Origin of the sequence: Exiguobacterium sp. SH31, from assembly GCF_001816105.1 — a bacterium.
GTDB lineage: Bacteria > Bacillota > Bacilli > Exiguobacteriales > Exiguobacteriaceae > Exiguobacterium > Exiguobacterium aurantiacum_A.
Window position 1 is genome coordinate 1 of sequence record NZ_LYTG01000104.1, and the last position, 53016, is coordinate 53016.

The window sequence follows — 53016 nt, forward strand, 5'->3', positions numbered from 1 at the left end:
GTCAGTACACTTAAGGCAGAGCGTGGAGAGATTTTTGATCGGTTCGGGCAACCGATTGCCATCAATATCCCGTCCTACCGGATTGTCGCGGTCTTGAAGCTAGGGGGAGAGCGGGTCGAAAACAAGACGCTCTTGCCTGACGAGTTTAAAGGTGCGTCTAAAGAGCTTGCGACGGTCATCCCGATGACTGAAGCCGATATTTTGAAACGGCTCGAACAAAATGTCGATCGCGGTCAAATCGAGTTCGGGGTACCGGGCCGTGATTTGACGGTCGAACAAAAAGAAGCAATCGAAGCTTTTGAGATTCCGGGCATCACGTTCGTAGAAGAACCGAAACGCTATTACCCGAATAAAGTCTTTGCTTCATCCGTCGTCGGCTACGCCCAAAAGATTGATCAAAACGGGCGCATCGAACTCGTCGGAGAACTTGGGATTGAAAAATCGCTCAATGACGTGCTGAGTGAATCGTACGGTTTATATCGTTTCGAGAAAGATTTAGCAGGCAGGCAGCTCGTGTCGAGCGATGAACAACTAAAAATCGACCCGGAAGACGGGGCGGACGTCCAGTTGACGCTCGATCATCGCATCCAACAACTGCTTGATACGAAAATGGATGAACTGTATAAAGAATATAAACCGAAAAATGCGACGGCGATCATCATGGATCCAAAGACCGGTGAGATCATCGCTTTGTCCGATCGTCCGTCTTTTGATCCGAATACCCGTGAGATCACGTCTTACAGCAACTTCTCTGTCTCATCACGCTTTGAGCCAGGTTCGACGATGAAAATCTTCACACTCGCCGCAGCAATCAATGAAGGTGTTTACAACCCGAACGAGCTGTACAAATCCGGGTCTTACAAGTATGGCAAGACGGTGTTCAATGATTATAACGTTACCGGATGGGGTACGATTCCTATGGTGGAAGGCGTCTGGCACTCTTCAAACGTCGCCTTCTCGATTTTAGCGAATGACCGACTCGGACTCGACCGATACGAAGATTACTTCAAGGCGTTCAAGTTCGACCAACGAACGGGCGTCGATTTGCCGGGAGAAGTGAACAGTCAATACGACTTCGATAGTCCGATGAACGTGTTGATCACAGCATGGGGACAATCGACGGCGATGACACCGATGCAAATCCTACAAGCGACTTCCGCGATCGCGACCGACGGGACGATGAAACAACCGTACGTGATTAAAAAAGTCGTCAACCGTGAAACGGGCGAGACGATTCGGACGACCAATCCGAAAACTGTCGGTCAACCGGTCACGGAAGAAACGGCCAAGCTGACACGCGAAGCACTCGACGGTGTCGTCAATAGTGATCTCGGAACCGGTCAACTGTATGCGCTCGATAATTATCGCGTCATCGGAAAAACCGGGACGGCTCAAATTGCCGAAAATGGGAAGTACTTGAGCGGTCAGTACATCCACTCGTTCGTCGGAATGGCACCGAAAGATGATCCGGAACTTGTCATGTATATTGCGGTCGACCGACCGAACGGCGACTCGTCGACGACGGGTCCGCGCATCATGGCGCCGCTGTTCAAGGATGTCATGGACGTGGCGTTGCGTTATCGAAGCGTCGAACCGGAAAAACAAACGAAAACAATCGATGCGTCGACGAAGACGACGGAAACATACGTCGAGCTTGGTCGTGATGAGGCGGTCAAGCAGGCGAAAGCCGCTTCGTTCGAACCGATCTTACTCGGTAGCGGGGACGATGTCGTCGCTCAAAGCCCGGTCGAGGGGCAATCGTACGTCGTCGGGGAGCGTCTCCTGTTGAAGACGGAGGACTCGTTCACGATGCCGAACCTATCAGGCTGGTCGCTTCGTGATGCGAAACGATTGGCGACGCTCTATCAATTGAATTTAGAAATAGACGGAACGGGCTTTGTCACTTCCCAGTCAATCGGGAAAGGCAAGCCGGTCAAGAACGGGGCGACACTCAAAGTGAGGCTCCAATCGCCGTCGAACTAACGCATAGGGATGAAGAGGGCCTCGGCTCTCTTTTCCTTTGTCACAGGAGGAAATAAGGATGGAACAGTTAACGATACAGACACTTGCTTCTTGGTTTGGGATGGAGACGGACGACACTCGTGAGGTCCGTCATGTCGCGACCGACTCGAGGGACGGTAATGAGGATGGATTGTTCGTGCCGATCATCGGGGCTCGCGTCGATGGCCACGACTTCATCGATGCGGCCGTCCAAAAAGGCGCAATCGTGACGTTTTGGGAGCAGGGGCGTCCGCTGCCGGAAGGGATTGTGGCGATTCCTGTCGAGTCACCGCTAAAGGCGCTGCAAGAAGCGGCGGCACGATACTTGGCTGAAATCGATCCGTTCGTGGTCGCGATCACCGGTTCAAACGGCAAGACGTCGACGAAAGACATGGTTGCCGTCGTTCTCGGGGAAAAGTTCAAAACCCACAAGACGGCTGGAAACTTCAACTCGGACGTCGGTCTGCCGCTGACCGTACTGCGAATGCCTCGTGACACGGAAGTCGCGGTGCTCGAGATGGGGATGAACGGATTCGGGCAAATCGAGTTGTTATCGAAACTTGCCAAGCCTGACGTCGCGTTCGTGACGAACATCGGCGAGTCGCACGGCGAACAAGTCGGAGGTCGCTCAGGGATCGCTAAAGCAAAACTTGAGATTAAAGCCGGGCTCAAACCGGACGGGGTGCTCATCGTCGATGCCGACGAGCCGCTTTTGGCCAACGAAGGTTACCGAGTCGGTTACGACGCGACGGCGGATGGGAAACTTGAAGTCGTCGAATCGACGTTTGACGCCTCGATTTTCCGCTACAATAACGAGTTTTATGAGTTAAAAGTGCTCGGAGCCCACCAAATCCGGAATGCGGCGTATGCGATCGCGTGCGGGCTCAAATTAGGTCTTGATCACGAGACAATCCAACGCGGCCTGAATCGGGTTCAATTGACATCGATGCGGATGGAGAAGCAAATGTTCGGTGACGCGCATTTGATCAATGACGCCTACAATGCGAGCCCGACATCGATGATTGCCGCCATCGAGACGGTGAAAACGTTAGAAGGCTTTAGCCGTCGTGTCCTTGTCCTCGGGGATATGTACGAACTCGGAACAGATGAACAGGCCCAGCACGAGAGTGTCGGCCACGTCATCACGGCGCCTGTGACCGATTGCGTGCTGATCGGCGACAAAGCGAAATGGATCACACAAGGGATCAGTGACCCGCGCGTGAATGTGACGATGGTCCCAACGGTAGAGGAAGCGAAAGCACTCCTCAGCAGTTATCAACGGCCACAGACTGTGATATTGTTAAAAGCATCGCGAGGACTTGCGCTTGAGCGCTTAGTCCAATAAATAGAGTAGTGAGGTACGAATATGTTAATCAGTTTAATCGTCTTAATCAGTTCATTATTGACCGTATTGGTCGTCATGCCGCGAGCCATCCCGGCGCTTCGTAACTTAAAGTTTGGTCAGGAGATCCGGGACGAGGGTCCGGATTGGCATCAAAAGAAATCAGGGACACCGACGATGGGCGGGATCGTCATCCTGCTCGCACTTCTTGTCGGCTTTCTCGTTTCGATCGTGTTTGGAGAAGCGGTCGCCGGATTCGGGACGCTCTTGTTCGTCACGCTCGCGTTCGGGATCATTGGATTCCTTGACGACTACATTAAAGTCGTCAACAAACGCAACCTTGGATTGACATCGCTCCAAAAGTTGATTGGCCAAATCATTGTCTCGGTGTTGTTCGTTTGGTTCTTATCACTTGGCGGCGGGCTCGACACAACAATCAGCATTCCGTTCACATCGATCGCGTTTGATACGGGCTGGTTCTACATCGCCATCGTCATCTTCTGGCTCGTCGGTTTCTCGAACGCCGTCAACTTGACGGACGGTTTGGACGGTCTCGTTTCGTTCTCGGCCATCCCGACGTTTGCGTTCTTTGGAATTTATGCGTTAGGACAAGACGAAGTCGGCATCGCTTGGTTTGCGTTTAGTACGGTCGGAGCACTCCTTGGGTTCCTCGTCTTTAACAAATACCCGGCGAAAATTTTCATGGGTGACACGGGTTCGCTAGCATTAGGCGGAGCGGTCGCTGGTCTCGCCCTCATGTTGAAACTTGAATTATTACTCGTCTTCGTCGGTATTATTTTTGTCATCGAGACGCTCAGTGTCATCTTGCAGGTCATCTCGTTTAAAACGACGGGGAAACGAATCTTTAAGATGAGTCCGATCCACCACCATTTCGAGATGGTCGGCTGGTCAGAATGGCGCATCGTATTGACGTTCAGTGGAATTAGCTTGATCACGGCAGTATTGTCGTTACTTCTCATGTAATGGATGGTGGAAGACATGAATCAACAGTGGAATGGTAAGCGAGTCCTCGTACTCGGGGCGGCTCGGAGTGGTATCGCAGCTGCCGCCTATTTAAAGGCGGTTGGCGCAGACGTAGTGATCAATACGGGCAGTGAGCCAACAGAAGCAGAGCAGGCAAAGATTGAAGCGCTAAACGTAAAAACTGTCTTCGGCTCGCATCCGCTTGAACTGTTAGACGAAGCTGAACTGATCGTCAAGAATCCGGGTATCCCTTATCAGATCCCGTTACTAGAAGAAGCGATTGCGCGTCACATCCCGATTTATACGGAAATCGAGCTCGCTTATTTGGCAACAGAGGCAGATTTTGTCGCCATCACCGGGTCGAACGGTAAAACGACGACGACGACGCTCGTCCATGAGCTGTTAAAAGGTGGTAAACGTCCCGTCCACGTGGCGGGGAACATCGGGGTTCCGGCCATCGAAGTCGCGACGCAAGCCGCGCCGGACGACCTGATCGTGATCGAACTATCGAGCTTTCAGCTGATGGGGGTGGAAGCGTTCCATCCCCGCTCGGCAGCACTGCTCAACTTGTCAGAAGCCCATCTTGACTATCACGGTGACTTCGAATCATACGCTGACGCGAAAGCGAATCTGTTCCAAAACATGACACCTTCAGACCGGGTCGTCGTCAAAGGTGAGGATCGAGAAGTCATGAAGCGAGTGCCGACCGGACTTTCAGCTCAAACGTTTGGCTATGAAGCCGGTGACGCGCATGTCGATTCAGGATGGGTCACTTTGCATGGCGCACGGATCATGCCGGTGTCAGAACTTGCGCTCGGAGGCGCCCATAACGTCGAGAACGTATTGGCCGCGCTCTTGTTGATCGAGCCGTTTGACATCCCGACTGATCATATCGAGCACGTCTTACGCACGTTCGGCGGCGTCGCCCATCGGACGGAGAGCCTCGGCCGTGTGCTTGGCCGAAGTGTCTACAACGATTCAAAAGCGACGAACAACGTCGCTGCCGAAGCAGCGCTCACTGGTTTTGAGGCACCGATCGTTTGGTTATGCGGCGGGCTCGAACGTGGAGCCGACCTGACATCACTCGTTCCGGCGATGAAACGGGTGAAAGCTGTCATCGCTTACGGCGAGACGGCTGAACGGTTCAAAACGTTAAGTGAATCAGAAAATATTCCGGCGCAAGCCGTCGCCACGCTCGACGAGGCGGTACCGCTCGCGTTTGAACAGTCCGTTGCAGGCGACGTGATCTTGCTGTCGCCGGCCTGTGCGAGCTGGGATCAATATAAGACGTTTGAAGAACGAGGCGAACATTTCGTCAAGCTCGTGAACGCATATGAGGAGGCAAACCGATGAGAGTCATCATTTCTGGTGGAGGGACGGGTGGTCACATCTATCCGGCGCTCGCCCTGCTCGATACGTTGAAAGAGCGGCATACCGATTTAGAGGTGCTCTATATCGGGACCGAGAACGGGCTTGAAGCCGATCTCGTACCGCGAGCAGGTATCCCGTTCAAATCGATTCGAATCAGTGGCTTGAAACGGTCGCTTTCGATTGAGAACGTCAAGACGGGTTATCGGTTCGTCCAATCGGTTCTCGCATTGCGAAAAGACATGAAAGCGTTCCGACCTGACGTCGTCATCGGAACGGGCGGTTTCGTGTCCGGGCCTGTCGTCTTCACCGCACAACTGCTCGGTATTCCGACGATTTTGCATGAACAAAACAGTATCCCGGGACTGACGAATAAGTTTTTGTCTAAAAAAGCAGATCGTGTCGCGCTGTCGTTCGCCGGTTCTGAACAACATTTCCCAGGGGCGAACGTGCAAGTCATCGGGAATCCACGGGGCAGTGAGGTCTTGAAGACAACGGCAGACGAGATGAAACTGCGCACCGAGTATGGGATTGACGAACGACCGATTGTTCTCATCTATGGCGGAAGCCGAGGGGCGGAAGCGATCAATCGAGCGGTCATCGAGGCGATCCCAGAACTCGCGACTGAACCTGTGAACGTCTTATATGTGACCGGAAAAGTGCATTTTGACGATGTCGTCGCCAAAGCGCCGAGCTCAGATAACGTCCAAATCTTGCCTTACGTCTACGATATGCCAGAACTCCTCGCTTGTGCGAGTCTCGTCGTCTCACGGTCCGGTGCTTCGACCATCTCGGAATTGACTGCACTCGGTTTGCCGAGCGTTTTAATCCCAAGCCCTTACGTGACAGCGGATCATCAGACGAAAAATGCGTCGGCGCTCGTCGAGAGCGGTGCCGCTGAGCTGATAAAAGAGCAAGCGTTGACAGGCGCGACGCTCGTCGCGTCGATCCGTCACGTCTTGGACAACCATGACGAGATGGCCGCAGCATCGAAACGATTAGGATTCCCGCATGCCGCGGAATCACTCGCCGACCTTGTTGAAGAAGTAAGCCGATAAAGGAGAGAAGTTAATGGAGACGCGTCAGAATACCGTTCGCAGTTTGGAAGATCGGATTCCGTATATGAAGGACCAACGGCGCAAAAAAGCGAATCGACGCTTGGCGACGATTCTACTCTTGTTTGCCGTGCTCATCGCACTCGTCGTCTATATGCAGACGTCGGTTTCTGACGTGAAGGCCGTGAATGTGTCCGGACTCGACTGGTTGACTGAAGCTTATGTCCTTGAGGGGACGGATCTTGACACGTCTTCAAAGATTGTTCGCATCTCTCCGAACGACATTGAGCAGACGATTCGCGCACTCCCGGGAGTGCGGGACGCCAAAGTCGATCGGTCTTGGTATAACATCGTCACCGTGGACGTCGAAGAAGAGAAGATGATCGCTTACTCGCGAAACGACTCAGAAGAAGTCGTCGTGCTCGCAGACGGATCACTTCACCCGACCGGACAAATCGATGATCCGGAGAAGTTGCAGGATGGTCCGCTCTTACGTGAGTTCACGGACGTCGCCGAGCTCGAGAAAGTGGCAAGTGAACTCGAGCAAGTCGATGACGCGATGCGGGCCCGGATGTCTGAAATCGTCTTTTCGAAAAAAAAGGATGAACCAGTCCAGTATGAGATTTATATGAACGATGGAAACACGTTGCTCACACCGACGTTCAAATTGAGCGAAACCGTCTCAAAATACGGGGATATCTTTGAAAACATCCCAAAAGGCCAACGCGGAACCGTCGTCATGGACGGAGGCTTTTACTTCGTCCCTTACGAAAAAACGAAAGAATAATCTGAATTTTTACAGTCCTTAGACACGTAAGGGCTGTTTTTTTATGGTTTGTAATCGAATTGACACCCCAAAACCGCTTAATTTGTAGGATTCTACCTTTTCTCACTATGTTATTTGTTGTAAACTTAAACGTGAGATATCTTGCCGGACCTATCAATATTTTTGGATATCTGTAACAATGTAACGGAAATTCAGAAACAGAAATTTAAGCGCGGAGGTGTTTCCCTTTTGGAAGCGAACGGTTATGTTGCCGCATTGGATATAGGAACGTCAGAAATTAAGCTCGTCGTGGGCGAATTGCTCGGAGGAACGCTTAACATTTTGGCGGAGGGGTGCGCCCCGTCTGCAGGAGTAAAACGTGGCGCCGTCGTCGACATCGATAAAACGGTTCAAGCCATTAAGCAAGCCGTCGAACATGCCGAAGCGGCGCTCGGTGATCAAGTTCGTTCGGTATATGTTGCCATCGAAGGGGAACACATTCAAATTGCCCCGTGTCATGGAATCGCATCGGTGAAACGAGAAGACCAAGAAATCACGGATGTCGACGTCATCGAAGTCATCAATTCGGCGCAAGTGATGCGTTTGCCGGATGAGATGAGCGTCATCGATGTCATTCCGTCGTCATTCACAGTCGACCAACAGACAGGGGTCGTCGATCCCCGTGGTATGCTCGGCTATCGGTTAGAAATGCACGGGAAAATGGTAACGGGTTCAAAAACGGTCCTACATAGCATCCGTCGTTCGATTGAACGGGCAGGTCTTACGCTAGAAGGATTTGTGCTCGGTAACTTGGCGCTTGGAATGAGTGCTGCTTCCGTCGATGAAATCGACCTTGGAATCGGCCTCGTCGACATCGGACATGAAAAGACGACCGTCTCTGTATTTTATCGCGGTGATCTCGTCTACTCGTATATCCTCCCAGTCGGTGGGGACCACATGACGCGAGACTTGGTATATAAACTCAACTGTAAGTACCAAGACGCAAAAGTGGCGAAAGAAGAATACGGACTCGCACTCGAAGAAATGGCGGACGCTTCTGAAGGATTCTCGTTCACGAATATTAACGGGGAAGTGGCATTCGAGCCACAAGCAGAAATTAGTTACGTTTTAGAGGCGCGAATAGAGGAAATGTTCACACTCGTGTTGAATAGAGTGCAAAAGGTAGGTGTTCCACCGCTCAGCGGAGGTTATCTCCTCTGTGGCGGAGCGGCTGCCTTGCCTGGCATCCAGGAATTGGCGACGCGCGTCATGGGTCAAAAGACAAGACTCTACCAACCTTCGTCGATTGGTGTCAGACATCCGAAATACGCGACGGCTGTCGGTGTTCTCAAGTATGTGCTCATGAGCGACCATCATGTCTCGAAGTCGCAACTTGAGAAGCCAGACGAGCGTGTGACTGTTCCGACACCAACTGGCGGGACAGAACGCGACATCGATCGTGATGACGAGCCTGAAACAACAGAGCGCGAATCTAAAAATGGATTCGGGCGTTTAATGGAAAAATTATTTGGCGTGTAAGCTGATGATGTGTTAACAATTGGAAATTACGTAGGGGGATACCTGAAATGATGTACTTTGATGAGGCGATTGACGCCGTAGCAAAAATTAAAGTAATTGGAGTCGGTGGTGGTGGTTCAAACGCCGTCAACCGAATGATCGAGCACGGAGTGCAAGGTGTCGAGTTCATCGCGGTCAATACAGACGCACAAGCACTCAATATGTCGAAAGCGGACGTCAAGCTCCAGCTTGGCGCTAAATTGACACGCGGCCTTGGTGCCGGTGCGAACCCGGATATCGGCAAGAAAGCGGCTGAAGAAAGCCGTGAGCAATTGATCGAAGCACTTGACGGTGCCGATATGGTCTTCGTCACTGCCGGTATGGGTGGGGGAACAGGTACGGGCGCTGCACCAGTCATCGCTGAGATTTCAAAAGAAATCGGAGCGCTCACAGTCGGTGTCGTCACGAAACCGTTCATGTTCGAAGGACGCAAACGGATGCAGCATGCGCAACACGGAATCCAAGCGTTCAAAGAAAAAGTCGATACACTCATCGTCATCCCGAATGACAAGTTACTTGAAATCGTCGAGCGGAACACGCCGATGATCGAAGCGTTCCGCGAAGCGGATAACGTGCTTCGCCAAGGTGTCCAAGGGATTACAGACTTGATCGCCATCCCTGGTTTGATCAACCTTGACTTCGCCGACGTGAAAACGATCATGACGGAAAAAGGATCGGCGCTCATGGGTGTCGGTGTGGCGACTGGTGAAAACCGTGCCATCGAAGCAGCGAAAAAGGCGATTTCATCTCCATTGCTCGAGTCTTCGATCGAAGGCGCGAAAGGTGTCTTGATGAACATTACAGGCGGACTCAGCCTCAGCCTGTATGAAGTAACAGAGGCTGCTCAAATCGTTCAAAGCGCAGCTGATGAAGAAGTGAACTTGATCTTTGGTTCGGTCATCAACGAAAACTTGAACGAGGAGATCATCGTCACTGTCATCGCGACTGAGTTTGCGGAAGAGTCACAAGGCACGAACCCGTTCCTTCAGCAACCGAAGAAACAAGCGGAACCTGAGGCGAACAAAGAAGTTCAACCGAAACCGACTGAACCCGCTCAACAAGAAGAAGGGAACTTCCATAGACCAGTCTATGGTGGGGACGTCCCAGACGAGACGATCAACATCCCAGCGTTCGTAAGACAACGCCGTAACTAAACAACAGGGGGTGCCGTTCTCGGCACCCCCTTTTTCTAAAAAAGGAGACTGGTATGCAACTCATACATACATGGGAAACCGAAGCGTATCGCTATCTGGCTTACGTGACGACTCGGACGGATGGACACAATGAAGGCAATGTCGGTTTGCACGTCGGCGATGATGCGGAACAAGTCATTGCCAACCGGGAACGTTTCTTCACCGAAGCAAACTTGTCGCTCAGCGATTCGGTTTGGGCCGATCAAGTGCACGGGACGCGTGTCGCGACCGTCGACGAAGCGGACAAGGGCAAAGGCGCCTATCGATACGATGAGGCGATTCAAGCGACTGACGGGCTCGTCACGACCGCTACCGATTTGCCACTCGCTCTCGTGTTCGCCGATTGCGTCCCGTTGTTCTTTTGTGCGAAAGATCACGGAATCATCGGCATGGCTCATGCCGGATGGAAAGGGACGGTCGGAAACATCGTGTCTTCGATGGCGGACGCATTCGCTCGGCTCGGGGTTCCGGAACAAGACATCGAGATGTACGTCGGACCGGCCATCACGGCCGAGCATTATGAAGTCGATCGCCGTGTCCTAGATGCCGTCAATGCCGTCTCGCCCGAAGCGTATGCGGCCTCGGTGTATAACGAATCAGAACGTCATGCGAATCTATCATTGCAACGAGTCAATGAGACACTCGCTGTCGAAAGAAACATGGACGTCACGCAGTCGAACTTGTCGACCGCTTCCGATCGAGACTTTTTCTCGTATCGGAACGGAGACGCCAAACGTCGATTTGCCGCCGTCCTCGTCAAGGAGAAGAAATTGTGAGCATAGCTGATAACGTCAAACAAGTGAGACAGAATATTGAGAACCGTCAATCTGAAACAGCGGTGACGCTCATCGCGGTCACGAAGTCGGTCGGTGTCGACGTCGCGAACGCGCTTTACGTAGAAGGGGTCCGGGATTTCGGTGAGAACCGTCCGGAAGGCCTGCTCGAAAAAGTCAATGCGATGCCGTCGGACGCCAAGTTCCATTTTATCGGTAGTTTACAGACACGCAAAGTGAGACAAGTCATCGATCATGTTGCCGCAATCCATTCGCTCGATCGATTATCGCTCGCCGAAGAGATTGACAAACGGTCCGACCGTGTCATCGATTGTTTCGTCCAAGTGAACGTATCGGGCGAGACGTCAAAACATGGGCTTGAAAAAGAGGAAGTCATCCCGTTCATCGAGAACTGTAGACAGTATCGCCATATTCGGGTCATCGGACTGATGACGATGGCTCCGTTCACAGAAGATGAAGGTGTGATCCGTGAAACATTCCGTGCTTTGCGCGAATTGCGCGACCGCGTCGCGGCAAATCGCTTCGAACATGCACCATGCAACGAATTGTCGATGGGTATGTCTAACGACTACGAGTTGGCAATCGAAGAAGGCGCATCGTTTGTTCGTATTGGGACCGTACTTGTGCAATAATATATTCTAAGGAGGAATCCGTTATGTCAATCAAAAACAAAATGAAAGACTTCTTTGGACTTGAGGAAGATCCGAATCACGCGTATGAAGGGGAAGAGTATGCTGTCGCAGAGACGAACACTCAACCGACGACTGATGCGCTCGTCAAAACCGAGGAGCGTCCGAAACCATCGAACAATCTCGTCGCGCTAAACACGAAGAAGAAAGAACGTTCGAAAGTCGTTCTTGCCGAACCGCGCGTCTTTGCCGAGGCACAAGATATTGGCGACCAGTTGAAAGAAAATCGTGCCGTCATCGTCAATCTTCAGCGCATGTCGAAAGAGCAGTCTCGTCAAGTTGTAAACTTCTTATCGGGTGTCGTATACGCCCTAGAAGGAACGATGACGTCGATTGGACATAACACGATTCTATGTGCTCCGAACAATATCGAATTGACTGGATCGATTTCGAATTTGATTTCGGAGGACGAACTAAACAGTAAAGGGTGGTAAATGAATGGAAAATGCGATCCCTGCATTAGGCAATACGATTGTTACGCTTCTTGGATATTATAGTTGGGTCTTGATTGCCTATATTTTATTATCGTGGTTCCCGAATGCGAGAGAATCAAAATTCGGACAGATTTTGACATACTTGTGTGAGCCGTTTCTTAACCCGTTCCGTCGGATCATCCCGCCAATCGGCGGTATGCTCGACATTTCTCCAATCGTCGCCCTGTTCGTGCTTCGTATGGCGCAAGCAGGAGTGCGAGCGATTTTCGGTCTGTAAATGAGCGTCTTCGATCATTATCGACCGAATGAACGCCCGTTTGTCGAGCAAGTGCTCGACTGGGTGCGACAAGTCGAGGACAACTACTTGTTTAAATTGACGGATTTTTTAGACCCACGTGAGCAACAAATCGTCAGGCAACTCGTTGGCAAACGGCTCGCCATCTACGAGGACGGCGGTTTCCCTGGAGCTGAGCGGAAACGGCTTTTATTGACGCCCGACTACTATGAACTCGACGTGAACGACTTTGAAGTCAAGATTCTTCAAATCGATTATCCGACGAAGTTTGTCGACTTGACCCACCGCCAAGTGACAGGCACGCTTCTTAACGCGGGCCTGAAACGGCAAAAGTTTGGCGACGTTGTCCTCGCTGACGGGATCGCTCAGTTCGCGACGACGGCTGATGCGGCTGGATTCATCGAAATGAACGTGGATCGCGTCGGCAAAGCCCGGGTGCGGCTGTCTGATGTACCGGCCGCATCGATTTTGACCGTCCCAGAAGTCAAATGGAGCGACGAGTTTGGCATCGTCTCCTCACTCCGCTTTGACGCGGTCGTGAGCGAGGTGCTCGGTCTATCGCGCCAGAAAGCACAGGCGCTCGTCAAACATGGTGACTGCAAAGTCAATCATAAGGCGATCACGGACGCGAGCTTTTTACTCGAACCAGACGATTTAGTTTCAATCCGGGGTTACGGTCGTGTCAAATTGACGGCAATCCTCGGCTCGACAAAGCGTGAGAAAATAAAAATCCAGTATGGCATCATACGTTGAATTTAGGAGGAAAGTCGAATGGCGTTGACACCGATTGATATTCATAACAAAGAGTTCTCGACTCGTTTTCGCGGGTACGATATCGATGAGGTCAATGAATTTTTAGATCAAATCATTAAAGAGTTTGAGCTATTGATTCGTGAAAATAGAAGGTACGAAGAACTCGTCAACGATATGCAAGCCCGTATTGACTACTTCTCCTCGATGGAAGACACGTTGAATAAATCGATTATCGTCGCACAAGAGGCGGCAGAAGAAGTCAAGACCAATGCGGCCAAAGAAGCCAGCCTCATCTTGAAGCAGGCTGAACGCGAAGCGCTCGCCCGAGAAGAGGAAGCGTCGCGTAAAGAGCAGATGGCCGAGCGTGAAGTCATTCAAATGTTGAAAAAAGTCGAACTGTACCGGACCAGGTTCCGTGTTCTCGTCGACGCACAGATGGAACTTCTAAATAGTACCGAATGGGACACGATTGTCGGAGAGCCGCCTGTCCAGACGGTTCTTGACGATACGAGTGAACTTGCGTATAATGACGACGAAGTCACACCAAACAAACATCACGGATAATAAACAATACGTTGATTAGGACACGTCAATAAAGTCACACCTACGAAGCGACTTAGGGAAGGTGCAAGCCTAAGAGAAAGACTTTATTTGGTATCCCCTATGAGTGTCATGCTGAACTGAGTAAGCGTGACCGCTTGACCTCGTTATCGGTTACCGAGAGCGGTCTCAAGGTCTACTTGAGATTAGTAGGGTGGTACCGCGAGTCGATGAACTCGTCCCTATTTAGGGGCGGGTTTTTTTTGTTTTTCAAAAAAGATGCAGGAGGAGTTTCAATGAACTACAAAGACACATTATTGATGCCTGATACAGAATTCGCGATGCGTGGAAATTTGCCGAAGCGCGAGCCAGCAATGCACGAGGCTTGGGAGCAGATGGACTTGTACAACCGCGTTCAAGAAAAGAATGCAGGAAAGCCGCAATACATTCTACATGACGGACCTCCGTACGCCAACGGTGACATCCATATGGGCCATGCACTCAACAAAGTGTTAAAAGACATCATCGTCCGTTTCAAGTCGTTGAACGGCTATCAATCACCGATGATCCCAGGTTGGGACACACACGGTCTCCCGATCGAAAACGCGCTTCAAAAAGCAGGCGTCAACCGTAAAGAGATGACTGTCGCCGAGTTCCGCGAAAAATGTGCCGCTTACGCGATGGAGCAAGTGAACTCACAACGTGAACAGTTCAAGCGTCTCGGACTGCTCGCTGACTTTGACAATCCATACATCACGCTCCAGCCTGAATATGAAGCGGCGCAAATCCGCCTGTTCGGCACGATGGCTGAAAAAGGATACATCTATAAAGGGAAAAAACCGGTCTATTGGTCACCGTCTTCTGAATCGGCACTCGCTGAGGCTGAAATCGAGTACTATGACAAAAAATCACCAGCCATCTATGTGGCGTTCCAAGTCGTCGATGGCAAAGGCGTCCTCGGGACGACCGACCATTTCGTCATCTGGACGACGACACCGTGGACGATTCCGGCCAACCTCGGAATCGCTGTCAGCGATGAGCTGACATACACACGGATCGAGCACGATGGCAAAGGGTATATCGTTGCCGAGACGCTCGTCGAAGAAGTGACGACAGCACTTGGCTGGGATGAGTACTCAGTGAGCGGATCTTGGAACGGACGCGAGTTCGAACACATGACGGTACAGCACCCGCTTTACGACCGGAAGTCACTCCTCATCCTTGGCGACCACGTCACGGCTGAAGCGACAGGCTGCGTCCATATCGCACCTGGCCACGGGGAAGACGACTACCGTGTCGGCCAAGCGTACGGACTTGACGTGTTGTGTCCGGTCGACGACCGTGGGTATATGACGGACGAAGCACCAGGCTTTGAAGGACTGTTCTATGAAGATGCGAACAAAGAGATCGGCATGAAGCTCGAAGCAAATGGCAACTTGTTGAAGCTCAAATTCATCAAGCACTCGTACCCGCACGACTGGCGTACGAAAAAGCCGGTCATCTTCCGGGCGACACCGCAATGGTTCGCTTCGATCAAAGACTTCCGCAGCGACATGTTGCGTGAAATCGAAGAAGTGAACTGGGTACCGGAATGGGGCATGACGCGCCTGTTCAACATGGTCCGTGACCGTGGCGACTGGGTCATCAGCCGTCAGCGGGCATGGGGTGTGCCGATCCCGATCTTCTACGCAGAAGACGGAACGGAAATCATCACGAACGAAACGATCGACCATATCGCCAACTTGTTCCATGAGCACGGATCAAACATCTGGTACGAGCGCGAAGCGAAAGACTTGTTGCCAGCAGGCTTCACACATCCGAACAGTCCAAACGGCGAGTTCCGTAAAGAAGTCGACATCATGGACGTCTGGTTCGATTCAGGTTCGTCACACGCAGGCGTGCTCGAACAGCGCGACAACTTGCGCCGTCCGGCCGACCTGTACCTAGAAGGTTCGGACCAATACCGTGGTTGGTTCAACTCGTCACTGTCGACTGCAGTCGCGACGACCGGCAAAGCGCCATATCGCAACGTCCTCAGTCACGGCTTCGTCCTTGACGGCGACGGCCGGAAGATGTCGAAATCGCTCGGCAACACGATTGCACCGAACGACCTCGTGAAACAGTACGGTGCTGAAATAGTACGTCTTTGGGTCGCGTCTGTCGACTATCAGTCAGACGTCCGCGCCTCGCATGACAACTTTAAACAAGTGTCAGAAGTATACCGGAAGATCCGTAACACGTTACGCTTCTTGCTCGGTAACTTGAACGGGTTCGATCCGTCGATGCGCGTCGCGTTCGAAGATATGCCGGAAGCCGACCGCTTCATGGCGACGAAGCTGAAACAACTTCAGACGAAAGTCGTCAAAGCGTACGATACGTTCGACTTTATGGCTGTTTACCACATGAGCCACAACTTCTGTGTCAACGAGTTGTCGTCGTTCTATCTCGACTTCACGAAAGACATCCTCTACATCGAACGTGAAAACGATTCGCGTCGTCGTGCCGTTCAGACGGTCATGTATGATGCGGTCATCACGTTGACGAAGCTGCTTGCCCCGGTCCTCCCGCATACGGCGGATGAAGTCTGGCAAGAAATCCCGGCCAAGACGGCGGATAGCGTCTTCTTGTCGGACCTTGAAGAAGTGGCGCCGCTCACGGAAGCAGAGACAGAATTACTCGCGAAATGGTCGAAATTCCTCACGTTCCGCGACGACGTCTTGAAAGCGATCGAGATCGCCCGCGGCGAGAAGTTGATCGGGAAACCGCTCGAAGCAAAACTTCAGATCGCACCGAAGGGTGAGACGAAAGCGCTGCTCGACACGATCGATAACGTTCGTCAACTCCTGCAAGTGTCACAACTCGACTACGTCGATACGGCCGACGTCGACTACGCGACGGCGAAGATCAGCGTCGCGAAAGCAGACGGTGCCGCTTGTGCCCGCTGTTGGACGTATTCGACCGAACTTGGTCAGAACGCAGATCATCCAGAACTTTGCCCGCGCTGTACAGAAGTCATCGCATGAGCCGGACCGGAGTGGCGCACAGTCCACTCCGGTTTCTTATGACTTGAAAGGAGAATTTGATGAAACGTTATTACGGATTAGCAGTCGTTCTCATTTTGCTCGACCAAGTGACGAAATGGATCGTCGTCCAGACGATGACGATCGGTCAATCGATCGAATTGATCCCGGGATGGCTCTATTTGACATCGTACCGCAACAGAGGCGCGGCCTGGGGCATGCTCGAAGGACAGATGGTATTCTTCTTCGTCGTCACCGCCGTCGTTGTCGTCGGTCTGATCTACTTCTTGCATAAAGAAGTGAACGGGTTCAAACTGCTCGGCTACAGTGTCGGCTTACTGCTCGCCGGAGCGATCGGCAACTTTATCGATCGTCTGTTCCGGGGCGAGGTCGTCGACTTCGTCGACACGTACCCGTTCGGCTACAACTTCCCGATTTTTAACGTCGCCGATATGGCACTCACGTTCGGGGTCATCTTTATGATCATCGGCGTCTTGTTCGAAGAAAAATTAAACAAAGAAAGGGGACAATCGTAATGGAAACTTACACATTTGTCGCCGAAGAAAAGGCACGGATCGATAAATGGATGAGCGAACGAAGTGACTGGTCACGTTCGCAAATCCAAGACTGGATTAAGGCGGGGGACTTGCTCGTCAACGGTCAAGTCGTGAAGCCGAACTATAAACTGCAAGAAGGGGACGAAGTCGTCGTGACGGTGCCAGAAGCCGTCGAACTCCAAGTCCTCCCCGAAGATATTCCGCTCGACGTCGTGTTCGAGGACGAGGATGTCATCGTCGTCAACAAAGCACGTGGCATGGTCGTGCACCCTGCGGCCGGTCATACGTCTGGAACGCTCGTCAACGCGCTGTTATATCACTGTGACGACCTCTCAGGCATCAATGGTGTGAAGCGTCCAGGTATCGTCCATCGCATCGATAAAGATACGACGGGACTGCTCATGGTCGCGAAAAACGATATGGCGCACGAGTCACTCGCGCAACAGTTGAAAGACAGAACGATCAAACGCGAATACGTCGCCCTCGTCCACGGCGAGCTCGTCCATGAGCTCGGATCGATCGAGGCGCCGATCGGGCGCGACACGAACGATCGTCAGCGCATGACGGTGACAGACAAGAATGCGAAAGAAGCGGTGACACACTTCCGTCTGCTCGAGCGCTATAAAGACTTCACGCTCGTCGAGTGCAAGCTCGAGACAGGACGGACGCATCAAATCCGTGTCCATATGCGCTATATTGGCCATCCGCTTGCCGGAGACCCGAAATACGGACCGCGTCGGACAATCGATTTGAACGGGCAAGCGCTCCATGCAGCCACGCTCGGCTTCCATCATCCGCGGACGAACGAATGGCTCGAGTTCGAGGCGGCACTCCCGACCGACTTCGAGGCAGAGCTCGCAAAATTGGACAAAATCGAGAAAACACGTTGACTTTCAACCGATTCAGATTTATAGTCTAGAAAGCATAACACCTTTAAACCCAGTCCAGAGAGGCTGTGAAAGGATCGTGGCCGCGGCCACAACCGTCTATCATATACGGCACTCGTTTGCCTTCGTGAAGACTTCCTTTCCAGCCGGATGAGGAAGTCTTCTTTTTTTATAGATTACGAGAGGAGGAATCATATGAAACGCTCGACCATACTAGACGAAGCCGCGATCCGACGCGCCTTGACGCGAATCGCCCATGAGATCATTGAACGCAACAAAGGGACGGACAACGTCGTCCTCGTCGGGATTAAAACGCGCGGTGAGACGCTCGGCGACCGACTCGCCCATCGCATCGAAGAAATCGAAGGAAAACCGATCGCGCTCGGTAACTTAGACATCACGCTCTACCGGGACGACCTATCGAAGAAGTCGCTCGACCCAGAAGTGAAAGCGACCGAACTCCCGCACGATATCAATGGCAAGACGGTCGTCCTCGTCGATGACGTCTTGTACACGGGACGGACGGTCCGGGCCGCGATGGACGCACTCGTCGACCACGGCCGGCCGGATTACATCCAACTCGCCGTCTTGATCGACCGGGGGCACCGCGAGTTGCCGATTCGCCCGGACTTTGTCGGGAAAAACGTCCCGACATCGAAAACAGAACAAGTCGTGGTCCGACTCAGTGAAGTCGACACGACAGACGAAGTGTACATCCAACAGCATTAAATCCAAAACCTTTAAGGTGGTCCAGAGAGGCCAGGAAGGAGAACTATTTATGAAACAACCCATCCTCAACATCCACGAGCGTCCCGCTCACTTGCCGCAATGGCTGCTCTTCAGCTTGCAACACGTCTTCGCCATGTTCGGAGCGACGATCTTAGTCCCGATTTTGACCGGACTGAACACGTCCGTCGCCCTCGTCGCTTCCGGTGTGGCCACGCTCTCATTCCTAGTCATCACCCAATTCAAAGTCCCGACGTATCTCGGGTCAAGTTTTGCCTACATCGCACCGATCATCGCGGTCAGCCAGCAATGGGGCGTCGAAGCCGCACTGTTCGGCGGTATTATCGCCGGTTCGGTCTACGGTGTCGTGTCGCTCATCATCTTTAAGACGGGCGTCGGTTGGCTGTTACGACTGTTGCCGCCGATCGTCGTCGGTCCGGTCATCATGGTCATCGGCTTATCGCTCGCACCGGTCGCCATCGACATGTCGATGAACCGCGACGGAGCGTATAACGGCACGTTCATCACGGTCGCCCTGCTCACGCTCGGCATCACGATCCTCGCGATGACAAAGTTAAAAGGAGTCTGGGGCGCGGTTCCGATCTTGTTCGGCATCGTCGGCGGATACGCCATCGCCGCCATGTTCGGCATCATCGACTACTCGGCCATCGGTCAAGCGAGCCTGTTCCAACTGCCTGACTTCACGATGGTGTTCGTCGACTACATGCCGATGTGGCAAGTCGGGGCACTCCTCGCCATCGTCCCGGTCGCGCTCGTCACGATGACGGAGCACATCGGCGACCAAATGGTCACGTCGAAAATCATCGGACGCGAGACGATGAAAGATCCAGGCCTGCACCGGACGCTCCTCGGCGACGGTGTCGGCAAAGCTATCGCCTCAGCGCTCGGTGGACCGCCGTGTACGACGTACGGTGAAAACAACGGCGTCATGGCGATCACGAGAGTGTACAGCGTCTACGTCATCGCCGGAGCAGCGCTCATGGCCATCAGCTTCGGCTTCCTCGGTCACGTCGAGGCGTTCATCTCGACAATCCCGAATCCGGTCAAAGGCGGTATCTCGATCCTCTTGTTCGGTGTCATCGCCTCGAACGGACTGCGGACGATGGTCGACAGCAACGTCGACCTTGCCGAGAAACGCAACCTCATCATCGCCTCGGTCATTCTCGTCGTCGGACTCGGTGGGGCGATGGTCCAACTCGGCAGCTTCCCGGTCCAAGGGATGGCGCTCGCGACGGTCGTCGGTATTCTTTTGAACGCGGTGTTACCGAAAGAAGAAGTCGAACCGGCTTCGGTCGATACAACTGAAGAAACGAAACAGGCAAGTAACTTTTAATTCGATCCCGTGAGGTCGGCAAAGTGAAGGCTCGTTTATTTGGGTGTAGTCTACCCAAATGAAGGCGTCCCTTCACGTAGGTGAAGAGACGCCTTTTCTCTTTGCCTCCAAACAAAAGGAGGAGACGAACATGAATTTGATCAAACAACAACCGAACCATTTTGTCAGCTTAGACACGCTCACCCTCGAAGAGATCATGGGGATGATCGAAGAGTCACTCTGCTACAAACAAGGGGACATGCCGCCGCTGTTTGACGGGAAGACGGTCGCGAACTTGTTCTTCGAAAATTCGACGCGGACGAAAAACTCGTTTCAAATGGCCGAGCGGCACTTGAACATCCAAGAGATCCCGTTCGACGTGGCGACGTCGTCGGTGACGAAAGGTGAGACGTTATACGACACGTGCAAGACGCTTGAAGCGATCGGGGTCGACGCGCTCGTCATCCGCCATCCTGAAGCGGGATACTACCATGAGCTCGTCGAGAAGCTGACGATCCCAGTATTAAACGGCGGGGACGGGAGCGGGGAACACCCGTCACAGTCGCTGCTCGACCTCGTCACGATTTATGAAGAGTTCAAGACGTTCGAAGGCTTGAATATCGCCATCTGCGGCGATCTCGTCCATAGCCGGGTCGCCCGCTCGAACGCAGGCGTGTTGAAACGGCTCGGGGCGAACGTCGTCGGTTGTAGCCCGGAATCGTGGTGGGATGGTTCGATGGGGCTTTCGCACCGCGACCTTGACGACATCTTACCGGACTGCGACGTCGTCATGTTGCTCCGCGTTCAGCACGAGCGCCACATTATGGGCGACATCTTTTCTAAAGAAGACTATCATGCGCGCTACGGCTTGACGGTCGAGCGGGTCGAGCGGATGAAACAAGGCGCCATCATCATGCATCCGGCCCCGGTCAACCGGGACGTCGAGATCGCCGGCAGTTTGATCGAACATCCGTCATCGCGCATCTTTCCACAGATGAAGAACGGCGTTTACGCACGGATGGCCATCTTAAATCGAGCATTAGGGGGACAACAATGATTATTCAACACGCAACATGGTATGACGGGAAGACGAAACGGACGAGCAATCTGTTGATTGAGGGCGGCACGATCCGTTCGGTCGATTACGACGGGACGACCGAAGGACACGAAGTGATTGACGCAAATGGGAAGCTGTTGATCCCAGGTCTCGTCGACGTCCACGTCCATTTACGCGAGCCGGGTGGCGAGGCGAAAGAGACAATCAAGACCGGGACCGCTGCGGCTGCGGCCGGAGGATTCACGACGATTTGCGCGATGCCGAACACACGACCGGTCCCGGACGACCGGGCGACGCTCGATGACTTGCTCGCTCGGATCGAGCGTGACGCCAGCGTCCGCGTGCTCCCGTATGCGGCGATCACGAAACGGCAGCTCGGTGTCGAACAAGTCGATATGCCGTCACTTGCGGACGCGTTCGCGTTCACAGACGACGGGGTCGGCGTGCAGTCGGCGGCGATGATGCGTCAAGCGATGCGGGAAGCGAAACGGCTTGGGAAAGCGGTCGTGGCCCATTGCGAAGACAATACGCTCAAGGCCGGTTCGGTCCATGAAGGGATGTTTAGTGAGACGCACGGCATCCAAGGTATCCCGAGTCTCGCCGAGAGCATCCATATCGCCCGTGACGTGTTGATCGCCGAAGAGACAGGCTGTCACTATCACGTCTGTCACGTGTCGTCACGTCAATCGGTCCGCGTCATCCGTGACGCCAAACGGGCCGGGATCCACGTCACGGCGGAAGTGACACCGCACCACCTCGTCTTATCGGAAGACGACATCCCGGGGTTAGATCCGAACTTTAAGATGAATCCGCCGCTGCGAAGCCAAGACGACCGCGCGGCGCTCTTAGAAGGGCTGTTCGACGGGACGATCGATTTGATTGCGACCGATCACGCCCCGCATACGGCTGAAGAGAAAGCACAAGGGATGGAGCGCGCCCCGTTCGGCATCACCGGATTCGAGACGGCGTTCCCGCTCCTTTACACGACGTTCGTCAAAACGGGACAAATGGAAGAGGCGGCGCTCATCGACTGGATGACGAGACGACCGAGCGAGGTGTTCGGTCTGCCTTACGGCGTGATTGAGGTCGGCCGGGCGGCGGACCTCGCGCTGATCGATACGGAGACGGTGCGTCCGGTCGACCCGACGACGTTCGCGTCAAAAGGGAAGAACACACCGTTCGCTGGGAAAAGACTCACAGGTTGGCCGGTCGTGACGATCGCGGCCGGAGAAATCGTATATAAGGGGAGATTCGATGAAACGAACATTATGGCTTGAAGACGGGACAGCATTTGTAGGCAAGGCGTTCGGCGCGAACGCCGAGACGATCGGGGAAGTCGTCTTTCAAACAGGAATGACCGGCTACCAAGAGATTTTATCGGACCCGTCTTATTGTGACCAGCTCATCGTGTTGACGAATCCACTCATCGGAAATTATGGCGTCAACCGTGAAGACTTTGAGACGACCGTCCCGATGGCAAAAGCGCTCATCGTCAAAGAAGCGTGTGATCTGCCGTCGAACTTCCGCTCGACGGCGACGTTGCCGGAGACGCTCGAACGCTTCGGGATACCAGGTCTAGAAGGTGTCGATACGCGCATGTTGACGCGTCACCTTCGTTCACGCGGCGTCATGCGCGGCGTGTTGATCGACGGTGAGTCGACGTGGGCAGACGTTTCGATGCGCTTTGAAGCGAGCTTCCCGACCGATCAAGTGGCACGTGTCTCGACGAAACGGGCTTACGTCAGCACCGGGAGCGGCCGCCGGATCGCCCTCATCGATTTCGGGGCCAAACTCGGGATCATGCGCGAATTGTTGAAGCGCGACTGTGAAGTCGTCGTCTTGCCGCACGACGTGACGGCTGAAGAAGTGATGCGCTATGAGCCGGACGGGGTCATGCTCTCGAACGGACCAGGCGACCCGAAAGACGTCCCGACGGCGCTCCCGCTGATCGAAGCACTCATGCCAAAACTCCCGATGTTCGGGATCTGTCTCGGCCATCAGTTGATTGCTCTCGCGAGCGGTGCCAACACGTTCAAGCTTCCGTTCGGACATCGTGGTGCCAATCATCCTGTCCTCGAACTTGAGACCGGTGCTGTGACGATCACGTCACAAAACCACGGCTACGCCGTCGACGAGACGTCGCTCCTTGAGACGCCGCTCATCGTGACGCATCGCGCCGTCAACGACGGGACGATCGAAGGCATCAAACATTTACATCATCCGACGTTCTCGGTGCAATATCATCCGGAAGCGGCGCCAGGACCATATGACGCCAACGACCTATTCGACCGCTTTATGACACTCGTCAACGAAAACAGACAGAAAGTAGGAATGTGACATGCCAAAACGACCAGATATTCAGAAAATCCTTGTGATCGGATCCGGCCCGATCGTCATCGGACAAGCGGCAGAATTTGACTATGCTGGTACCCAGGCGTGTCTTGCCTTAAAAGAAGAGGGCTACGAAGTCATCCTCGTCAACTCGAACCCGGCGACGATTATGACTGACCCATCGACGGCGGACCGCGTCTATATCGAACCACTCGAACCGGAGTTCGTGGAGCGGATCATCCGTCAAGAACGTCCGGACGCGCTTCTCGCGACACTCGGGGGGCAGACCGGACTGAACTTGGCGGTCGAGCTCGATAAACGCGGCGTGCTCCGCGACTGCGGCGTCGAACTGCTCGGAACGAAATTGTCGGCGATTGAGCAGGCAGAAGACCGGGAACAGTTCCGCGACCTCATGTACAAGCTCGGTCACGGCGTCCCAGACAGCGATATCGTCCATTCACTCGACGCCGCCTGGAGCTTCGCTGACCGGATCGGCTATCCGATCATTATTCGTCCGGCTTATACGCTCGGCGGAACCGGTGGGGGAATCGCCCACGACCGGGAACAGTTCGAGCAGATTGTCGAATCGGGACTCAAGGCGAGTCCGGTGACGCAAGTGCTGCTTGAAGAGTCGATTGCCGGCATGAAAGAAGTCGAATATGAAGTGATGCGCGACTCGAGCGACCAGGCCATCATCGTCTGCGCCATGGAAAACTTCGATCCGGTCGGTGTCCATACCGGTGACTCGATCGTGTTCGCCCCGACCCAGACGTTGTCTGACCGTGATTATCAAATGCTCCGCAGCGTCTCGCTCGACATCATCCGGGCGCTCGGCATCGAAGGCGGATGTAACATCCAGTTCGCGCTCGACCCGGACAGCTTCACGTACTACGTGATTGAGGTCAACCCACGCGTCTCGCGGAGTTCGGCTCTCGCCTCAAAAGCGACGGGGTACCCGATCGCCAAGCTCGCCGCGAAAGTCGCGGTCGGCTACAAGTTGTCGGAACTAAAAAATCCGGTGACGGAGACGAGTTACGCCTCGTTCGAGCCGGCGCTCGACTACGTCGTCGCTAAAATCCCGCGCTTCCCGTTCGACAAGTTCGAGACCGCGGACCGTCGTCTCGGCACACAAATGAAAGCGACGGGCGAAGTCATGGCCATCGGTCGAAATTTAGAAGAAGCGCTCTTGAAAGCCGTCCGTTCGCTCGAACTCGGTACGGAAGACTTATACGTACCACGCCTTTCCGAATTGACGGCTGAACAACTGGAACGAGAACTGACGACACCGACCGACGAACGGTTATGGATGTTGTACGAGGCGCTTCGCCGCGGCTACTCGACAGAACAGCTTCACGGCTTGACGAAAATCGACCGGTTCTTCTTATCAAAACTCGATCGGATTTGGCGTGAGGAAGAAGTACTGCGCAACGGGCCGTTGACAGAGGAACGGTTGCGCGAAGTGAAGCAACGTGGGTTCAGTGATCGCATGATCGCCCGCATCACGGACCAAGACGTCGAGACGATCGCGTCGTTACGAGATGAGTGGAACGTTCGGCCAGTGTATAAGATGGTCGACACGTGTGCCGCCGAATTCGCCTCGGAGACGCCGTACTTTTACGGGACGTACGAAGTCGAGAACGAAGCGGTGAAAACGGATAAACCGTCCATCCTCGTACTCGGTTCAGGCCCGATCCGAATCGGTCAAGGCGTCGAGTTCGACTACGCGACCGTCCATTCGATCCAAACGATCCGTGACGCCGGATATGAGGCGATCATCGTCAACAACAACCCGGAGACGGTATCGACCGACTTCTCGATCTCAGACCGTCTCTACTTTGAACCGCTCACGACAGAAGACGTACTAGAAGTCGTTCGCAATGAACGACCGCTCGGGGTCATCGTCCAGTTCGGCGGGCAGACGGCAATCAATTTGGCGGCCTCGCTCGAAGCGAACGGCGTCCAAATTCTCGGGACGTCACTTGAAGACATCGACCGGGCCGAAAACCGGAAAGCGTTCGAGGCGACGCTCACGAAAGAACGGCTCGCCCAACCACCGGGCAAGACCGCGGTCACGGTCGAGGAAGCGGCCGCTTGTGCTGACATGCTCGGCTATCCAGTACTCGTCCGCCCATCGTACGTCCTCGGCGGCCGGGCGATGGAGATCGTCTATGAGCGTTCGGAGCTCGAGCGGTATATGCGCCACGCCGTCGTCGCCTCGAAAGATCGTCCCGTCCTCATCGACCGCTACTTGACCGGGATCGAGATCGAAGTCGACGCCATCTGCGACGGGACGGACGTCTACATCCCGGGCATCATGGAACATATCGAACGGGCCGGGGTCCACTCTGGCGATTCGATCGCCGTCTATCCGCCGCAACGGCTGAGCGAGGCGTTAAAACAAAAAGTCGTCGATTACACGATCAAACTCGCCAAAGCGTTCCGCATCAAAGGGTTGCTCAACATTCAGTTCGTCTATGCGGACGACTTGTACGTCATCGAAGTCAACCCACGGGCGAGCCGGACGGTGCCGTTCATCTCGAAAGTGACGGGACTGCCGGTCGCACGCATCGCGACGCAGACGATTCTCGGGACGACGTTGAAACAGCTCGGCCTCGGAACGGGCTTGCACCCAGAATCTGACGCCATCTCGGTCAAAGTGCCGGTGTTCAGTTTTGCGAAACTAAAAGAAGTCGACCCGTCACTCGGGCCAGAGATGAAATCGACGGGGGAAGTCATGGCGACGGACCGAACGCTTGAAAAAGCGCTCTATAAAGGACTCGTCGCTGCCGGGATGACGATCGCCTTGAAAGGAAACGTCTTGTTGACGGTCGCCGATCAAGACAAAGACGAAGCGCTCGACATCGCCCGTCGCTTCAACCGGCTCGGCTTCCGCCTGATGGCAACGTCAGGCACGGCGACGGCACTTACGGCAGCCGAGTTGCCGGTCCGACAAGTCGGGAAGATCCATGAAGCGGGTGAGACGATGCTGAGCGTCATCGAGCGGGGCGATGTCGACATCGTCTTGAATACGACGACACGCGACGCCTTGGCGACGAAAGACGGATTCATTATCCGCCGGGCCGCGGCCGAGCAAGGTGTGCTCTGCTTGACGTCGCTCGACACGGTGAAGGCGCTCTTGCAAGTCATCGAGAGCCTATCGTTCCAGACGACGAGCCTGCCGGCGTTCACCGAATTCGGGGTGACTGTATGAGACAACGGGCGACCATCTTATCGAACTTGGAGATCGCGAAAGCGACAATGGAAATGAAAGTGCGAATCGGTGATGCAACAATCGCACCGGGGACGTTTTTCCATGTGAAGACGTCCGAACTGTTGCGCCGGCCACTGTCGGTCGCAAACGTCGAAGCAGACGTCGTCACGTTTCTGTACAAAGTGGTCGGGACCGGGACGGCCGAACTCGCGACGAGACGAGCCGGGGACGAACTTGACGTCCTCGGTCCGCTCGGTAACGGGTTCCCGCTCGCAAAAGACGGCAAGCGCGTCGTTCTCGTCGGCGGGGGGATCGGGGTGCCGCCACTCTATTACACGCGCCGGATGCTCGCCGCGCGCGGAATCGAAACGGTGGCGATTCTCGGGTTTGATTCAGAAGCGAGTGTATTTTATGAAGACGAGTTCCGCGAACTCGGCGAGACGATCATCACGACGGTCGACGGAACGTATGGAGAGGCGGGGTTCGTGACCGGGCCGCTCGCTAGAATCGACGCCGACGTCTTGTTCAGCTGTGGTCCGGAGCCGATGTTAAAAGCGGTCGCCGCGTCGCATATTAATGAACGCTACATCTCGATCGAGAACCGGATGGGTTGCGGCATCGGGGCGTGCTTCGCCTGTGTGTGCAAAGCGCCGGACGGTTACGTGAAAGTGTGCAGTGACGGACCGGTATTTCGGGCAGAAGAGGTGACGTTATGAGATTACACATCGAACTACCCGGCTTATCGTTAAAAAATCCGATCATGCCGGCGTCCGGTTGTTTTGGATTCGGCGAAGAGTTCGCCAAGCTGTACGACTTGTCGATCCTCGGGGGCATCATGATCAAAGCGGCGACCGGGGAGGCGCGGTTCGGGAACGAGACACCGCGTGTCGCCGAGACGGCGCAAGGAATGTTGAATGCGATTGGATTACAAAATCCGGGTGTCGACGCGATTGTTGAAGACAAGTTGGCATTCCTCGCCAAGTTTGACACTGAAATTATTGCCAACGTGGCGGGTTCGACCCCAGAAGAATACATCCACGTCGCGCGGAAAATGAGCGCCGACCCGTGCGTGAAAGCACTCGAGCTGAACATCTCGTGCCCGAACGTGAAGTGTGGCGGCATGCAGTTCGGGACCGATCCTTTGATGGCGGCCGAACTGACGCGCCTCGTCAAGGCGGCGTCGACGAAACCGGTATACGTCAAACTATCCCCGAACGTCACGTCAATCACGGAGATGGCACGTGCGGTCGAAGCGGCCGGCGCCGACGGCATCACGATGATCAATACGCTCGTCGGCATGAGGATTGACATTGCGACCGGTCAACCGATCTTAGCGAACCGAATCGGCGGATTATCCGGTCCGGCCATCAAGCCGGTCGCCATCCGGATGGTGTACGAAGTCGCCCAAGCGGTCAATATCCCGATTATCGGCATGGGCGGTGTGCGGACGGTCGACGACGTGCTCGAATTTATCTATGCGGGTGCATCGGCGGTCGCGGTCGGGACTGCCAATTTTGAAAACCCATACGTATGCCAGGAAATCATCGAGGCGTTGCCAGGCCGGCTCGATGAACTCGGCATCGATCATATTTTAGACGTTAGGGGGAAGGCGTATGAACAGGTTGTATCTCGCGCTTGATGTCGAAACACGTGACGAAGCGTTTTCACTCTTGAAAAAAATTGACCAACGCCCGGCCGTCAAAGTCGGCATGGAACTTTTCTACCGTGAAGGTGGACGGTTCGTCGAAGAACTCGTCGCGAGCGGTTACCCGGTCTTTCTAGACGTCAAAGTTCATGACATCCCGGAGACGGCAAGGCGGACGCTCCGCCAAATCGGCCGGCTCGGCGTTGAAATGACGAACGTTCATACGCTCGGCGGTGAGACGATGATGCGCTACGCATTGGATGGGTTGCGTGATGTGAACGACACGACCACATTGATCGGGGTGACCCAACTGACATCGACCGACGAGCGGATGCTGTCAGAACAACTCGGAATTGGCGGAAGTCTCGAGCAGGCCGTCTTGCGCCAAGCGGGACTTGCCAAACGAGCAGGACTCGACGGGGTCGTCGCGTCCGTTCACGAAGCCCGCGCGATTCGACAAGCGCTCGGTTCACAGTTTTTGACGGTGACGCCCGGCATCCGAATCAACGAAACGACAGACGATCAAGTCCGGGTCGCGACACCGCAAGCCGCTTTTGACGCCGGTGTGTCAGCTATCGTCGTCGGGCGCCCGATCACCCGGGCAGCCGACCCGAACGCAGCTTACGAATACTTTATGAAGGAATGGAGCCAAACGTATGAGACAAATCGCTGAGGCATTATTATCGATTGAAGCCGTCACTTTATCACCGAATGAACCGTACACATGGTCGAGCGGGTTAAGAAGCCCGATTTATTGTGATAACCGACTGACGCTCAGTTATCCAGAAGTGCGTTCACAGATTATCGATGCACTTGTCGACGCCGTCCGTCCGCTCGACGCCGACGTCATTGCGGGAACGGCGACGGCAGGGATTCCCCATGCGACGCTCTTAGCCGACCGACTCGGTCTACCGCTCGTCTACGTCCGGTCGGGTGCGAAAGGGCATGGGAAAGGCAACCAGATTGAAGGGCGATTCGACAAAGGAGCGCGCGTCGTCGTCATCGAAGACCTGCTCTCGACTGGAAAATCGAGCATTGAAGCGGCTCAGGCGATTCGAGCGGCCGGAGGCGAAGTCGTTCTGATTCAAGCCGTTTTCTCATACGGTCTAGACAGCTTGAGCGTGAATTTGACCGAGGCGAACTTGACCGCCTCGTCACTGACGACGTTCGCTGAACTGATTGAAGTTGCTCGGAACCAAGACGTGATTTCTGAGAACGAAGCAATCTCGCTCACAGCTTGGCAAGAAAGCCCAACCGTTTGGAGCAAACAAGTGACACGCTGAAGAATCCACCTCCGGGCGGATTCTTTTTCATTTGGCAACATGTGATACTGAACGTGTTAGAATAGGGAAAGTAGTCGAAAAAGGAGAGAACTATGGCGTATTCTAGAATTAAAGGACAGTCATTGAAAGCACGGTTTCAAAACATCCCTAAACATCGCAAAATCGCATTCGGTCTCGTCCTCACGGTGTTACCTTTATTATTTTTCGTGAATTTATTCGTATTCAGCCACATATTGGCGCTAGGGGACAAGTATGAGGACCGTTATCAGATGAAAAAGCTTCGGCTTGAGACGGCGCATGGGAATGTTGAATTTATCCGGAGCACGAATGAAAAAGTTCAGATCGAAGTACTGCAGACGAATTCGAAAGAACGTCGCATTAAAGTGAAGTCGGTCGGGGACACGATTTCCGTCGTCGAACGGTATGGACCGATGAGCCAGTTCGGGAGTCGGGCAAGCGCGGAGCCGTCCCGTTATAAAATCCGGGTCGCGTTGCCAAGTTCGATGACATCGATCGAAGTGACGGCTGAGCAAGTGACCGGACAAGGCCTGGTCGCGAAAACCATCGTTCTCGATGCCAACGCGGTCAATCTGAAGAAACTTGAAAGCGACCGGCTTCGAGTCGAGACGAGAAGCGATGCCACGTTTGAGACGGTTCGTGTCGTCACGGGCGACATCCGGTCGTATCGGGACGCGACAATCCGTGACGTCGTCGTCAACCAAGCGCTGACCGTCCAGACAGAGGCCGGGGCGCTCACGTATGAGCCGCGAAACGCGACCGGACAAGTGACCGTCACGACAACAGGAAACATCGCGGCGGCTGAGCGCTTTAAAGAAATTAGCAACGGTGTGTACCATCTTTCGAACTCGAATCGTCCGAACGTGGAACTGATCTCTGAGACAGGGAAGGTCGAATTGAAATGATCAACAAACGCTACATTCCTAAAGTCGGACTGCGAACGTTTAAGACCGGGATCGCCGTCGCCATCACGATCGCCTTGTCATGGTACGTCTTCGGCATTTATTCGGGGATGGGTGCCATCGCCGCCGTCGTCGCGATGCAACCGACCGTCAAACGGTCGTCGAAAATCGTCTTTAGCCGTATATTCGGCACGATCGTCGGCCTCATGTGTGGCTTGTTGATCGTCTATGCGTTCGGGGTGAACCCGATTTCGATCGGTCTTGCCGTCATCGTCGCGCTCACGCTCAACACGACGTTCGATAAGACGCACATGTCGACGTATGCGGCGTTCGCGATTGTGCTCATGCTTGAAAACCCGACGACCGACTTTTTCCACTACGCGTGGACGCGTTCGCTATTGACGGCGGTCGGTGTGTTCGTCTCGCTCGGCGTCAACTATGCGTTCATGCCACCGCGTTATGAAGAGCGTCTGCTTGGCGAGATTCGGAAGACGTCGGCGTATATGTTCCATCATTGGCGCGAACTGATCGGCTCCCCGGCAGAACTGCTCGAGACGCGCGCCCGTATCCTCGGCCATCAAGAGCTCCATATGATGTTGCAAGAGGATATGCAAGTGACGAAGGTTAAGTTGAAGCATTTGACGATCAAGCAATATCGGTTATTGATTCATTTAGAGGATAAATTGGTCTTGCTGCTCGAGAGTCTCGCTGAGCACCGGGAAGCGTTACTCATGATGACCGAGGACGAACGCCACGCGTTCGAGTCCGAGTTTTTATTCCTGCTCGCCCACCATCACGACATTCTCTACACGTGTGACAAACCGTACTCGCTCTTCCAATTGAAGCATGAAGACTTATCTGTTTCTGAAATTTTACACGGACATCTGCTCGACTATCATGAACAGCTCGAGGCGTTCAAACATAATCCGAAATAAACAAAGGCCACGTCGCATGACGTGGCCTTCGTTCATTGTTTAAGCGATTTGACGAGCTGCTCGTCCGGAGTCACGTATACCGTCTGCTGATCGGTGTAGATGACGAATCCCGGCTTGGCGCCGCTCGGTTTTTTCACGTAACGGGCTTTCGTATAGTCGACCGGAACCCCGCTCGAGGCACGTGCCTTCGAGAAGTAGGCGGCGACGGTCGCTGCTTCGAGGAGCGTCGTCTCGTCCGGTTCGGTTGACCGGATGATGACGTGTGAACCGGGGATATCTTTCACGTGAAGCCAAACTTCGTCGCGACGCGCGAACTTGAACGTCAAGTAGTCGTTTTGCGTATTGTTTTTGCCGACGTAAAACTCGACACCGGTCGAAGATGTGTAGCCTTCGAGCGCGACTTTGGCCGTTTGTTTCTTCTTCTGACGTTTTTGTCGGATGTATCCGCCTTCGGCCAGCTCTTCGCGAATCTCGACGATATCGCGCGGCGCGGCGACGTCGAGTTGGGCAACGAGCGTCTCTAAATAGCTGATTTCGGTCTCGTTCAGTTCAATTTGCTTTTGAACCTCGATTTTGGCAACTTTTAGTTTGTTGTATTTCTTATAGTAACGTTGCGCATTCTCGTTCGGTGTTTTGAGCGGATCGAGCGGGATATCGATCATGGCGCCGTCCTCATCATAATAGTCGACGACGTGGGCGACTTTCATCCCTTTCTCGAGTTGGAACAAATACGTCGTCAACAGCTCACCGTATTTTTGGAGCTCGTCCGATCGTTCCGTCGCTTTCATATCCTCGAGCAGGCGTTTCCGTTTTAATTGGTTGCGCTCGAGCTCTGACTTGAGCAGACGCTCGACGTCATGGGCTTGCTGCTTGACCCGGTCACGGTTCGCCTTCTCATAGTAAAAGCGGTCGAGCACTTCCTGGCTCGAGTCGTAGCGTTCTTCAGAAACGATATCGCCTGACGTGAGCGCGATCGGACTGAACCGTTCCTTCCCGGAGGCGAGCTGTTGGAATACATAAGCGCCGTCAAGATCCGCCATCACGCTGTCAAACGCCGCCTCTAAGTTCGTACGGTTCGGCGTCTTGGCCCGATACATAATCTCTTGGGCGATCTGCGGGCTCATCCCGGAAAAGTGAGCGACGAGCTGCTTGTCGAGCATACCTGCGTTCCAATCGATTCGTTTCAATCCGGCTTCCCGTTCCGTCAACGGATCGGACTTTTGTTGCGCCGGCGGCAAGATGTACTCGCTGCCTGGCATGATCGTCCGATACGTGTTTTGAGACGGGGGAAGGTGTTTGATCGCGTCTAAAATCTTGCCGTCCTCGTTCGTCAAGACGACGTTCGAGTGACGTCCCATCAGTTCGACATAGACGCGTTTGTTTTCTTCATCACCGAGCTCGTTACGCGATCTGACCGAGAAGACGATGACGCGGTCGCGGCCGACTTGTTCGATCGCTGTGATAAAGCCGCCCTCGATATGCTTCCGCAGCATCATACAAAACATCGGAGGCTCTTGCGGGTTCTTGATCGGGGTGTCCGTCAATTGAAGTCGCGCATACATCGCGTTCGCTGAAACGAGCAACGAGACGCTTTGTCGGTTCGATCTGACTTGAATCATCAAGTCGAGTGCATACGGTTGATGCACTTTATTGATTCGACCGCCAACGAGCGGTTGTAGTTCTTTTACGACACGATATGTCATTAATCCATCATATGCCATTAGTCTCATCACCTTTGTCCTTTTTCTGTCTCTACGTTATCAGATTCACAGAAAATATGGTACGATGAAGTAGGAAATCCGAACTTCTTCTTGCCGTAACAATTAAAGGACTGCTATTATAATGTAATGTGATGTTAGAAGATGGAGGGCTTGCATTGAATTTTAAAGAACGAGGATTATTAATCGTCTTGTCTGGTCCAAGCGGTGTCGGCAAAGGTACTGTTTGCCGAGTGCTCCGTGAAGAGGCGGACAACAACCTTCAGTATTCGGTGTCGGCAACGACTCGAAAACCACGTGAAGGCGAAGTTGAGGGAGTGCATTACTTCTTTAAGACGAGAGAGCAATTTGAAGACATGATTGAACACGATCAACTGCTTGAGCATGCAGAATTCGTCGGCAACTATTATGGGACACCGGTCGAATGGGTGCGCGAGACGCTTGAAAGTGGCAAGGACGTCATTTTAGAGATTGAAGTCCAAGGAGCTTTCCAAGTAAAGGAACGCTTCCCAGAAGCCGTCTTTTTATTCCTCGCACCGCCGAGTCTGCAAGAACTTCGAAACCGTTTAGTCGGTCGAGGCACTGAATCGGAAGAAGTCATCAAGCAACGCTTGCTCGTCGCCCGTGAAGAAATCGAGTTGATGGATGCTTACGATTACGTCGTCACAAACGACGAAGTCGATAAAGCGATCGACCGGATCAAAGCGATCGTGACGGCCGAGCATTGTAAACGTGAACGTGTCGCGTCTCTCTATAAAAAAGCTATGATGGAGGTCATTTAATGTTATACCCTTCGATTGATGCCTTACAACGTATCATCCCGTCGAAATACACAATCGTGACGGTGGCCGCCAAGCGTGCCCGTCAGATCCAAGACGGAAAAGCACCAAAAATCGCTGCGCCAAAATCGTATAAACCGGTCGGTCAAGCGCTAGAAGAAATATTCTCGGGTGACACGACAATCATCGTGAACGAAAAGAACAACGGATGAAGTGTGACCCAAGTCGGATACGACTTGGGTCTCATTGTCTATAAAGGGGAGAAATGTGAATGGTGAACGACCGGAACATCTTGCTTTGTGTGAGCGGCGGTATCGCTGCATATAAGGCGTGCGCACTCACGTCAAAACTCGTTCAAGCAGGCGCGAACGTCCGCGTGGCGATGACAGCATCGGCTGAGCAGTTCGTCGGAAAAGCGACGTTTCAAGCACTCAGTCGCAATCCGATCTATTCGGACGTGTTCGAAGAGCACGACCCGACGAAGATCGCCCACATCGATGTCGTTGATACGAGTGATTTAATCGTCGTCGCCCCGGCGACGGCGAATATCATCGCTAAACTTGCTAACGGCATCGCCGACGACTTCATCACGACCTCGATCTTAGCAGCGAAATGTCCCGTCATCGTATCTCCGGCGATGAACGTCAACATGCTCGAACATCCGGCGACCCGCCGAAATATCGAGACGCTCAAATCATACGGCTATCAAATCATCGAGCCGGGTGTCGGCAATCTGGCCTGCGGCTGGATTGGCGGCGGACGTCTGCCCGAACCGGAAGATCTCGTCCGCATCATCGCGAGCCAGTTCGTCCCGAAACACTTGCTTGAAAAGCACGTCTTGATCACGGCTGGTCCGACGGTCGAACGTATCGATCCGGTCCGGTTTTTATCCAACGATTCATCCGGGAAGATGGGAGTCGCCCTTGCTGAGGCGGCGCGAGATATGGGCGCGAACGTGACGCTCGTCCACGGCCCGCTCCAAGTCCCGGTCCCAGACGGGGTGACCGCGATCGCGGTCGAGTCGGGACAACAGATGCTCGAGACCGTGCTCGAGCGATTTGCGACGCAAGACATCGTCATCAAGTCGGCGGCGGTCGCAGACTATCGTCCGAAGACGGTCCACACCGAGAAACATAAAAAAGTCCACGGCCCGTTGACGATTGAGCTCGAGGAGACGACCGATATTTTAAAAGAGCTTGGAACGAAGAAGACGCATCAGCTCCTCGTCGGATTCGCTGCCGAGACAGAGCAGCTTGAAGACCATGCCCGGGCTAAACTCGAGCGTAAAAACGTCGACTTCTTGGTCGCGAATGACGTGTCGAAGCGAGACATCGGTTTCCGGTCTGACGACAACGAAGTCGTCTTATTCCGAGCGGATGGCTCATTTGTCCGTCTGCCGCGGCAGAGTAAACAACGTCTCGCCCACGAGTTGCTCGCCTACTTTAAGGAAGGTTTACGATGATTGCCCACGTCCACGTCGATGCTCCGGTCATCACGATCGACCGACCGTTTGACTATGAGGTCCCGGTCCAGTTCGAGTCGTTGATCGAGCCAGGTATGCGCGTATCGGTACCGTTCGGATCGAGACGGTTACTCGGCATCGTGACAGGGGTATCGGACGGAACACGCGAAGGGTTAAAACCGCTCGAAGCACTTCTTGACGAAGAGTCGTCTTTGACCGAAGAGTTGCTCGAACTGTCGATGCACGTGAAACAGACGACGCTTTGCTTCCGCTCATCGGCACTTCTCGCCATGCTGCCGGCAGCGCTGAAAGTCAGTTACGATAAAGCGATCAAAGGGGAGTCACTTCCTGAAGGCGTTCGGGCCGGCACACACTTGTCCGAGTATCCAAAAGAAGTTCAGTCGCTGATTTTGGCCATGGCCAAAAAAGGGGACTTGTCGCTTTCACCGGTGCTTAAAGAGAAACGAACGGTCAAAACCGACTTGTTGATCGAGTTGAAGGATGCGAGCGTCGTCCCGGCGCGTGCCAAAAAACAGCTCGAGGCGGTCCGGCTACTTGAAGACGTGCCTCGTATGTACTGGTCGTCGCTCCGTCAAATCGGATTGACGCGGCCCCAGCTGCAAAAGCTCGAGACGCTCGGTGCTGTCAAAGTGACCGAAGTCGAATTGAATCGAGACCCGTATGCTTCGATCGAACAAGTAATCGATGATGTCAAACTGAACGACAGTCAAGCGGAAGCGGTGCGCGCGATTCGCGAGGCCGAAGCCGGTGAGACGTTGTTGCTCCACGGCGTGACGGGAAGCGGAAAGACCGAAGTGTATCTCGAGTCGATCGGCCAAGTCGTCGATGACGGGAAGCAAGCCGTCTTGCTCGTCCCAGAGATCAGCTTGACACCGATGATGGTCAAACGGTTCAAACGCCGTTTTGGCGACCGCGTCGCCGTACTCCATAGCGCCTTGTCGCAAGGCGAGAAATACGATGAGTGGCGGAAAATCAAGCGACGGGAAGTCGACGTCGTCGTCGGCGCCCGATCGGCCATTTTCGCTCCGCTCGAACACATCGGCCTGCTCATCTTAGACGAAGAGCATGAGACGACGTATAAACAAGAAGAAAATCCACGTTATCATGCGCGCGATGTCGCAATTTGGCGCGCGCGTCATCACGGTTGTCCGGTCGTGCTCGGAAGCGCGACACCGTCGCTCGAGTCATTCGCCCGCGCTCAAAAAGGCGTCTATCGCTATTTGCATTTGAGTGAACGCTACGGTGGCAAGATGCCGCCCGTCCATATTGTCGATATGCGCCGCGAGCTCGCGAAAGGGAACACGACGATGTTTTCAGAAGACTTATTTCTGGCCATCAACGACCGGATTGCGAAGAAAGAACAATGTGTCATCTTGCTCAATCGCCGCGGGTTCACGACGTTCGTCATGTGCCGTGATTGCGGGGAAGGGCTGACCTGCCCGCATTGCGCCGTCAACTTGACGTATCATCAGCACGGCGACCGGCTCAAATGCCACTATTGTGGCTATGAGATCGGGATGCCGTCGAAATGCCCGACGTGCGACAGTAAAAAGATCAAACAGTTCGGCACCGGCACGCAAAAGATCGAGACCGAGCTGTTGAACCGAATCCCGGAAGCACGGATCATCCGCATGGACCAGGATACGACGTCGCGGAAAGGGTCACACGAACAGCTGTTGAAACGGTTTGAGGACGGCGAGGCCGACATCCTGCTCGGTACCCAGATGATTGCCAAAGGGCTCGATTTTCCGAACGTCACGCTCGTCGGCGTGCTCGCAGCCGATGCGACGCTCGGCATGCCCGACTTTCGAGCGACCGAACGGACGTTCCAACTCGTCACCCAAGTCGCCGGACGAGCCGGGCGTGGTAGTTTACCGGGTGAGGCGTACGTCCAGACTTACAATCCGGACCATTATGTCATCGAGACAGCGAGTGGGCATGATTATGAGTCGTTTTTCGAGCGCGAGATGAAACTCAGACAAGTCGGCAACCATCCGCCTTACTGGTACGTGACGCTCGTCACGTTCGCGGCTGAAAATCCGCTCGTCGCGCAAGCCGAGGCCGACCTGTTCGCCGCCGATTTCGCGGCAGCGCACGTCGAGCAGTCCCGGCTGAACGGACCGATGCCGGCACCGTTATCGAAACTTAAAAACTTGTATCGCTACCAGCTGTTCATCAAGACGAAACAACCGGAAGCGTTATATCCCGTTCTCGCCATGTTGCAACAAGCGCGGGCGAAAGCGATCAGCAAAAAAGAATATCAATTGAGTATAGATGTAAATCCATACGTCTTCATGTGAGGTGGAACGAAATGTATAAAGTAGTCGAAATTCCAAATGAGATTTTGCGGGTCAACTGTGACCCGGTGACAAAGTTTGACAAGAAGTTGCGCCAGACGGTCGACCGGCTGTTTGACACGATGTATGAGTATGATGGCGTCGGTGTGGCCGCGCCGCAAGTCAATTTGAACCAGCGCCTTGCCGTCGTCCATACTGACGACGAAACAGGTCCGCTCGTATTGATCAATCCAGAGATCATTTCGACCGCAGGCAAAGCCGTCGGATTAGAAGGGTGCTTGAGCATCCCGGGTGAGTTCGGATTCGTCGAACGACATGAGTCGATCGTCGTCAAGACGCAAGACATGAAAGGGCGCTTTCAAGAAGTGAAAGCAAGCGGCTTCTTCGCGCGCGCCATCCAACACGAGATCGACCATTTAGACGGTGTCCTATTCACCGATAAACTCGCCGTTCCTAAGCCAGGAACCGACAAGCGGATCGTCTTCATGGGTACACCGGCGTTTGCCGTATCCGTACTTGAGCGCTTGCTCGAAGAAGGATACAATGTCGTAGGTGTTGTCTCTCAGCCGGACAAACCGGTCGGCCGCAAGCGTGAGCTCAAACCGACACCGGTCAAAGAGTGTGCGCTCCGTCATAATATCCCGGTATTGCAGCCGATCAAAGTTCGCACCGATTATGAGGATATTTTGGCGCTTGAACCGGATTTGATTGTGACGGCGGCTTACGGGCAAATCGTGCCGAGTGAACTGTTAGAGGCGCCGACATATGGCGCGATCAACGTACACGCCTCGCTCCTTCCAAAATACCGGGGGGGCGCACCGATCCATCAAGCAATTTTGGACGGAGAGACAGAAACGGGCGTCACAATCATGTACATGGTCGATAAATTGGATGCAGGTGACATGATCGCGAACACGATCGTCCCGATCGAAGAGACAGACACGGTCGGTACGCTGTTCGACAAACTTGCCGTCGCGGGGTCTGATCTGTTGATCAAGACGTTGCCAGCCTTTTTAGAAGGCTGGATCGAAGCGGTACCGCAAGACGAACGTGACGTCACGTTCGCACCGAACATTAGCCGGGACCGCGAACAGCTGGACTGGTCGCAGCCGGGCGCATCGATTTTCAACCACATTCGTGGCATGAACCCGTTCCCGACGGCGTATACATTGATCGCGGGTGAGCGGGTGAAAGTGTTCGCGAGCGAGAAGACGAGCGGGAGCGGTGAGGCGGGCACAATCGTCCGGCTTGAAGAGGATGGGTTTGTGGTCGCGACTGGAGATGACGTCGCCATCAAAGTGACAGAGTTACAGCCGGCCGGAAAAAAACGGATGGACGGTGCCACGTTCATGCGCGGTGCCGGACAAAAGCTGCAAGTGGGCGACCAATTAGGAGGGTGACATGAACGTAAGACAAGCAGCGCTTGATACGCTGATCAAAATCGAACAAGGCGGAGCCTATTCGACGATCGCGGTCAACGATTTATTAAACCAAAAAAAGCTAGCTTCAAAAGACGTGGGACTTTACACAGAGCTCGTCTACGGAACACTCGGGCGGAAGCGGACGCTTGATTATATATTGGAGAAGCGTGTCCAAAACCCGAAAAAACTGGACAGTTTCGTCTTACCGCTCCTTCGGATGAGCGTGTATCAACTGTTCTATTTAGACAAAGTGCCGGACCGGGCCGTCTTACACGAAGCGGTCGAGATCGCCAAAAAACGTGGGCACTCCGGCATCGGCAAGTTCGTCAACGGCGTGTTGCGCAACGTCACCCGTGACGGGTTCCCAGATTTGAGTGGGCTCCCTGACGCCGAACGGATTGCGATCGAGCACAGTCATCCCGACTGGCTCGTCGCGGATTGGATCAACACGTACGGGATTGAGGCGACCGAGGCGATGTGCAAGTTGAACAACGAGCCGGCCCCGGTGACAGTTCGCGTCAACCGCAAACAAATCACGGTCGACGATATGATCGAACGCCTCGCCGAGTCAGGCGTACAAGCGTCACGTTCTGAGCTATCGTCAGACGGTCTCGTCATCGAGTCCGGAAACGTTCATACGACGCCGTTTATCGACGCAGGACTTTTGTCGATTCAAGATGAGAGCTCGATGATCGTCGCCGACGCGCTCAGTGCCGAGAAGACCGAACGCGTGCTCGACGCGTGTGCCGCGCCAGGCGGCAAAGCGATGCACACCGCCGAACGGATGGACGGCGGGACGCTCGTGGCGCTCGACCTTCACCCTCATAAGGCAAAACTGATCGAACGACAAGTGAAGCGATTGCAAATCGATGGAGTGACCGCACTAGCCCTCGATGCCCGAGACGCCGGAGATGAGTTCGAACGCGAGAGCTTTGACCGCATCTTGCTCGATGTCCCGTGCTCGGGTCTAGGTGTCATTCGCCGCAAGCCAGATATTAAATGGACGAAGGACAAAGAATCCCTTTCTGGACTGCCGATCATCCAACGTGAAATTATCGACGCTGTCTTGCCACTACTGAAGCAAGGTGGTACGCTAGTGTACTCGACATGTACAATCGACCCGTCTGAAAATGAACGGCAGGCCGACTATATATTGTCGAACGGATTGACGTGGGATGAAACACTCCGAGATCGTCTTCCTGAAGTGTTACGTCCGATGGTGTCATCGGACCGCGCCGAACTCAAACTACTTCCGACAACGTTCGGAACTGACGGCTTCTACATCGCCGCATTTAAGAAAGAGGTATAAACATGAATCCAAAAGCAGTTGAAAAAAACCCATTAGTCGGCGCCAAGCCGTCTTTATATTCGCTCACATACCCTGAACTCGAACAATGGCTCATCGATGCAGGAGAAAAGTCGTTTCGCGCGAAACAGTTATATGACTGGATGTATGTCAAACGTGTGACGTCATTCGATGATATGACGAACTTGTCGAAACCGCTTCGTGAAAAACTCGATGCTTCGTTCCAGTTGACGACGTTAAAAGAACTCGTCCGTCAGGAATCGCAAGACGGCACGATCAAGTTCTTGTTCGAGCTCCAAGACGGCTACTCGATCGAGACGGTACTCATGCGCCACGAATACGGCAACTCGGTCTGTGTCACGACTCAAGTCGGCTGCCGCATCGGCTGCACGTTCTGTGCCTCGACGCTCGGCGGTTTGAAACGTAACCTCGAAGCTGGGGAAATCACGGCCCAGGTCCTCGACGTCCAGCGCGCGCTTGACGTGAGCGGCGAACGTGTCGACTCGATCGTCGTCATGGGAATCGGCGAACCGTTCGATAACTATGACGAATTGATGCGCTTCTTGCGTACGGTCAACCACGATGACGGGTTGAACATCGGTTCACGCCATATCACCGTCTCTACAAGCGGAATCGTGCCGAAAATCTACAAGTTCGCCGACGAAGGGATGCGCATTAACTTTGCGATCTCGCTTCATGCGGCGTCGACGGAGATTCGGACACGTCTCATGCCAATCAACCGTGCCTATAACTTGGACAAGTTGATGGAAGCCGTCAACTATTACACGGAGAAGAGTGGACGTCGTATCACGTTTGAATACGGTTTGTTCGGTGGCGTCAATGATACAGAAGAAGATGCACACAAGCTTGCCGACTTGTTGAAAGGCGTCAAATGCCACGTCAACTTGATTCCAGTCAACCATGTGCTTGAGCGCGACTATGTGCGCACGCCACGTAATCAAATTTTTGCCTTTGAAAAAGTGCTCAAAGATCGAAAAGTGAACGTGACGATTCGTCGCGAACAAGGTTCGGATATCGATGCGGCTTGTGGGCAGCTTCGAGCGAAGGAGCGCGAACAAGAAACGAGGTAATCAGGAAGATGGAATTAGCATACCGAACCGACCGTGGGCAGGTGAGGGCTCAAAACGAGGATGCCGTCTTGATTTTAGGAGACGAGCATGCCGGGATCGCCCTCGTGGCCGACGGCATGGGGGGGCATGAAGCAGGAGAGGTCGCTAGTCAGCTCGTCATCGAGCAGTTTCGTCGCGCTTTTCCGACGCTTCCGGCCACACCGTTAGCGATGGAGACTTGGTTCCGTGACAACGTGGAGCTGGCAAATGAGCAAGTGCTTGAATTCGCGAAGCAATCTAATCTCGTCATGATGGGGACGACCATCGCTGGCGTCTGTTGGCATGACGAAACGATTGTCATCGTACACGTCGGAGATAGCCGCGTCTACGCCCTTCGTGGCGGTACACTCCAACAATTGACGGAAGACCATTCTTACGTCAACGTGCTAAAACAACTTGGGGAATTGACAGAAGAAGAAATGCGGATCCACCCGAAACGAAATATTATCACCCGTGCGATCGGCTCAAAAGAGCACGTCGAACCTGATCTGCAAGTGTTTGCCGAACCCGAGTTCGACACGATTTTAATCTGTACGGATGGCTTGACGACTCACCTGACAGATGAAGCTATCAAACACGCCTTAACTCGTCCCATCTCTGCGGACGCTAAGGCGGACATGTTGATCGATCAAGCCAACCGATTGGGTGGGAGCGACAACATCACTGTGGCGCTCGTCCAATTTACAGATAGAAAGAGAGGATGAATCCGATGCGAAGTGGAGAACGAATCAACGATCGTTATCGGATCGAACAACAAATCGGTAGCGGCGGCATGGCAAATGTCTACCGGGCTCACGATGAGATTTTAAACCGAACCGTCGCCATTAAGGTGTTACGATCTGAATTCTCGCATAACGAACAATTTATACGCCGGTTCGAACGAGAAGCCCATGCGGCAACCAGTCTGAACCATCCAAACATCGTCGCCATTTATGACGTCGGAGATGAACAAGACATTTATTACATCGTCATGGAACATGTCGATGGTATGACGCTCAAACAATATTTACAGGAAGAGTACATATCAATCGAGGAATCGTTGCGGATCATGGGACAGATTTGTGATGCGATCGATCATGCCCATGCCCATCGCATCATTCATCGGGATATCAAACCGCAAAACATGATGATCGACCAAAACGGGAACGTCAAAGTGACCGATTTCGGGATTGCCGTGGCCATGTCGAACGCGACGCTGACCCATACGATGTCAGTCCTCGGGTCGGTCCACTATTTCTCTCCGGAACAAGCGCGTGGCAAGTTTGCTGATGAGAAGTCAGACATTTATTCGCTCGGTGCGGTGCTGTACGAACTTGTGACAGGACGAGTCCCGTTCATCGGTGAGACACCTGTCGCGGTCGCGTTGCAACATTTGCAAGATGATCCGATCCGACCGCTCGACTTGAACCCTAAAATTCCACAAGCGCTTGAGAACTGTATTATGCAGGCGCTCGCCAAATCGCCAGGGGCACGGCATGCCTCGGTCGCTGCTTTTAAAAAAGACTGCTTGACGTCGCTCAGCCCAGACCGCGCGGACGAACCGAAACGGAGGCCGACAGAACAAGACGAGTTTGATCAGACGCTCGTCATGGCGCCTGTCGTTCCGGAAGAACCGAAAGAAGTCGTCAAGCAGCCTGTAGCTGCAGTCGAGCCGGAATCAGCGACGCCGAAGAAACAAAAGAAAAAGAAGTGGTGGCTCTGGCTAGTGCTCGTTCTTCTATTGATCGGTGGCGGAGTGGCGGCGTATGTGGTTGCAGATGAAATGTCACGTGCCGTCGTGCCTGATGTCGTCGGCATGAGCGTCGGTGATGCGACGACTGAACTAGAAGCATCCGGATTTGTCGTTGAGACGACGGACCGGGTGAGTGACAACGTGTCTGAAGGCGACGTGATTTCGCAGAATCCTCAACCTGGGCGGAAGCCGAAGCGCGGAACGGTCGTCACCATCGTCGTGTCCGCTGGGAAAGAGACGGTCGAGATGCCTGACGTCGAGGGGTTGTCCCAAACAGCAGCGGAACGAACGTTGAAAGATCTTGATTTCACAGATATTGAAATCCAATCCGAAGCGTCCGAAACGGTCGACAGCGGAGATGTGATTTCGCAATCGATCACGCCAGGTGAAGAAGTCATCGCGTCGGAAGAGACGGTCACGCTCGTCGTCTCGACCGGCAGCAATAAAATCGAGCTTGCTAATTTGACGGGCTATACGTTCGAAGAAGCGTCAACTTATGCCGAGCAAAACAACTTGAAAATCGTGAAACGCGATGAGTATTCGACGAGTATCCCAGCGAATCAAATCATTCGTCAACTGCCGACGTCAGGGACGGCGGTCGATCCGGGAACGGAACTGACGGTCATCGTCTCACAAGGAGTCGAGCCGACCGACATCTCGATCGAGCGGGAAGTGGACGTCGAAATCGAACCGCCGGCAGAGGGTGACGAGGCGGAACCGGTCGAAGTCGTCATTCGTACCGTCGATGCCCGTGGTGAGATCGAAGTGTTGCGTGATATGATCACAGAAACGACGACGTATTCCTATACGCTCGTCATTGCTCCGGACGAAGTCGGTACCGCGACGATTGAAGTCGAGGGTGAAGTCGTTCGGACCGATACGGTGACATACGCACAAGCAAAAGATTCACAATGAAGAGGTGGCGTGCGCGTCACCTCTTTTCTAAGGAGGAAACAGGATGAAAGGAACGATTATTCGCTTGCAAGGTGGGTTTTATGATGTCATGACCGAAACGAAAGTTGAAATCAGATGTCGCGCCCGGGGAAACTTCCGGAACCGAAACATTTCGCCCGTCGTCGGGGACGACGTCGATATTCAAGACCAAGGGGACGGGACCGGCTACATCATGGCTGTCGATGAGCGGTCGAACCATCTCGTCCGCCCGCCGATCGCCAACATCGATCAGGCGTTTCTGCTCTTTTCCGTGAAAGAGCCGGCATTCTCGTTTCATTTGCTTGACCGCTTTCTCATTTTGATCGAATCGAAGCAAGTTCACCCGATCATCGTGTTGACGAAGATGGACTTGTTGCTAGAAGCTGAAAAGGAAAAAATTAGTGCGGCGGCAGCGCTATACCGTTCGATCGGCTATCAAGTCATTGAGACGTCGACCGAAGACGGAGCTGGGATCGAGCTCATCCGCAGCGCGTTCAAAGACAAGACGAGCGTATTCGCCGGACAGACCGGCGTCGGGAAGAGTTCGTTGCTGAACGCGGTCGCACCGGAGCTTGAACTCGCGACTGGTAAGATTTCGAAAGCGCTTGGCCGCGGGAAGCATACGACGCGTCACGTCACGCTCATCACACTCGCGGACGGGTTCGTCGCCGATACACCTGGATTCTCGAGTCTTGAGTTCCCGGAAGAACTTGAAGTCGAGGAGATGCGTTGGTGTTTCCCTGAATTCGTCTTGCGGCACGATGACTGTAAATTCCGTGGTTGCGCCCATTTGAACGAGCCAGGTTGTGCCGTCAAAGCGGCGGTCGAGGCCGGAGAAATCGCTTCCACCCGCTATGCGAACTATGTTACGTTTATGGAGGAATTAAAAGATAGACAACGGAGGTACTAACATGATTAAAATCGCACCATCGATCCTGTCGGCCGATTTTGCCAACCTTGAGGCAGAGGTCAAAGCGGTCCAAGAAGCAGGGGCCGATTACATTCATTTTGACGTCATGGACGGTCAGTTCGTGCCGAACATCTCGATTGGACTGCCGGTACTCAAAAGTTTGCGTGACAAGTCGGACATGGTATTAGACGTCCATTTGATGATCGACCAACCGGAACGGTTCGTCGAGGATTTCGTTCAAGCAGGCGCCGATATCGTCACGGTCCATGTCGAGGCGACAAACCATTTGCATCGCGTATTGCAACAAATCAAAGGAGCCGGCGCCAAGTGCGGTGTCGTCTTGAACCCGCATACACCGTTGTCGTCAATCGAGCACGTGCTCGGTGATGTCGATATGGTGTTGCTCATGACCGTGAACCCTGGCTTTGGCGGCCAAGCGTTCATCGAAGCGGTCGTCCCGAAGATCGCGGCGCTCAGCGAGATGCGCCAAGCGCGTCGTCTCGACTTCGAGATCGAAATCGATGGCGGGGTAAATCCTGCGACGGCAAAACTTTGTATCGACGCAGGTGCCGACGTCCTCGTTGCCGGTTCAGCCATCTATAACGAACCGAGCTATAAAGACGCAATCGATAGCATTCGCAACGCGTCTCGTGTATAATCATCTATAGAACAACAAATATTGTCGCAAGGGGTGTCACATCTGTGGCTGAGAGGCATGAGCTAACCCTTTGAACCTGTTCCGTTCACACGGACGTAGGGATGTGGCGAAAATGCACGTTGCTACACGATAGCAGCATGGCGTTTACGTCATGCTGCTTTTTGTCGTTCACTCATATCAAGGAGGGAATAAGATGAAACAACGTTTAAAACTACAGGCGCTCATTGAAATCTCGCTGTTCGCCTCACTCGGACTGATCTTTGACATGCTCATCCCATATCGGTTGCCGCAAGGCGGAGCAGTCAGCTTGGCGATGCTACCGATTCTCGTGATGGCGTATCGGCACGGATTGAGAGGCGGACTCGCGACGGGCGCGCTCGTCGGGACGCTACAACTGTTATTTGGGGCCTATATCTTCACGCCGGTCCAATTTTTACTCGACTATACGGTCGCCTACGGCCTCGTCGGAGTCGCCGGCATCTTCGCCGGTCAAGTCAAACAGTCGGCAAAAGACGGCGCCAAGAAAACGCTCACGTTCTATTTGATTCTCGGGGCGTTGATCGGCTCGGCGCTCCGCTACGTTGCGCACGTCGTCTCCGGCATCGTCTTCTTCGCCGAGTATGCGGAAGGACCGGTCGTCTTGTACTCGCTCGGCTATAACTTGACGTATATGTTGCCGTCGTTCCTCGTCTCGGCGGTCGTGATCGTGCTCTTGTTCACGTCGGCGCCGCGCTTCGCGACGCTCGCGACACGGGACATCAGATAATGCGCGTCTTGATTGTGGCTGCGAGCCCGGAAGCGGTCCCTGATCTTCCTCGGAACGCCGATTACGTCATCGGTGTCGACGGCGGCTATCATACGCTGCTCGACCGTGGGATGAAGCCGGACCTGCTCGTCGGTGACTTTGATTCGTTCACAGGCACCGTGCCGGAGGAAGCTGTCCGTTATCCGTCTGAAAAAGACGTGACCGACCTTGAGATCGCCCTCGAGGCGGCACGAGGGAAAGGGGCGGACGTGATCGACGTGTACGGTGCACTCGGGGGCAGGCTCGATATGACGCTCAGCAACGTCGGTCTGCTCGAGGCGTACCCCGAGATGCGGTTGTTCGCAGACGGGCAAGAAGTCCGTCTCGTCGGAAAAGGGGACTATCGTCTCCCGCGTCGTCCTGACCATTACTTGTCGCTCGTACCTTGGAAACGGGCCTCGGTCTCGATTCGTGGCGTCAAGTACCCGCTCGAGAACCATGACGTCGTCAGCTATGAGGCGCTGACGATTTCAAACGAGTGGTCGGCAGAAGAGGCGGACTTGCTCGTTCACAGTGGCAACGTCTTGATTATGTATATAAAGAAGTAAACAAAAAAATCCCATCGGCGTATGCCGCTGGGATTTATTTCGTTCGTGTATGGTAATTATACGCGTTCAACGAGACCTGATTTAAGAGCGCGAGCTGAAACCCAAACTCGTTTAGGTTTACCGTCAACGAGAATGCGAACTTTTTGTACGTTTACACCCCAAGTACGTTTTGTCTTGTTGAGTGCGTGCGAACGGTTGTTACCTGACTTAGGTGACTTACCTGTTACGTAGCATTTACGTGCCATGCGTTTCCCCTCCTTTTTTATGTGGGTTCGTCCTAATAGACACTCGTTTATATTAGCATGGGTTTTTTCACGATGCAACTAGAAAATAACCGGATGACAAGAAAAAAACTTGACATTACGGATGAGGATTTTAATAATGAATGAGGGTTGCGGTTACAATTGACCGAGTTTAGGGGCATGTCCTTTTAATAACTAGGTACTTATTGTAGAATATACTGTAGGAATCATTCCGAATAAAGGAGGCTACTCCATATGGCAATTGAAATGAAGACAACATATGGCAATATTGATATCACGAACGACGTGGTCGCGACACTCGCGGGCGGTGCGGCGATGGAATGCTTCGGCGTCGTAGGAATGGCGTCACAAGCTCAACTGAAAGACGGGATCGCAGAACTGCTCAAACGTGAGAACTATGCGCGTGGCGTTGTCGTACGTCAAGATGGAGAAGACGTACATATCGATATGCACATCATCGTGAGCTACGGGACGAAAGTGTCAGAAGTCGCGTACAACGTGCAAAGTCGTGTGAAATACACGCTCGGTGAAACTTTAGGATTAAACGTTTCGTCGGTAAATATATTCGTACAAGGCGTTCGTCTGACGAATGACTGACGAGAACGAAGGAGGATTTGGTGTGGGGTTAAAACGTTTAGATGGATTGGTGTTTGCGCAAATGGTCGCAAACGGTGCAGCCAACTTGAGCCAAAATGCAGATTACGTGGATTCGCTTAACGTCTTCCCGGTCCCAGACGGCGACACGGGAACGAACATGAATTTGACGATGACTTCAGGTGCGAAGGAAGTGGCCGCACTCGACACAGCGAACATCGCTGACGTGTCATCGAAATTTGCCCGCGGCCTACTTATGGGGGCCCGTGGGAATTCGGGTGTTATTTTGAGCCAATTATTCCGTGGTTTCGGTAAATCGATCGAAGGAAAGACAGAATTGTCGACACTCGACTTTGCCGAGGCACTCAAACGTGGCGTTGACACGGCATACAAGGCGGTTATGAAACCGGTTGAAGGAACGATTTTGACGGTTGCTCGTGAAGCGGCCGACGAAGCGCTCCGTGCTTCTGAGTCGACGAGCGATTTCAATGAGTTCATGGAGCAAGTGATCACGGAAGCGAAAGCTTCGCTCGAGCGGACACCTGATTTGTTGCCGGTCTTAAAAGAAGTCGGTGTCGTCGACTCAGGCGGTCAAGGTCTCCTCGTCATCTATGAAGGGTTCCTCGCGAGCCTTGAAGGGAAAGAGCTCGAGAAGCCGCACGCACCGGTCATGGATGCCCTCGTTGAGGCAGAACACCATGCTGCGCAAGGTTTCATGTCGACGGAAGATATCGAATTTGGATATTGCACGGAGATCATGGTCCGTTTCCAAGACGAAAAGTTGAAACAGACTCCGTTCGATGAGGACGTGTTCCGTAACGAGCTGTCTGAACTCGGCGACTCGCTCCTTGTCGTCGCCGACGAAGAGTTGCTCAAAGTCCACGTTCACGTCGAGACGCCGGGCGACGTCATCACGAAAGGACAACGTTTTGGTGAGCTTGTCGCGGTCAAGATCGAGAACATGCGTCAACAGCATTCGACGATTCTTGAAGAAGAGCACGGTGCCAACCAGCACGGCGTTCAGGCGACTGCCGTCAAAGCGAAAGTGCCTTACGCGATCGTCACTGTCGCCATGGGTGAAGGTGTCAGTGAACTGTTCCGTTCGCTCGGTGCCGCACATGTCATCGAAGGCGGGCAGACGATGAACCCGTCGACGGAAGACATCGTCAAAGCGATTGAAGCGGCGAACGCCGAGCACGTCTTCATCTTCCCGAACAACTCGAACATCATCATGGCCGCTGAGCAAGCGGCATCGGTCGCACCTTGCGGCGTCTCGGTCATTCCGACGAAGACGGTACCACAAGGACTAGCGGCTGCCATCGCGTTCAATCCTGAAGCGGATGTCGAGACGAACGAGCTGGTCATGAAGACGGCCGCAACTACAGTCAAGTCAGGACAAGTGACTTACGCTGTCCGTGACACGAGTATCGACGGTGTCGAGATTCGTAAAGATGATCATATGGCGATTGCCGAGAAGAAAATCGTCGCATCATCAAAATCGAGTCTAGAAGCGGCAAAAGCGCTCGTAGATGCACTCGTAGACGCGGATGATGAGATTGTCACGATCTTGACGGGCGAAGGTTCGTCGGCGGAAGACGTCGCAGCACTCTCGGCTTACATCGAATCGAAGAACGATGAGATTGAAATCGAAGTTCATGACGGTAAACAACCGCTCTACTCCTACATTTTTAGTGTGGAATAAGCTGTATCTCAGCCCTGCCTTCTGTATAATGAAGGTAGGGTTTTTTTGAAAGGGGGAAATGCGATGAAATATCGCAGTGTGTTTGATATTATCGGACCGGTCATGGTCGGACCATCGAGTTCGCATACGGCCGGAGCCGCACGCATCGGTCTTATGGCCGGCAAACTGTTCGGCCGAACGCCGGACCTCGCGCGGATCACGTTTTACGGGTCGTTCGCCGACACGTATCGAGGTCATGGGACAGACGTCGCCATCGTCGGAGGCATCATGGGATTCGATACGTTCGATCTTCGCATCCCGCAAGCGCTCGACATCGCGAAAGAGCGGGGAATCAAAGTCGTCTTTGAGACGAGCGACGCGCTCACGGATCATCCGAACACGGCCCGGGTTCATCTCGAGGACGCGGAGGGGACGTTTGAGATCGTTGGGATCTCGATTGGCGGTGGCACGATTGAAATCACCGAATTGAACGGATTCCCGCTCAAGCTTTCCGGCGGTGGACCGGCACTCGTCGTCTTGCATCACGATCGCTTCGGGGCGATCGCGGCCGTGACGGGCATACTCGCCAAGCACGAACTGAACATCGGGCATATGGAAGTGAGCCGTCATGAAAAAGGCAAGCAAGCCTTGATGGCGATTGAAATGGATGAACCGATGCCAAAAGACGTATTAGCGGAACTGGAACGGTTACCTCAAATCGAACGGGTAGCCATCTTTGGGGAATAAGGAGAAACGACTATGTTTAAATCAGTAGAAGAATTAGTACGGACGGCAACGGAACGAAACATCCCGATCTCTGAAGTGATGATCGAGCAAGAAGTCCACGTCAGACGCTCGACACGAGAAGAGGTCATGGCGATGATGGAACGTAACCTTGAAGTGATGGAAGAAGCGGTCGAGCGGGCGATGCAAGGCGTGACGTCTGTGACGGGGCTGACTGGGAATGACGCCGTGCTCATGCAAGACTATGTCCGGTCGGGCAAATCACTTGCCGGTGACTTGATTTTAGATGCCGTCGCCAAAGCAATCGGCACGAACGAAGTGAATGCGGCGATGGGACGGATTTGCGCGACACCGACGGCGGGGAGCGCTGGGGTCGTACCGGGGACGCTATTTGCGGTCAAGGACCGTCTCGAGATGGACCGCGATGCGATGATTCGGTATTTGTTCACCTCGGGCGCGTTCGGATTCGTCGTTGCGAACAACGCCTCGATTTCGGGTGCGGCCGGAGGCTGTCAGGCCGAAGTCGGTTCCGCGACCGGTATGGCTGCAGCAGCCATTGTCGAAGCGGCCGGCGGGACGCCGGAACAGTCGGCGACGGCGTTTGCGATCGCCTTGAAAAACATGCTCGGGCTCGTCTGCGATCCGGTAGCGGGTCTCGTCGAAGTACCTTGCGTCAAACGGAACGCCATGGGTGGGGCGAACGCGGTCGTCGCGGCTGATATGGCGCTCGCCGGCATCACGTCCCGCATCCCGTGCGATGAAGTCATCTCGGCGATGTACGAGATTGGTCAAATGATGCCGACCGCCTTGAAAGAGACGGCGCGGGGCGGACTCGCCAACACACCGACAGCACGTCGGATCGAACGCAATATTTTTGGAGAGAAAGAAAATGCCAAACAGTGACGCGTTGACGACGCTCCGAGGGGTCGGGCCAGAGATGGCCAAAAAACTAGAGACGATGGGTCTCGAACGAATCGAGGACGTGCTAGAGCACGTCCCGTTTCGTTATGAAAATTATAACAGCGGCACCGTGACGACGGCAGTCCACGGGGACCTCGTCAAATGGAGTGGGACCGTTCAAGCGGAACCGCTCGTCCGCTATTATAGTAAAGGTAAAAATCGACTTCAGTTCCGGCTGTTGTTAGAAGAGCGCTACGTCGTCCATGTGACGATGTTCAACCGCGCTTTCTATAAAGACAAACTGGCGCTTGGTGCGACGGTGACGGTCAAAGGGAAATGGGACATGAACCGGATGACGATCAGCGCGACCGATCTCGAGTTCGGTGAGCTTGCGGACGGGTTACAGCCGATCTATTCGCTTCGGGCCGGATTGACGCAAAAGAATTTCAGTCGAATCGTCAAACTCGCCTTCGATCAGACGACGACGTTTGAGGACCGGCTGCCGGAATCCATCCGCTTGCGTTACCGCTTGGAGGACCGGGCGTCGATGCTCAGAGGGATGCATTTCCCTGATTCGATCGACATGTACAAACAAGCGCGCCGCAGTTATGTGTACGAAGAATGCCTGCTCTATCAATTAAAGCTTCAGGCGTTTCGAAAGATGGAGCGTTCCGGGAAAGGAAGGGCGCTCACGCTCGAAAAAACGCAACTGAACGAGTTCGTCAGGCGGCTCGCCTTCCCGTTGACGGGTGCACAGACGCGCGTCATTCGTGAGATCGTGAGTGATATCGAGAAGCCCGAACGCATGAATCGCCTGTTGCAAGGGGATGTCGGGAGCGGGAAGACAGTCGTTGCCGCGATCGCCTTGTATGCGACAGTGAACGCGGGTTATCAAGGCGCGCTCATGGTGCCGACCGAAATTTTGGCCGAGCAGCACGTCGCTTCGCTTGAACAACTGTTCGAGCCGTACGGGATCCGTGTCGCCTTATTGACGAGTTCGGTCAAAGGGAAGGCGCGCGCTACGTTGCTCGAAGCGATCAAAGCGGGTGACGTCGACATCATCGTCGGCACGCACGCCTTGATTCAAGGGCCGGTTGAGTTTTCGCGTCTGCACTTGGCGATCACGGACGAGCAACACCGGTTCGGCGTCGAGCAGCGGAAAATGTTACGAGACAAGGCCGATCTTGCGGACGTCTTGTATATGACGGCGACGCCGATTCCGCGGACGCTCGCGATCAGCGCGTTCGGGGAGATGGATGTGTCGACGATCGATGAGATGCCGGCCGGCCGGAAGCCGATCGAGACGTATTGGGCGAAAACGGATCAAATCGACAGGGTGCATACGATGGTCGAGCGCGAACTGTCACTCGGACGTCAAGCGTACGTCATCGCGCCATTGATCGAGGAATCCGATACG

The 53016-nt window shown here is 53.9% G+C and carries 49 protein-coding genes, 1 pseudogene, 1 riboswitch and 1 other annotated feature; of the genes and pseudogenes, 48 read left to right on the top strand and 2 right to left on the bottom strand.

Annotation, left to right across the window (positions count from 1 at the left end; all coding sequences use genetic code 11):
* From A6395_RS14250 to A6395_RS14390, 29 genes are all read left to right on the top strand, one after another.
* Window positions 1–1983, top strand: a 1983-nt coding sequence (locus tag A6395_RS14250; protein ID WP_071399553.1) for a penicillin-binding transpeptidase domain-containing protein, incomplete at its 5' end; no start/stop codon positions are given.
* A gap of 58 nt (window positions 1984–2041) precedes the next feature.
* Window positions 2042–3346, top strand: a complete 1305-nt coding sequence (locus A6395_RS14255; protein WP_071399554.1) for a UDP-N-acetylmuramoyl-tripeptide--D-alanyl-D-alanine ligase — start codon at window positions 2042–2044, stop codon at window positions 3344–3346.
* Window positions 3347–3367: 21 nt separating this feature from the next.
* Window positions 3368–4327, top strand: coding sequence for a phospho-N-acetylmuramoyl-pentapeptide-transferase (mraY, locus tag A6395_RS14260; protein WP_070327561.1), 960 nt, complete (start codon window positions 3368–3370; stop codon window positions 4325–4327).
* A gap of 15 nt (window positions 4328–4342) precedes the next feature.
* On the top strand, window positions 4343–5680 hold the full coding sequence (murD, locus tag A6395_RS14265) for a UDP-N-acetylmuramoyl-L-alanine--D-glutamate ligase (RefSeq protein WP_071399555.1): 1338 nt from the start codon (window positions 4343–4345) through the stop codon (window positions 5678–5680).
* Window positions 5677–6753 (top strand): undecaprenyldiphospho-muramoylpentapeptide beta-N-acetylglucosaminyltransferase, encoded by a 1077-nt coding sequence (murG, locus tag A6395_RS14270; RefSeq protein WP_071399556.1) that lies wholly within the window; start codon window positions 5677–5679, stop codon window positions 6751–6753. The genes murD and murG overlap by 4 nt, the downstream gene beginning before the upstream one ends.
* Window positions 6754–6766: 13 nt before the next feature.
* The gene (locus A6395_RS14275) at window positions 6767–7537 is read left to right on the top strand and encodes a cell division protein FtsQ/DivIB (RefSeq protein ID WP_071399557.1); all 771 of its coding nucleotides are present in this window, start codon (window positions 6767–6769) and stop codon (window positions 7535–7537) included.
* 228 nt (window positions 7538–7765) lie between these two features.
* Window positions 7766–9055, top strand: a complete 1290-nt coding sequence (gene ftsA / locus A6395_RS14280; RefSeq protein ID WP_071399558.1) for a cell division protein FtsA — start codon at window positions 7766–7768, stop codon at window positions 9053–9055.
* 47 nt (window positions 9056–9102) lie between these two features.
* Window positions 9103–10248 (top strand): cell division protein FtsZ, encoded by a 1146-nt coding sequence (gene ftsZ, locus A6395_RS14285; RefSeq protein ID WP_070327556.1) that lies wholly within the window; start codon window positions 9103–9105, stop codon window positions 10246–10248.
* A 53-nt stretch (window positions 10249–10301) separates the two neighbouring features.
* Window positions 10302–11063 (top strand): peptidoglycan editing factor PgeF, encoded by a 762-nt coding sequence (pgeF, locus tag A6395_RS14290; RefSeq protein WP_071399559.1) that lies wholly within the window; start codon window positions 10302–10304, stop codon window positions 11061–11063.
* Window positions 11060–11713, top strand: coding sequence for a YggS family pyridoxal phosphate-dependent enzyme (locus A6395_RS14295; protein ID WP_071399560.1), 654 nt, complete (start codon window positions 11060–11062; stop codon window positions 11711–11713). Before pgeF ends, A6395_RS14295 begins: the two co-directional genes overlap by 4 nt.
* A 23-nt stretch (window positions 11714–11736) precedes the next feature.
* Window positions 11737–12204: a cell division protein SepF gene (locus tag A6395_RS14300; protein WP_070327553.1), complete on the top strand. Its 468-nt coding sequence runs from the start codon at window positions 11737–11739 to the stop codon at window positions 12202–12204.
* A 4-nt stretch (window positions 12205–12208) separates the two neighbouring features.
* A complete protein-coding gene (locus tag A6395_RS14305; protein ID WP_070327552.1) occupies window positions 12209–12481 on the top strand; it encodes a YggT family protein in 273 nt (90 codons plus the stop codon).
* Entirely contained in the window at window positions 12482–13252 is a 771-nt protein-coding gene (locus A6395_RS14310; RefSeq protein ID WP_070327551.1) for a YlmH family RNA-binding protein, read from the top strand.
* A gap of 18 nt (window positions 13253–13270) precedes the next feature.
* Window positions 13271–13816, top strand: a complete 546-nt coding sequence (locus A6395_RS14315) for a DivIVA domain-containing protein (RefSeq protein WP_016509011.1) — start codon at window positions 13271–13273, stop codon at window positions 13814–13816.
* A 2-nt stretch (window positions 13817–13818) separates the two neighbouring features.
* Window positions 13819–14039: a binding site (T-box leader), on the top strand.
* Between the two features lie 49 nt (window positions 14040–14088).
* Window positions 14089–16815, top strand: coding sequence for an isoleucine--tRNA ligase (gene ileS / locus A6395_RS14320; protein ID WP_071399561.1), 2727 nt, complete (start codon window positions 14089–14091; stop codon window positions 16813–16815).
* A 59-nt stretch (window positions 16816–16874) separates the two neighbouring features.
* Window positions 16875–17348: a signal peptidase II gene (gene lspA / locus A6395_RS14325; protein WP_070327549.1), complete on the top strand. Its 474-nt coding sequence runs from the start codon at window positions 16875–16877 to the stop codon at window positions 17346–17348.
* Window positions 17348–18259, top strand: coding sequence for an RluA family pseudouridine synthase (locus A6395_RS14330; RefSeq protein WP_071399562.1), 912 nt, complete (start codon window positions 17348–17350; stop codon window positions 18257–18259). The genes lspA and A6395_RS14330 overlap by 1 nt, the downstream gene beginning before the upstream one ends.
* Window positions 18260–18451: 192 nt before the next feature.
* On the top strand, window positions 18452–18985 hold the full coding sequence (gene pyrR, locus A6395_RS14335) for a bifunctional pyr operon transcriptional regulator/uracil phosphoribosyltransferase PyrR (RefSeq protein WP_071399563.1): 534 nt from the start codon (window positions 18452–18454) through the stop codon (window positions 18983–18985).
* Window positions 18986–19034: 49 nt separating this feature from the next.
* Window positions 19035–20336 (top strand): uracil-xanthine permease family protein, encoded by a 1302-nt coding sequence (locus A6395_RS14340; RefSeq protein WP_071399564.1) that lies wholly within the window; start codon window positions 19035–19037, stop codon window positions 20334–20336.
* 130 nt (window positions 20337–20466) lie between these two features.
* Window positions 20467–21372 (top strand): aspartate carbamoyltransferase catalytic subunit, encoded by a 906-nt coding sequence (locus tag A6395_RS14345; protein WP_071399565.1) that lies wholly within the window; start codon window positions 20467–20469, stop codon window positions 21370–21372.
* Window positions 21369–22649, top strand: coding sequence for a dihydroorotase (locus tag A6395_RS14350; protein ID WP_071399566.1), 1281 nt, complete (start codon window positions 21369–21371; stop codon window positions 22647–22649). Before A6395_RS14345 ends, A6395_RS14350 begins: the two co-directional genes overlap by 4 nt.
* Window positions 22627–23709, top strand: a complete 1083-nt coding sequence (locus tag A6395_RS14355; protein ID WP_071399567.1) for a carbamoyl phosphate synthase small subunit — start codon at window positions 22627–22629, stop codon at window positions 23707–23709. Before A6395_RS14350 ends, A6395_RS14355 begins: the two co-directional genes overlap by 23 nt.
* A 1-nt stretch (window position 23710) precedes the next feature.
* Window positions 23711–26914 (top strand): carbamoyl-phosphate synthase large subunit, encoded by a 3204-nt coding sequence (carB, locus tag A6395_RS14360; RefSeq protein ID WP_071399568.1) that lies wholly within the window; start codon window positions 23711–23713, stop codon window positions 26912–26914.
* Window positions 26911–27630 carry a dihydroorotate dehydrogenase electron transfer subunit gene (locus A6395_RS14365; protein ID WP_071399569.1) on the top strand — a complete coding sequence of 240 codons (720 nt, stop codon included), beginning with the start codon at window positions 26911–26913 and terminating at the stop codon, window positions 27628–27630. The genes carB and A6395_RS14365 overlap by 4 nt, the downstream gene beginning before the upstream one ends.
* On the top strand, window positions 27627–28553 hold the full coding sequence (locus A6395_RS14370) for a dihydroorotate dehydrogenase (RefSeq protein ID WP_071399570.1): 927 nt from the start codon (window positions 27627–27629) through the stop codon (window positions 28551–28553). The genes A6395_RS14365 and A6395_RS14370 overlap by 4 nt, the downstream gene beginning before the upstream one ends.
* Complete coding sequence (gene pyrF / locus A6395_RS14375; protein WP_070327539.1) at window positions 28528–29232, top strand: orotidine-5'-phosphate decarboxylase; 705 nt, start codon at window positions 28528–28530, stop codon at window positions 29230–29232. Before A6395_RS14370 ends, pyrF begins: the two co-directional genes overlap by 26 nt.
* Window positions 29216–29842, top strand: a complete 627-nt coding sequence (gene pyrE / locus A6395_RS14380) for an orotate phosphoribosyltransferase (protein WP_071399571.1) — start codon at window positions 29216–29218, stop codon at window positions 29840–29842. The genes pyrF and pyrE overlap by 17 nt, the downstream gene beginning before the upstream one ends.
* A gap of 92 nt (window positions 29843–29934) precedes the next feature.
* The gene (locus A6395_RS14385) at window positions 29935–30765 is read left to right on the top strand and encodes a DUF4097 family beta strand repeat-containing protein (protein ID WP_071399572.1); all 831 of its coding nucleotides are present in this window, start codon (window positions 29935–29937) and stop codon (window positions 30763–30765) included.
* Window positions 30762–31697 (top strand): FUSC family protein, encoded by a 936-nt coding sequence (locus A6395_RS14390; protein WP_070327536.1) that lies wholly within the window; start codon window positions 30762–30764, stop codon window positions 31695–31697. The genes A6395_RS14385 and A6395_RS14390 overlap by 4 nt, the downstream gene beginning before the upstream one ends.
* A gap of 32 nt (window positions 31698–31729) precedes the next feature.
* Here the strand turns inward: A6395_RS14390 and A6395_RS14395 are convergent, their stop codons facing one another.
* Entirely contained in the window at window positions 31730–33418 is a 1689-nt protein-coding gene (locus tag A6395_RS14395) for an Rqc2 family fibronectin-binding protein (RefSeq protein WP_071399573.1), read from the bottom strand.
* A 131-nt stretch (window positions 33419–33549) separates the two neighbouring features.
* Here A6395_RS14395 and gmk point away from each other — a divergent pair, with 131 nt between their 5' ends.
* The 14 genes and pseudogenes from gmk (at window position 33550) to A6395_RS14460 (ending at window position 47417) form a co-directional block, all read left to right on the top strand.
* Entirely contained in the window at window positions 33550–34197 is a 648-nt protein-coding gene (gene gmk, locus A6395_RS14400) for a guanylate kinase (protein ID WP_070327534.1), read from the top strand.
* The gene (gene rpoZ / locus A6395_RS14405; protein WP_070327533.1) at window positions 34197–34406 is read left to right on the top strand and encodes a DNA-directed RNA polymerase subunit omega; all 210 of its coding nucleotides are present in this window, start codon (window positions 34197–34199) and stop codon (window positions 34404–34406) included. Before gmk ends, rpoZ begins: the two co-directional genes overlap by 1 nt.
* Before the next feature lie 59 nt (window positions 34407–34465).
* Window positions 34466–35656: a bifunctional phosphopantothenoylcysteine decarboxylase/phosphopantothenate--cysteine ligase CoaBC gene (gene coaBC, locus A6395_RS14410; protein ID WP_071399574.1), complete on the top strand. Its 1191-nt coding sequence runs from the start codon at window positions 34466–34468 to the stop codon at window positions 35654–35656.
* The gene (gene priA / locus A6395_RS14415; RefSeq protein WP_071399575.1) at window positions 35653–37977 is read left to right on the top strand and encodes a primosomal protein N'; all 2325 of its coding nucleotides are present in this window, start codon (window positions 35653–35655) and stop codon (window positions 37975–37977) included. The genes coaBC and priA overlap by 4 nt, the downstream gene beginning before the upstream one ends.
* Before the next feature lie 11 nt (window positions 37978–37988).
* Window positions 37989–38417: pseudogene (gene def, locus A6395_RS16205) on the top strand (peptide deformylase); the annotation flags it as partial.
* 33 nt (window positions 38418–38450) lie between these two features.
* Window positions 38451–39374: a methionyl-tRNA formyltransferase gene (fmt, locus tag A6395_RS14420; RefSeq protein WP_255569974.1), complete on the top strand. Its 924-nt coding sequence runs from the start codon at window positions 38451–38453 to the stop codon at window positions 39372–39374.
* A 1-nt stretch (window position 39375) separates the two neighbouring features.
* Window positions 39376–40704, top strand: a complete 1329-nt coding sequence (gene rsmB, locus A6395_RS14425) for a 16S rRNA (cytosine(967)-C(5))-methyltransferase RsmB (RefSeq protein WP_071399576.1) — start codon at window positions 39376–39378, stop codon at window positions 40702–40704.
* Window positions 40705–40706: 2 nt separating this feature from the next.
* A complete protein-coding gene (rlmN, locus tag A6395_RS14430) occupies window positions 40707–41792 on the top strand; it encodes a dual-specificity RNA methyltransferase RlmN (RefSeq protein WP_071399577.1) in 1086 nt (361 codons plus the stop codon).
* Window positions 41793–41800: 8 nt separating this feature from the next.
* Window positions 41801–42535 carry a Stp1/IreP family PP2C-type Ser/Thr phosphatase gene (locus A6395_RS14435; protein WP_071399578.1) on the top strand — a complete coding sequence of 245 codons (735 nt, stop codon included), beginning with the start codon at window positions 41801–41803 and terminating at the stop codon, window positions 42533–42535.
* A 5-nt stretch (window positions 42536–42540) separates the two neighbouring features.
* On the top strand, window positions 42541–44478 hold the full coding sequence (gene pknB, locus A6395_RS14440) for a Stk1 family PASTA domain-containing Ser/Thr kinase (protein ID WP_071399579.1): 1938 nt from the start codon (window positions 42541–42543) through the stop codon (window positions 44476–44478).
* Between the two features lie 43 nt (window positions 44479–44521).
* Window positions 44522–45406 (top strand): ribosome small subunit-dependent GTPase A, encoded by an 885-nt coding sequence (rsgA, locus tag A6395_RS14445; protein WP_070327526.1) that lies wholly within the window; start codon window positions 44522–44524, stop codon window positions 45404–45406.
* 1 nt (window position 45407) lies between these two features.
* Window positions 45408–46064 (top strand): ribulose-phosphate 3-epimerase, encoded by a 657-nt coding sequence (gene rpe, locus A6395_RS14450; protein WP_070327525.1) that lies wholly within the window; start codon window positions 45408–45410, stop codon window positions 46062–46064.
* Window positions 46065–46083: 19 nt separating this feature from the next.
* Window positions 46084–46183: riboswitch (TPP riboswitch) on the top strand.
* A 74-nt stretch (window positions 46184–46257) separates the two neighbouring features.
* Complete coding sequence (gene thiT, locus A6395_RS14455; protein ID WP_070327524.1) at window positions 46258–46830, top strand: energy-coupled thiamine transporter ThiT; 573 nt, start codon at window positions 46258–46260, stop codon at window positions 46828–46830.
* Window positions 46830–47417 (top strand): thiamine diphosphokinase, encoded by a 588-nt coding sequence (locus A6395_RS14460; RefSeq protein ID WP_071399580.1) that lies wholly within the window; start codon window positions 46830–46832, stop codon window positions 47415–47417. The genes thiT and A6395_RS14460 overlap by 1 nt, the downstream gene beginning before the upstream one ends.
* A gap of 56 nt (window positions 47418–47473) precedes the next feature.
* On the opposite strand, the gene rpmB is transcribed toward A6395_RS14460, so the two are convergent.
* Window positions 47474–47662, bottom strand: coding sequence for a 50S ribosomal protein L28 (gene rpmB, locus A6395_RS15815; protein WP_015881349.1), 189 nt, complete (start codon window positions 47660–47662; stop codon window positions 47474–47476).
* Between the two features lie 252 nt (window positions 47663–47914).
* Here rpmB and A6395_RS14465 point away from each other — a divergent pair, with 252 nt between their 5' ends.
* The 5 genes from A6395_RS14465 to A6395_RS14485 form a co-directional block, all read left to right on the top strand.
* Window positions 47915–48277 (top strand): Asp23/Gls24 family envelope stress response protein, encoded by a 363-nt coding sequence (locus A6395_RS14465; RefSeq protein WP_016509701.1) that lies wholly within the window; start codon window positions 47915–47917, stop codon window positions 48275–48277.
* A gap of 22 nt (window positions 48278–48299) precedes the next feature.
* Window positions 48300–49976 carry a DAK2 domain-containing protein gene (locus tag A6395_RS14470; protein ID WP_216820990.1) on the top strand — a complete coding sequence of 559 codons (1677 nt, stop codon included), beginning with the start codon at window positions 48300–48302 and terminating at the stop codon, window positions 49974–49976.
* A 63-nt stretch (window positions 49977–50039) separates the two neighbouring features.
* Window positions 50040–50702, top strand: coding sequence for an L-serine ammonia-lyase, iron-sulfur-dependent subunit beta (sdaAB, locus tag A6395_RS14475; RefSeq protein WP_070327521.1), 663 nt, complete (start codon window positions 50040–50042; stop codon window positions 50700–50702).
* Window positions 50703–50714: 12 nt separating this feature from the next.
* Complete coding sequence (gene sdaAA, locus A6395_RS14480; protein WP_070327520.1) at window positions 50715–51602, top strand: L-serine ammonia-lyase, iron-sulfur-dependent, subunit alpha; 888 nt, start codon at window positions 50715–50717, stop codon at window positions 51600–51602.
* Window positions 51589–53016 (top strand): ATP-dependent DNA helicase RecG (locus A6395_RS14485; RefSeq protein ID WP_071399582.1); only part of this gene is annotated, 1428 nt, incomplete at its 3' end. The genes sdaAA and A6395_RS14485, both read left to right, overlap by 14 nt.

Excerpts from the sequence above, each read along its gene's own strand:
- A6395_RS14305 (WP_070327552.1), top strand. The coding sequence starts at position 12,209 with ATGGAAAATGCGATCCCTGCATTAGGCAATACGATTGTTACGCTTCTT.
- pgeF (WP_071399559.1), top strand. The coding sequence starts at position 10,302 with ATGCAACTCATACATACATGGGAAACCGAAGCGTATCGCTATCTGGCT.
- murD (WP_071399555.1), top strand. The coding sequence starts at position 4,343 with ATGAATCAACAGTGGAATGGTAAGCGAGTCCTCGTACTCGGGGCGGCT.
- pyrR (WP_071399563.1), top strand. The coding sequence starts at position 18,452 with ATGAAACGCTCGACCATACTAGACGAAGCCGCGATCCGACGCGCCTTG.
- A6395_RS14365 (WP_071399569.1), top strand. The coding sequence starts at position 26,911 with ATGAGACAACGGGCGACCATCTTATCGAACTTGGAGATCGCGAAAGCG.
- gmk (WP_070327534.1), top strand. The coding sequence starts at position 33,550 with ATGTTAGAAGATGGAGGGCTTGCATTGAATTTTAAAGAACGAGGATTA.
- rlmN (WP_071399577.1), top strand. The coding sequence starts at position 40,707 with ATGAATCCAAAAGCAGTTGAAAAAAACCCATTAGTCGGCGCCAAGCCG.
- rpmB (WP_015881349.1), bottom strand. The coding sequence starts at position 47,662 with ATGGCACGTAAATGCTACGTAACAGGTAAGTCACCTAAGTCAGGTAAC.
- A6395_RS14465 (WP_016509701.1), top strand. The coding sequence starts at position 47,915 with ATGGCAATTGAAATGAAGACAACATATGGCAATATTGATATCACGAAC.
- A6395_RS14310 (WP_070327551.1), top strand. The coding sequence starts at position 12,482 with ATGAGCGTCTTCGATCATTATCGACCGAATGAACGCCCGTTTGTCGAG.
- A6395_RS14435 (WP_071399578.1), top strand. The coding sequence starts at position 41,801 with ATGGAATTAGCATACCGAACCGACCGTGGGCAGGTGAGGGCTCAAAAC.
- pyrE (WP_071399571.1), top strand. The coding sequence starts at position 29,216 with ATGAGACAAATCGCTGAGGCATTATTATCGATTGAAGCCGTCACTTTA.
- rsmB (WP_071399576.1), top strand. The coding sequence starts at position 39,376 with ATGAACGTAAGACAAGCAGCGCTTGATACGCTGATCAAAATCGAACAA.
- A6395_RS14460 (WP_071399580.1), top strand. The coding sequence starts at position 46,830 with ATGCGCGTCTTGATTGTGGCTGCGAGCCCGGAAGCGGTCCCTGATCTT.
- rsgA (WP_070327526.1), top strand. The coding sequence starts at position 44,522 with ATGAAAGGAACGATTATTCGCTTGCAAGGTGGGTTTTATGATGTCATG.
- murG (WP_071399556.1), top strand. The coding sequence starts at position 5,677 with ATGAGAGTCATCATTTCTGGTGGAGGGACGGGTGGTCACATCTATCCG.
- mraY (WP_070327561.1), top strand. The coding sequence starts at position 3,368 with ATGTTAATCAGTTTAATCGTCTTAATCAGTTCATTATTGACCGTATTG.
- A6395_RS14345 (WP_071399565.1), top strand. The coding sequence starts at position 20,467 with ATGAATTTGATCAAACAACAACCGAACCATTTTGTCAGCTTAGACACG.
- A6395_RS14395 (WP_071399573.1), bottom strand. The coding sequence starts at position 33,418 with ATGGCATATGATGGATTAATGACATATCGTGTCGTAAAAGAACTACAA.
- ftsZ (WP_070327556.1), top strand. The coding sequence starts at position 9,103 with ATGATGTACTTTGATGAGGCGATTGACGCCGTAGCAAAAATTAAAGTA.
- carB (WP_071399568.1), top strand. The coding sequence starts at position 23,711 with ATGCCAAAACGACCAGATATTCAGAAAATCCTTGTGATCGGATCCGGC.
- A6395_RS14275 (WP_071399557.1), top strand. The coding sequence starts at position 6,767 with ATGGAGACGCGTCAGAATACCGTTCGCAGTTTGGAAGATCGGATTCCG.
- A6395_RS14370 (WP_071399570.1), top strand. The coding sequence starts at position 27,627 with ATGAGATTACACATCGAACTACCCGGCTTATCGTTAAAAAATCCGATC.
- lspA (WP_070327549.1), top strand. The coding sequence starts at position 16,875 with ATGAAACGTTATTACGGATTAGCAGTCGTTCTCATTTTGCTCGACCAA.
- pknB (WP_071399579.1), top strand. The coding sequence starts at position 42,541 with ATGCGAAGTGGAGAACGAATCAACGATCGTTATCGGATCGAACAACAA.
- A6395_RS14390 (WP_070327536.1), top strand. The coding sequence starts at position 30,762 with ATGATCAACAAACGCTACATTCCTAAAGTCGGACTGCGAACGTTTAAG.
- A6395_RS14350 (WP_071399566.1), top strand. The coding sequence starts at position 21,369 with ATGATTATTCAACACGCAACATGGTATGACGGGAAGACGAAACGGACG.
- A6395_RS14340 (WP_071399564.1), top strand. The coding sequence starts at position 19,035 with ATGAAACAACCCATCCTCAACATCCACGAGCGTCCCGCTCACTTGCCG.
- thiT (WP_070327524.1), top strand. The coding sequence starts at position 46,258 with ATGAAACAACGTTTAAAACTACAGGCGCTCATTGAAATCTCGCTGTTC.
- A6395_RS14255 (WP_071399554.1), top strand. The coding sequence starts at position 2,042 with ATGGAACAGTTAACGATACAGACACTTGCTTCTTGGTTTGGGATGGAG.
- A6395_RS14300 (WP_070327553.1), top strand. The coding sequence starts at position 11,737 with ATGTCAATCAAAAACAAAATGAAAGACTTCTTTGGACTTGAGGAAGAT.
- ileS (WP_071399561.1), top strand. The coding sequence starts at position 14,089 with ATGAACTACAAAGACACATTATTGATGCCTGATACAGAATTCGCGATG.
- A6395_RS14315 (WP_016509011.1), top strand. The coding sequence starts at position 13,271 with ATGGCGTTGACACCGATTGATATTCATAACAAAGAGTTCTCGACTCGT.
- A6395_RS14385 (WP_071399572.1), top strand. The coding sequence starts at position 29,935 with ATGGCGTATTCTAGAATTAAAGGACAGTCATTGAAAGCACGGTTTCAA.
- sdaAB (WP_070327521.1), top strand. The coding sequence starts at position 50,040 with ATGAAATATCGCAGTGTGTTTGATATTATCGGACCGGTCATGGTCGGA.
- pyrF (WP_070327539.1), top strand. The coding sequence starts at position 28,528 with ATGAACAGGTTGTATCTCGCGCTTGATGTCGAAACACGTGACGAAGCG.
- coaBC (WP_071399574.1), top strand. The coding sequence starts at position 34,466 with ATGGTGAACGACCGGAACATCTTGCTTTGTGTGAGCGGCGGTATCGCT.
- A6395_RS14330 (WP_071399562.1), top strand. The coding sequence starts at position 17,348 with ATGGAAACTTACACATTTGTCGCCGAAGAAAAGGCACGGATCGATAAA.
- priA (WP_071399575.1), top strand. The coding sequence starts at position 35,653 with ATGATTGCCCACGTCCACGTCGATGCTCCGGTCATCACGATCGACCGA.
- A6395_RS14355 (WP_071399567.1), top strand. The coding sequence starts at position 22,627 with ATGAAACGAACATTATGGCTTGAAGACGGGACAGCATTTGTAGGCAAG.
- rpe (WP_070327525.1), top strand. The coding sequence starts at position 45,408 with ATGATTAAAATCGCACCATCGATCCTGTCGGCCGATTTTGCCAACCTT.
- rpoZ (WP_070327533.1), top strand. The coding sequence starts at position 34,197 with ATGTTATACCCTTCGATTGATGCCTTACAACGTATCATCCCGTCGAAA.
- sdaAA (WP_070327520.1), top strand. The coding sequence starts at position 50,715 with ATGTTTAAATCAGTAGAAGAATTAGTACGGACGGCAACGGAACGAAAC.